This window comes from Pontibacter rufus, from assembly GCF_015694705.1.
In the GTDB taxonomy this organism is placed as follows: domain Bacteria; phylum Bacteroidota; class Bacteroidia; order Cytophagales; family Hymenobacteraceae; genus Pontibacter; species Pontibacter rufus.
The window spans coordinates 230,687-288,357 of record NZ_JADQDR010000007.1 but is presented as its reverse complement, the minus strand read 5'-3'; the positions used below and the strand labels follow the sequence as shown (position 1 = coordinate 288,357).

Annotated in this window: 46 protein-coding genes (2 of these 46 running past the window's edge); 15 read left to right on the top strand and 31 right to left on the bottom strand. The window is 48.6% G+C overall.

Annotated features, from left to right (window positions below):
* On the bottom strand, positions 1-601 hold the 5' portion of the coding sequence (locus tag I2I11_RS13750; RefSeq protein WP_196268293.1) for a ParA family protein. Its footprint begins 182 nt before the window's first position; only the first 601 of its 783 coding nucleotides appear in the window; the start codon lies at positions 599-601; its stop codon lies beyond the left edge, outside the window.
* Between the two features lie 8 nt (positions 602-609).
* Positions 610-1,290 (bottom strand): metal-dependent hydrolase, encoded by a 681-nt coding sequence (locus I2I11_RS13745; protein WP_196268292.1) that lies wholly within the window; start codon positions 1,288-1,290, stop codon positions 610-612.
* Between the two features lie 544 nt (positions 1,291-1,834).
* Here I2I11_RS13745 and I2I11_RS13740 point away from each other — a divergent pair.
* The gene (locus I2I11_RS13740) at positions 1,835-4,057 is read left to right on the top strand and encodes an alpha-galactosidase (protein ID WP_196268291.1); all 2,223 of its coding nucleotides are present in this window, start codon (positions 1,835-1,837) and stop codon (positions 4,055-4,057) included.
* A gap of 87 nt (positions 4,058-4,144) precedes the next feature.
* On the opposite strand, the gene purU is transcribed toward I2I11_RS13740, so the two are convergent.
* The 17 genes from purU to dinB form a co-directional block, all read right to left on the bottom strand.
* Positions 4,145-4,981, bottom strand: coding sequence for a formyltetrahydrofolate deformylase (gene purU, locus I2I11_RS13735; protein ID WP_196268290.1), 837 nt, complete (start codon positions 4,979-4,981; stop codon positions 4,145-4,147).
* Between the two features lie 306 nt (positions 4,982-5,287).
* Complete coding sequence (locus tag I2I11_RS13730; protein WP_196268289.1) at positions 5,288-6,103, bottom strand: YsnF/AvaK domain-containing protein; 816 nt, start codon at positions 6,101-6,103, stop codon at positions 5,288-5,290.
* 49 nt (positions 6,104-6,152) lie between these two features.
* Positions 6,153-6,683 carry a YsnF/AvaK domain-containing protein gene (locus I2I11_RS13725; RefSeq protein WP_230680275.1) on the bottom strand — a complete coding sequence of 177 codons (531 nt, stop codon included), beginning with the start codon at positions 6,681-6,683 and terminating at the stop codon, positions 6,153-6,155.
* Positions 6,684-7,000: 317 nt separating this feature from the next.
* Complete coding sequence (locus I2I11_RS13720; RefSeq protein WP_196268334.1) at positions 7,001-8,074, bottom strand: 3-oxoacyl-ACP synthase III family protein; 1,074 nt, start codon at positions 8,072-8,074, stop codon at positions 7,001-7,003.
* A gap of 264 nt (positions 8,075-8,338) precedes the next feature.
* Complete coding sequence (locus I2I11_RS13715; protein ID WP_196268288.1) at positions 8,339-8,896, bottom strand: XAC2610-related protein; 558 nt, start codon at positions 8,894-8,896, stop codon at positions 8,339-8,341.
* A 70-nt stretch (positions 8,897-8,966) separates the two neighbouring features.
* A complete protein-coding gene (locus I2I11_RS13710) occupies positions 8,967-9,440 on the bottom strand; it encodes a hypothetical protein (RefSeq protein ID WP_196268287.1) in 474 nt (157 codons plus the stop codon).
* A 43-nt stretch (positions 9,441-9,483) separates the two neighbouring features.
* On the bottom strand, positions 9,484-10,086 hold the full coding sequence (locus I2I11_RS13705) for a hypothetical protein (RefSeq protein WP_196268286.1): 603 nt from the start codon (positions 10,084-10,086) through the stop codon (positions 9,484-9,486).
* Between the two features lie 86 nt (positions 10,087-10,172).
* Positions 10,173-10,577 (bottom strand): hypothetical protein, encoded by a 405-nt coding sequence (locus I2I11_RS13700; protein ID WP_196268285.1) that lies wholly within the window; start codon positions 10,575-10,577, stop codon positions 10,173-10,175.
* A gap of 280 nt (positions 10,578-10,857) precedes the next feature.
* On the bottom strand, positions 10,858-12,393 hold the full coding sequence (locus I2I11_RS13695) for a lipase maturation factor family protein (RefSeq protein WP_196268284.1): 1,536 nt from the start codon (positions 12,391-12,393) through the stop codon (positions 10,858-10,860).
* A gap of 306 nt (positions 12,394-12,699) precedes the next feature.
* Positions 12,700-13,239, bottom strand: a complete 540-nt coding sequence (locus tag I2I11_RS13690) for a hypothetical protein (RefSeq protein ID WP_196268283.1) — start codon at positions 13,237-13,239, stop codon at positions 12,700-12,702.
* A gap of 106 nt (positions 13,240-13,345) precedes the next feature.
* Entirely contained in the window at positions 13,346-14,008 is a 663-nt protein-coding gene (locus I2I11_RS13685; protein WP_196268282.1) for a hypothetical protein, read from the bottom strand.
* A gap of 229 nt (positions 14,009-14,237) precedes the next feature.
* On the bottom strand, positions 14,238-14,747 hold the full coding sequence (locus I2I11_RS13680; RefSeq protein ID WP_196268281.1) for a DUF6438 domain-containing protein: 510 nt from the start codon (positions 14,745-14,747) through the stop codon (positions 14,238-14,240).
* Positions 14,748-14,754: 7 nt separating this feature from the next.
* On the bottom strand, positions 14,755-15,342 hold the full coding sequence (locus tag I2I11_RS13675; RefSeq protein ID WP_196268280.1) for a hypothetical protein: 588 nt from the start codon (positions 15,340-15,342) through the stop codon (positions 14,755-14,757).
* Between the two features lie 266 nt (positions 15,343-15,608).
* Positions 15,609-17,441 carry a membrane protein insertase YidC gene (gene yidC, locus I2I11_RS13670; RefSeq protein ID WP_196268279.1) on the bottom strand — a complete coding sequence of 611 codons (1,833 nt, stop codon included), beginning with the start codon at positions 17,439-17,441 and terminating at the stop codon, positions 15,609-15,611.
* 29 nt (positions 17,442-17,470) lie between these two features.
* Positions 17,471-19,084 (bottom strand): CTP synthase, encoded by a 1,614-nt coding sequence (gene pyrG / locus I2I11_RS13665; RefSeq protein WP_196268278.1) that lies wholly within the window; start codon positions 19,082-19,084, stop codon positions 17,471-17,473.
* Positions 19,085-19,292: 208 nt separating this feature from the next.
* A complete protein-coding gene (locus I2I11_RS13660) occupies positions 19,293-21,794 on the bottom strand; it encodes a zinc-dependent metalloprotease (RefSeq protein WP_196268277.1) in 2,502 nt (833 codons plus the stop codon).
* Positions 21,795-22,374: 580 nt separating this feature from the next.
* Positions 22,375-23,442 carry a DNA polymerase IV gene (gene dinB / locus I2I11_RS13655; RefSeq protein ID WP_196268333.1) on the bottom strand — a complete coding sequence of 356 codons (1,068 nt, stop codon included), beginning with the start codon at positions 23,440-23,442 and terminating at the stop codon, positions 22,375-22,377.
* Positions 23,443-23,702: 260 nt separating this feature from the next.
* Between dinB and I2I11_RS13650 the strand changes: the two genes are divergently transcribed.
* From I2I11_RS13650 to I2I11_RS13640, 3 genes are all read left to right on the top strand, one after another.
* A complete protein-coding gene (locus I2I11_RS13650) occupies positions 23,703-26,060 on the top strand; it encodes a TonB-dependent receptor (RefSeq protein ID WP_196268276.1) in 2,358 nt (785 codons plus the stop codon).
* Between the two features lie 30 nt (positions 26,061-26,090).
* The gene (locus tag I2I11_RS13645) at positions 26,091-27,284 is read left to right on the top strand and encodes a PepSY-associated TM helix domain-containing protein (protein ID WP_196268275.1); all 1,194 of its coding nucleotides are present in this window, start codon (positions 26,091-26,093) and stop codon (positions 27,282-27,284) included.
* Between the two features lie 121 nt (positions 27,285-27,405).
* On the top strand, positions 27,406-28,257 hold the full coding sequence (locus I2I11_RS13640) for a pirin family protein (RefSeq protein ID WP_196268274.1): 852 nt from the start codon (positions 27,406-27,408) through the stop codon (positions 28,255-28,257).
* A 455-nt stretch (positions 28,258-28,712) separates the two neighbouring features.
* On the opposite strand, the gene rluF is transcribed toward I2I11_RS13640, so the two are convergent.
* Entirely contained in the window at positions 28,713-29,882 is a 1,170-nt protein-coding gene (rluF, locus tag I2I11_RS13635) for a 23S rRNA pseudouridine(2604) synthase RluF (RefSeq protein WP_196268273.1), read from the bottom strand.
* 388 nt (positions 29,883-30,270) lie between these two features.
* On the opposite strand from rluF, the gene I2I11_RS13630 reads away from it, so the two are divergent.
* A complete protein-coding gene (locus tag I2I11_RS13630; protein ID WP_196268272.1) occupies positions 30,271-32,136 on the top strand; it encodes a CocE/NonD family hydrolase in 1,866 nt (621 codons plus the stop codon).
* A 782-nt stretch (positions 32,137-32,918) separates the two neighbouring features.
* Positions 32,919-34,049, top strand: coding sequence for a parallel beta-helix domain-containing protein (locus I2I11_RS13625; protein WP_196268271.1), 1,131 nt, complete (start codon positions 32,919-32,921; stop codon positions 34,047-34,049).
* 218 nt (positions 34,050-34,267) lie between these two features.
* Here the strand turns inward: I2I11_RS13625 and I2I11_RS13620 are convergent, their stop codons facing one another.
* On the bottom strand, positions 34,268-36,715 hold the full coding sequence (locus tag I2I11_RS13620) for a zinc-dependent metalloprotease (protein ID WP_196268270.1): 2,448 nt from the start codon (positions 36,713-36,715) through the stop codon (positions 34,268-34,270).
* A gap of 420 nt (positions 36,716-37,135) precedes the next feature.
* On the opposite strand from I2I11_RS13620, the gene I2I11_RS13615 reads away from it, so the two are divergent.
* From I2I11_RS13615 to I2I11_RS13585, 7 genes are all read left to right on the top strand, one after another.
* Positions 37,136-38,602 carry a Gfo/Idh/MocA family protein gene (locus tag I2I11_RS13615; protein WP_196268269.1) on the top strand — a complete coding sequence of 489 codons (1,467 nt, stop codon included), beginning with the start codon at positions 37,136-37,138 and terminating at the stop codon, positions 38,600-38,602.
* A 356-nt stretch (positions 38,603-38,958) separates the two neighbouring features.
* Positions 38,959-40,134, top strand: a complete 1,176-nt coding sequence (locus tag I2I11_RS13610; RefSeq protein WP_196268268.1) for a Gfo/Idh/MocA family protein — start codon at positions 38,959-38,961, stop codon at positions 40,132-40,134.
* Complete coding sequence (locus I2I11_RS13605; RefSeq protein ID WP_196268267.1) at positions 40,131-41,183, top strand: sugar phosphate isomerase/epimerase family protein; 1,053 nt, start codon at positions 40,131-40,133, stop codon at positions 41,181-41,183. The genes I2I11_RS13610 and I2I11_RS13605 overlap by 4 nt, the downstream gene beginning before the upstream one ends.
* A 24-nt stretch (positions 41,184-41,207) precedes the next feature.
* Complete coding sequence (locus I2I11_RS13600) at positions 41,208-41,723, top strand: c-type cytochrome (RefSeq protein WP_196268266.1); 516 nt, start codon at positions 41,208-41,210, stop codon at positions 41,721-41,723.
* 6 nt (positions 41,724-41,729) lie between these two features.
* On the top strand, positions 41,730-42,482 hold the full coding sequence (locus tag I2I11_RS13595) for a 3-keto-disaccharide hydrolase (protein WP_196268265.1): 753 nt from the start codon (positions 41,730-41,732) through the stop codon (positions 42,480-42,482).
* Positions 42,483-42,498: 16 nt separating this feature from the next.
* Positions 42,499-43,377 carry a hydroxypyruvate isomerase family protein gene (locus I2I11_RS13590; protein WP_196268264.1) on the top strand — a complete coding sequence of 293 codons (879 nt, stop codon included), beginning with the start codon at positions 42,499-42,501 and terminating at the stop codon, positions 43,375-43,377.
* A 47-nt stretch (positions 43,378-43,424) separates the two neighbouring features.
* Positions 43,425-44,384: a sugar phosphate isomerase/epimerase family protein gene (locus tag I2I11_RS13585; RefSeq protein WP_196268263.1), complete on the top strand. Its 960-nt coding sequence runs from the start codon at positions 43,425-43,427 to the stop codon at positions 44,382-44,384.
* Between the two features lie 147 nt (positions 44,385-44,531).
* On the opposite strand, the gene I2I11_RS13580 is transcribed toward I2I11_RS13585, so the two are convergent.
* The 8 genes from I2I11_RS13580 to I2I11_RS13545 all read right to left on the bottom strand — a co-directional run bounded on the left by I2I11_RS13580 (position 44,532) and on the right by I2I11_RS13545 (position 52,689).
* On the bottom strand, positions 44,532-45,698 hold the full coding sequence (locus I2I11_RS13580) for a sigma-54-dependent transcriptional regulator (RefSeq protein ID WP_196268262.1): 1,167 nt from the start codon (positions 45,696-45,698) through the stop codon (positions 44,532-44,534).
* 167 nt (positions 45,699-45,865) lie between these two features.
* Complete coding sequence (locus tag I2I11_RS13575; RefSeq protein WP_196268261.1) at positions 45,866-46,444, bottom strand: hypothetical protein; 579 nt, start codon at positions 46,442-46,444, stop codon at positions 45,866-45,868.
* Between the two features lie 111 nt (positions 46,445-46,555).
* Positions 46,556-47,665 carry a hypothetical protein gene (locus I2I11_RS13570; RefSeq protein ID WP_230680266.1) on the bottom strand — a complete coding sequence of 370 codons (1,110 nt, stop codon included), beginning with the start codon at positions 47,663-47,665 and terminating at the stop codon, positions 46,556-46,558.
* 103 nt (positions 47,666-47,768) lie between these two features.
* Positions 47,769-48,560 (bottom strand): FRG domain-containing protein, encoded by a 792-nt coding sequence (locus tag I2I11_RS13565; RefSeq protein WP_196268260.1) that lies wholly within the window; start codon positions 48,558-48,560, stop codon positions 47,769-47,771.
* Between the two features lie 64 nt (positions 48,561-48,624).
* Positions 48,625-49,503, bottom strand: a complete 879-nt coding sequence (locus I2I11_RS13560; protein ID WP_196268259.1) for a DUF3298 and DUF4163 domain-containing protein — start codon at positions 49,501-49,503, stop codon at positions 48,625-48,627.
* Positions 49,504-49,712: 209 nt separating this feature from the next.
* The gene (locus tag I2I11_RS13555) at positions 49,713-50,774 is read right to left on the bottom strand and encodes a PA0069 family radical SAM protein (RefSeq protein ID WP_196268258.1); all 1,062 of its coding nucleotides are present in this window, start codon (positions 50,772-50,774) and stop codon (positions 49,713-49,715) included.
* A gap of 152 nt (positions 50,775-50,926) precedes the next feature.
* Positions 50,927-52,219, bottom strand: coding sequence for a Y-family DNA polymerase (locus tag I2I11_RS13550; protein ID WP_196268257.1), 1,293 nt, complete (start codon positions 52,217-52,219; stop codon positions 50,927-50,929).
* Positions 52,216-52,689 carry a LexA family protein gene (locus I2I11_RS13545; RefSeq protein ID WP_196268256.1) on the bottom strand — a complete coding sequence of 158 codons (474 nt, stop codon included), beginning with the start codon at positions 52,687-52,689 and terminating at the stop codon, positions 52,216-52,218. The genes I2I11_RS13550 and I2I11_RS13545 overlap by 4 nt, the downstream gene beginning before the upstream one ends.
* A 203-nt stretch (positions 52,690-52,892) precedes the next feature.
* Between I2I11_RS13545 and I2I11_RS13540 the strand changes: the two genes are divergently transcribed.
* Positions 52,893-53,747, top strand: coding sequence for an alpha/beta fold hydrolase (locus I2I11_RS13540; RefSeq protein ID WP_196268255.1), 855 nt, complete (start codon positions 52,893-52,895; stop codon positions 53,745-53,747).
* Between the two features lie 96 nt (positions 53,748-53,843).
* Here I2I11_RS13540 and I2I11_RS13535 read toward each other — a convergent pair whose 3' ends face one another.
* Both I2I11_RS13535 and I2I11_RS13530 read right to left on the bottom strand, forming a co-directional pair.
* On the bottom strand, positions 53,844-54,278 hold the full coding sequence (locus tag I2I11_RS13535; RefSeq protein ID WP_196268254.1) for a hypothetical protein: 435 nt from the start codon (positions 54,276-54,278) through the stop codon (positions 53,844-53,846).
* Between the two features lie 245 nt (positions 54,279-54,523).
* Positions 54,524-56,932 (bottom strand): ABC transporter permease, encoded by a 2,409-nt coding sequence (locus tag I2I11_RS13530; RefSeq protein ID WP_196268253.1) that lies wholly within the window; start codon positions 56,930-56,932, stop codon positions 54,524-54,526.
* 560 nt (positions 56,933-57,492) lie between these two features.
* Here I2I11_RS13530 and I2I11_RS13525 point away from each other — a divergent pair.
* Positions 57,493-57,671: the beginning of a sigma-54-dependent transcriptional regulator gene (locus I2I11_RS13525; protein ID WP_196268252.1), read on the top strand. Its footprint extends 1,213 nt past the window's final position; only the first 179 of its 1,392 coding nucleotides appear in the window; it begins with the start codon at positions 57,493-57,495; the stop codon falls past the right edge of the window.

Genomic DNA, 57,671 nt, shown 5'->3' with positions numbered 1-57,671 from the left:
CTTCTTCCACCACCTGGTTGCTCAGGCGCAGGCGCACGTCATACATCGTCAGCAGGATGCCCTCAATAGCCAGCTCCGGGTTCAGGCGCGACTGGATGATTTTGATGGTATTGAGCAGCTTGCCCAGGCCTTCCAGCGCAAAATACTCGCATTGTACCGGAATCGCCACCGAATCAGCTGCCGTCAGCGAGTTTACCGTAATCAGTCCCAGCGAAGGCGAGCAGTCGATGATGATGTAATCGTACTGCTCTTTCAGGCTGCTGAGGGCTTTGCGCATCTTTTCCTCCCGGTTGGGCAGGTTGATCATCTCTACTTCCGCACCCACCAGATCGATGTGCGACGGAATCAGATCCAGGTAATCGATAGAAGGCGACTTCAGGATAATGTCTTCTGCCTTCACGCCTTCCACCATGCACTCGTAGATGCTGCTGGTAATGGTCGCTGGATCGAAACCCAGGCCCGACGTGGCATTTGCCTGCGGGTCTGCGTCCACCAAAAGTGTTTTATATTCAAGAGCTGCCAGGCTTGCCGCCAGGTTAATGGCGGTGGTGGTTTTTCCTACCCCACCTTTTTGGTTGGCAACTGCTATAATTTTTCCCATGCTATACTTTATAGGTTTATTGTTTGACCTATCTCCATTAAAATAAGTTCCTTACCTGCCAGCTGCGCCACTTCCTGCACCTCTTCTTTGTCTATCCTGATGTAGGGGAAAGTATCGTAATGCATCCCAATTATTTTATCCACCTGCACAAAATCCGCAGCAAGCACGGCATCGTGTATGTCCATGGTAAAGTTATCACCGATCGGAAGCAGGGCAAAATCCAGGTCAAATTGCTCTGGTATGAGTTTCATGTCGTACGTCAGCGCCGTGTCGCCGGCAAAGTAAAAGGCTTTGTTCTCGGTTTCTACCACAAAGCCGGTGGCCACACCGCCGTAAGCGCCATCAGGCATAGAACTGGAGTGGATGGCTGTTACCATTTTCACTGTTCCGAACGGAAGCGTTACCTTGCCGCCGGGGTTCATGGGATGCGTTTTCTCCACACCTTTATCGCCAAACCAGTTGGCTACTTCAAAGTTGGCTACCAGCGTGGCGCTGTTGTTTTTAGCAATGCGTTCGGCATCCGCCACATGGTCGCTGTGGCCATGCGACAGCAGGATAAAGTCCGCTTTTATACCATCTACGTCTATTTCTGCGGCCAACTCGTTGGGCGAAATAAAAGGGTCAAATAAGACGCGGTGTTTATCTATCTGGATGAGAAAGCAGGATTGCCCGTAGTATGTTATTTGCATAATGTTGCTGGTTTAGCACTTCAGCTATGTACTTTTAACAGCTGAAGCCTGCACAAAGATACAATTTTTTAGCCACTTTAAGCGACGCAACTCAGAACGCGCAGCGTATTTTTATCCACACTTCCGGCGGTTTCCGGCACCTTTTGAGCGGCTGATAAAATAGGAACGGACAAAGGGATTTCAGGTATAAGCAGTCCGAAGTACTTACTTCTTCAGCCCCTGATACCATCAGCTTAAAAGTAATCCATACTGTGTTTTGTTATCCTGATAGTTTCCTGTTAATCACACACAGGATCTTTTCAGAATGGCTGTATACAATAAATATGTCTTTAATTATTGTTCCAGTACTTAATTTTAGTTATCATGCCTCCGGGAGAAGGCTTCTTGTCCGGAAAGAAATAATGCTGGCTCCGGGCAATCACCTCTGTGCCTGATTATACATGAAGGGCTATTTTACAGACATATGAAGACGGCCTTAAACACGAATTATCTTTATTTATACTTTAAACTTCCTAAACATCTTAAACATCAATTAATGACAGGTATGAAACTCCGCTTTGCTTCCTCCGGTGTGCCGGTTTGGAAAGCAAAGAACCTACTGCTGGCCTTGCTCACCCTTCTGGCTACCAATGTGTTTGCTCAAAAAAATATAATTATTCCTATCGAGTCGAAAGATAATGCGCTGGTGCTGCAGGTAGGGGAGGATAAAAGGGTCGGTATCATCTACTTCGGCAAAAAACTACAAAACACTGCGGAATATCAACATATACCGGGCATGTATAAGCGGGGAGATGATTACTCTGGCGTGCTGAATGCTGCCTATACGTCGGCCGGTTCGCGCAACCTGGTAGAGCCTGCCATACAGGTAACCCATGCAGATGGGAACACCTCGCTGGCCCTGCTGTATGTGAGCCACCAGGTGCAAAAGGAAAACGATAATGTCTCCACCACCAGCATTCTGCTGAAAGACCCTGTGTACAATTTTGACGTGACGTTATACTACAAAGTATACAACAAGGAGAATGTGGTGGAACAATGGTCAGCCATCCGGAACAACGAAAAAGACAGTGTAACCTTACATAAGTATGCATCGGCCAATTTATACCTATCAGCAGAAGATTACTGGCTGGGCCACTACCACGGCGACTGGGCCAAAGAAATGCAGCCTGAAGAAGAGCGCCTGACGGCCGGCATAAAAGTACTGGATTCCAAACTGGGCACAAGGGCTAACCTGTACCAGCCGCCTACCTTTATGGTGTCGCTCGACAAGCCTGCTACCGAGGAAGAAGGCAGCGTGTTGTATGGCTCGCTGGAATGGACAGGAAATTTTAAGTTTGACCTGGAGGTAGATCCGCTCAACAACCTGCGCATCATTGCCGGTATCAACCCGTTTGCCTCTGATTATGCGCTGGCCCCAGCCCAGGAGTTCAAAACACCTCCTTTCGTGTATACTTTCTCGGACAAAGGAAAAGGCGAAGCCACCCGGAACATGCACAGCTGGGCCAGGAAGTGTAAAATCCTGAACGGCACCGGCTCGCGCCTGACGTTGCTCAACAACTGGGAAGCAACCTACTTCGATTTTAACGAACCAAAGCTCACAGAGCTCATCGAAGCAACAAAGAAACTGGGTGTGGACATGTTCCTGCTGGATGACGGCTGGTTTGCCAACAAATATCCGCGCAACAGCGACAGAGCCGGCCTGGGCGACTGGCAGGAGAACGTGAAAAAGTTGCCGCACGGCATTGGCTACCTGGTAAAGCAGGCAAAGAAAAACGGCGTGAAATTCGGTATCTGGGTGGAGCCGGAAATGGTAAATCCGAAAAGCGAACTATACGAGCAACACCCGGACTGGGTAATCCGGCAGCCTAACCGCCCCGAACACCTGTACCGCAACCAACTGGTGCTGGATTTGAGCAACCCCGAAGTACAGGATCATGTGTTTGGCGTGCTGGACAGGATACTGACGGAGAACCCTGGTGTCGCTTTTTTTAAGTGGGATTGTAATGCCGTGATTTACAACGCCAACTCCGCTTACCTGTCGAAGCAGTCGCACCTGTATGTGGAGTATGTACGGGGTTTTTACAAAGTGCTGGAGCGTTTCCGGGCCAAGTACCCCAACCTGCCCATGATGCTGTGCTCGGGCGGCGGCGGCCGTGTGGACTATGGCGCTTTGCAATATTTTACCGAATTCTGGGTGAGCGACAATACCGATCCGCTGGAGCGGATTTTCATGCAATGGGAATACTCTTACTTCTTCCCGGCCATTGCCCAGGACAACCATGTGACGGACTGGGGCAAACAACCGCTTAAATTCCGGACAGATGTGGCCATGATGGGCAAACTCGGCTTTGATATTGTGGTGAGTAAACTGGGTAAGGAAGACCTGAAGTTTGCGCAGGATGCCGTGGATACGTATGAGTCGTTTAGTGACGTGGTATGGCACGGCGACCTGTTCCGGCTGGTAAATCCGCAAAAAAATGACTTCGCTTCGCTGATGTATGTAGATGATGCGCAAAGCAAAGCGATTATGTTCAACTACCTGGTCAGCAACCGTTATGGTGCCGGCAGTTTATCTCCTGTAAAGTTGGGGGGCTTAAAACCGGATAAGAAGTATCGCATAAAAGAAATAAACCTTTACCCGGGCACCAAATCCACCTTAGCGAATGATGCTGTTTACTCCGGAAATTACCTGATGACCATTGGTATTAACCCGGATGTAAATGCCCGCCGCGCCAGTGTGATTTTGGAAATAACTGAAGCAAAGTAAACAAATCCAGGTAAGATGTCTTTCATAACAAGGAGGCTTTGCTGTAGCAAAGCCTCCTTGTTATTTTGGTAATAATTACATCGGGATTCAGGTAAAAATAATGGTTCTGTTGCGGTGCACGAATACCTGCTCATTCAAGACGAGCTTCAGCGATTTGGCCAGCACCATCTTCTCTACGTCTCTTCCGGCCTGGGCCATTTCTTTGGCATTGTGCGTATGGTCGGTCGGGATAACACTCTGCGCAATAATGGGGCCCTGATCCAACTCATTGTTGACAAAGTGGGTAGTGGCCCCGATAATTTTTACGCCCCGTTCGTAAGCCTGCGCATAAGGATTGGCGCCTACAAAAGCCGGCAGAAAAGAGTGGTGGATATTGATAATACGATTTGTGAAATGCGAAACGAAGTTTTCGGAAAGAATGCGCATGTACTTGGCCAGCACTATAAATTCGGGGTTATACTGCTGCACTGCCACCAGTAATTCTGCCTCATGCTCCTCCCTGCTTTTGCCCTCATGGCTGATGTGGCGAAAAGGAATATCAAATTTCTTTGTCAGTTCTTCCAGAGTAGTATAGTTGCTGATAACAGCCAATATGTTGGCATTGAGCTCGTCAAAAGCATGGCGGATCAGCAGATCACTCAGGCAATGGTGTTCTTTGGTGGCCAGCAAGACGATATCTTTTTTTCGCTTGCCCGTAAGCTTAATCTCTGCTGCTTCCGGTAAAACTGCTTTTAGTTCGTCTGATAACTCTTCTCTTTCAAAATCACCGGAGAACTCTGTTCGCATAAAAAAGTGGTTGGAATTTCTTTCAACAAACTCACCATTGCTAATTACATTCAAATCATGCTTATACAGCACCCTGGTAACGTTGTAAACAAGTCCGCGCTGATCGGGGCAGTTGATTAAGAGTATGTGTGATGTCATGTTATACTTTATTCAGGTATAAAGCCGGTTTAAAAATTTGGTCTGGATGTGTGTTACAGAACTGGTTGCTAAGTTGATTTCAGGCAGCGCCTGGGTCAGCTACAAAAATAACAGAACTTCCGCAATGTGTGTACTTCTCCATAAAAACGGCCATTGTGTATGTGTCTTGAACAACGAGTGTTGGTCTGAAAACGCAACAAGCGCAGCCAGGTATGATCCCTGGATAAACTGGCAGGACAGTAAAAAAGGGCAGCTGCGTGTGCAACTACCCTTTTATTATAAAAACCTAAAGCTCAGGAACATTACTTAGAGAGTGCTTTGTCCTCCGGGCCGCTGATTTCTTCTCTCGTTGGTTTCATCGAGATCATCGATTTCTACATCTGTTTTCCGAACGGTGCCCCGAACTGTTTCATCGCGCGATTCGGTTTCCTTGTTCAGGCTCACTTCTTCCACCACGCGGGCTTCCTTGTTCACTACCGGAACTTCGGCATGCTCTATGATGGTGGTTTCGCCTTCTTTGAAAGCGGCAAAATCCTGCTCGCTGGCCGGCCGGTTTACAGCCCTGCGTTCTACATTAATATGTTCTTCGCGGAGGCGCAGATGTTCTTCTACCGGGCGTTCCACAATGCGGCTCCTTAGCCTTACACCACCGGTTTCTACTTCACGCTTGCCTACCTCCATTTCTTCTTCTATCACTGGTATCGAAGAATTCGATTTTATCCAGTCAGCTCTGTTTTCCTGCGGCATGCTGCGGTACTGTTCTGCTCTTTTATCTACATCTATTGCGCCACACTGATCCAGTAGCTCGGCTGCGCGTTTGGCTTCTTCCTCAGACTGGGCGTGAACCGTCAGCACTGCGCCATGGCGGGCCACTTCCGCATACTTGGTTGACTCGTCGCTGTCGCCAAAAAGTGAACCGAAGAAGTTATCGGTTTCGTCATTATCTCTGTTTCTGTCTGTCGCTAATGTATTTGTGCCGGTTGTATTACCTGTTCTCTCGTGGGCGCCATTAACAAATAAATCTATATTATTATCAGGAATACCGCTTTTCATAAGCTTTTGAGCGGCCATTTGTGCGTCTATTCCATAATCGAAAATTCCTATTACTGTTTGCTTTTCCATAGTTAGTTTTTGGTTTAATGTTACACAATTTCAGATCTGGTTATCAGACCTATACAGGGCGGCTTTCACCGTTATCTTCCCTGTTAATATTTACTTCTTCTCTGCGCAGGGTAACCTGCTGTTGCTCGTGGGTGCGTACCATGCGTTTAGTTATGTGCAGCTCTTCTACCAGCACCAGGCGCTTGATTACGACCGCTTCTTCGCGCATAACGGGTATAATTGTTACATCGCCTTCGTAACGTACTTCAGGCGCTGCTTCTACCTGCCTGTTAATAGGCACCCGCTCTACGCTGACTTCTTCGTGCACGGTAGGAGCATCTACATTAACGCTTTCTTCGTGTACTTTTTTAGCAATATGCACGCTGCCGGTTTCTATTACCTGCTTGTCTATGCGTATCTGCTCTTCGATAACGGGGATAACCTCAGAAACCGGTAGAACTTCAGCATCCCCTGGTTCCGCTGTTTGCCTGATCTCAGCATCCGGTTGCAGCGGCCGGCCATCATCTTGCTTTCCGGCCATACTCTCCCGCAGTTTCTGGTCGAATTCAGATTGTATTTCTTCTTTGGATATTTTGCTCATCGTCTTTCTTTATAGCCATATCAAAATATAGCTTTTACAGGTTTATTTACACTGCATACTTGTTATATTTTGTACGGCGCATTTGGATTTGCGTTCGGAACAATCTGAATAAAGGTCCTGAAGCAAGCCCTAAAACAGGCTGGTTTAAGATGTGAGCAGGTAAAAAAGAAGTGAATATACCTGAATATCTGGCAGATATAGCAAGTGCCATAAGAAGGGGAGGAACTGCTAAACAAAACTTAACCGAAACAGCAGGTTTGCCCCCGCTGAAACTTATTTTAGATGCTCCTCTATATATAAAATGTATTATTCCAGGTTTATACCCTGTAGCAAATGGCGTTGATGTTCATACCTGCTCCCACAGAGGCAAACAAAATCACATCGCCGGTGTGCAGCTTGTGCCGTTCGTCTTTCCCGCTTCTTACCAGGTCGTAGAGCGTCGGAACGGTGGCTACCGAGCTGTTGCCGAGGTAATGGATGCTCATGGGCATGATATTGTCTGGTGCCTGGGGTAAATCATATAATTTGTACAAAGCTTGAATCATGCTTTCATCCATTTTTTCGTTTGCCTGGTGGATAAATGCCTTTTTTAAATCTTTTATGTCGATGCCGGCCTTGTCCAGGCAACTCTTCATCGCCTCTGGCACCAGCTTTATAGCATATTCGTATACTTTGCGTCCTTTCATTTTGATGTACCGGATACCGGCATCATAACCTGGCGCGTAAGATTTATCCATGTTGATGAAGTAGGCTTCCTGTACGCTGTGGCTGAGGGTGCAACTGGCCAGCATGCCGCTGCCGTCTTCCGGAACTTCGGTGTACTCCACCACTGCAGCGCCAGCCCCGTCACTGAATATCATGCTGTCCCGGTCATAGCTGTCGATAACGCGCGAGAGCGTTTCAGCGCCGATAACGAGCGCTTTTTTAGCCAGGCCGGCTTTAAAGAAAGCATCTGCATGAATCATACCCTGTATCCATCCCGGACAGCCGAACAGGAGATCGTAGGCCACGCAGCCGGGGTTCTGTATTTTCAGGTTGTGCTTTACGCGGCTGGCCAGGGCAGGCACCGCATCCGATTGAAAAGTGCCTTTTACCACATCGCCAAAGTTGTGCGCTACTATAATATAGTCCAGCGTTTCAGGATCAATGGCGCTGTTCTGAATTGCTCTTTCAGCAGCAATGGTCGCTATATCCGAAGTAGTTAATGTATCCTCCACATAACGCCGCTCGGCAATGCCCGTTATCTTCCGGAATTTTTCTACTATAACTTCTGTCGGGGAGTTGATGGGCGCCTTATCTTCCGTATAAAATTTATGCGCCGTAAAATCCTGGTTTGTCTTAACTTCTGTTGGGATATAACTTCCTGTTCCTGTAATAATGGAGCGCCACATGGTCATCGGTGTATAATGGGAATAAGCCTTTCCCCAAGCTTTGCCGGGGAAGCTTAGGTGCATACAAGGTATTTATAAAATTTACAGGTAGCAAAATTTTATACTTGCTAATCAGGAATGATTTGGGAAAGTATGGCTGGCAACTGGTATTCTTGCCAGGCTGCCTTGTTTTTGTGCTTAGCTGATTTGGAAACCATGATGGCCCAGCGGGCTGGTGTATACATAGCCTGAAGCACCAGCGATGGTTTGTATGACCCGTGTTTTTTACTCTACTTTCTTCTTTGCTTCCTTAAGCCCATTATTATAAGCTTTATCATTGAGCAAACTATCTGTTACCGAAATGTTCAAATTAATTAGCTCTCCAGAGTTCTTGAGCTGGAAAAACCTATAATGAACTACGCCTGTCAGAATACAAGCTGCTAAAACCCCTTTCACTTCTGTCTTTCTGATATTCGGCCACTCACTGAATCCCTGCACTTTTCGAAAACTGTTATTATTGTTTCTAAACAAGTACAGGTTGTACGTTTCATTGGATCTTGTCCCTGAATCGTGATAGACCAACAGATCTTTATAGCCATCACTGTCCATGTCCCTAAATTCAATGTACAGCATACTACTTGAAACCGAGTCTGTCATTATGACTTCATTGTCTCTGAATAAAGCCATACTTGTATTTAATTCATCATTTGAGTTCTCATCAAGCTTTAGAATTACCCGGAACTTATGCTGGCTCACTATCCAAATCGAGTCAAGTGTGCTCTCCTGAGAAAAGCAAAGATTCCATGTAAGAATGGTCAATACTAATGTTAGTAGAGTTTTCATTTAATTATAGGCGGCTCAACGTTTAACAGGCTGCGACCGAAGCTTTGTTCATGTGCCTTGTTAGGAGAGTTTATTTTTCTTCTTTTATGAACACCAGTTCTTGTTCTGGCTTTGGGTCTTCTTTTTTCCAAGGATGATACCTAAGCACTACTCTATCTCCTTCACTACTTATCCGAAAGCTTAACTGTCGATTCATACCATCCAGTTTAAGTTCGTAATAGTCCCATTCTGTAGTTCTCCATCTACCTTTATCATATTGAGACAATTCAGGTAAAGAATCCATAAGGTATGTGCTATCAGCTTTGAGAATTAACTTAATCTGTCTCTCTCCCTTCAAGCTATACTCACCATAAATCAATCCTTTAGTTTTATTATGATGCTTGAAGCTCGAAAGCAGGTATAATGCAGGTATGCATAAAGACAGAACACCGAAAATAAACCTACTCTTTCTACTGCTATACTTCTTTGAAAGGCTAGTTGCAATAAGACCTATACCAATAACTGGAAAGAGAATAAAGAGAAAGAGAGAAACGAATCCTTCCATTTTATATAATTGTAATCACTCCTAACCTTTAGATTAGGAGTAGTTATTTTTCTTTTTTATTCACGTCAAAATATTCTAAACTTATTTTGAAGCTGTTTATGTCAGAATTTAAATGTCTTTTTGCTTCTGAAAGTGCTTCGTTCTTTCTCCTTTGGGAATCTTTGTGCTTTATATAACTAGTTAAAATTTCAACTTCCTTGTTAAGAGTATGATGAATTCTTCCTATCGCGTTTACTTTGTTAAAGTTAATATCGGGAAAATATCTTGATTCATTTAAAGCGTTTATGACTTCAATAGCTTGATTTCCTAATCTATCAAGATTGTACCTATCATCGAATGTGCAAGATGATATTTCCGACAAAATCTTATCTAGTTTATCACTTTGTTCTTTATAATAAATTATCTCTAAAATTTTACCTTTAATTATTTCACTTGGATAACCTTGATTTCCCCAATCAATATCTCTTTCAATATTATCTATATCAAATTCGAATAATAAGTTGTCACCAGGAATTTCTATTTCTTCAATTTTATTAGTCCAGTATCTTCTTTGTAAACTCTGTATTTTGCCAACTTTATTGAAGAAATATGGAGGTTCGGTAATATCCTGACCATCTGACGTGAACTTGATTTTTATTTTTCCCATAAGTATTTTTTTAATTACCCCTAACGTACTGGGCTATGCGGCGGCGACGCTGCCGTATAGGTGTGGTTGTACTTCGAAATTTTTTATTATTGACCAATTTTAAATCGGCTTCTTATCTCTTCTGGAATTCGAACCCAAATATGCTCTGGCAGACCAAAGTCTTTCTCTTTTAAAAGCTTACCGTTATCCCAGGTCGTGGCTAAATCCCAGTAGGCAATAAAGAAATTTGGTTCGTTAATAAATTCCATCCAACCATCAGCAACTTGGTTGTCTTTTTCGTCATAAACTGCGATTCCTGAAAAATTCTCAATTGAGCCATCTAAATATTCACTGTCGTGTCCTTCAATACAGCTTTCTGACCAGTCGAATTTTAATTGCTCATTCTGGACACCGTAATTTTTCAAATCCTCTTTAAGCTGTTTTTCAACCAAACTTCTTAGTTCTTTACCCATTATGGTTGAAAGTCCTAGGTCATTATAGTTTGGTTTCATTTTAATTTCTTTTGTGGTACAACTACTGTATAGCAGGAACTACTCCTGCTAGCTGCACTATATATGGAAGTGCTGTAGCCTGTTTTATCATAGGTTGCCGGATCTTGTATACTGCTTAGCTAATATAGCAGAAAATTGTACATTATTCCAGTGCTCGATGCTTTTTTCTGGCGGGCCGCCTTCCTGGGGCTTTATGCTTTAACTCAAGTGGAGTAACTCCACGAAGAGGGGTTTGTTGACGGCATCAACTACCAGCTGCCCTTATCATATTCCTGTCTGTCTATGGAATCCATCCAGCACTTTTCAGAAATCCGATCAGTTGCGGGTCGCTGGCGGATATGGCCGGAAGCCAGTCGCGCACCCGCTCCCGATGCCACCAAAGCCCCTGGGGGTGGCCGGGCTTTGCAAAGGTATAACGATACAATACTGCCCGGATATAGCGTGGCGGCCTGTTGGGGAAGGGGTTGCCGGCAAACAAACTTACAGCGCCGGGATCATTGTGAAGGAGTTTCCAGACAAGATGGAGCGTCCAGGGATATTGATTGTGAGACGACATAGCGGCAAACCACATTTGCCAGTCCAGATGCAACTGGTAGGGTGCTATTTGTGGCGGCCGCTCGTCTAGGAAAACAGGCAGCCCTTTGTAGATATAAGGTTTCCAGTTGGCGTCATCGTCCGGCTTCTCGTCCATGGTTCCTTCAAATATCACGTTTAAACGTTCCCTTCCCACCATTCCGAATGCGCCATAGGTATTTACGAGGTTAAGCGGGTCGTAAGAGGTGTTCATGATTTGCCCCGGCGACAACATATTGAGGGCAGGCCGGATGCTCAGGAGTGCAATAACAGCCATTATCACCCAGGTGGTGGCAAGCATGGGTCTGGATACTTCCGCGTTATCTGCTGCGGCTTCTGCCATACGTACCAGCGGCCGGGGAAGAAGCCTGGACCAGAAGCCATCATCGAAACAGGCTAAAGCCGGAACGATCGTCAGCCAGTTAAAAAACGCAAGATTGCCGCTCAGGATAATGCTTACCTGGAATAACACGATCACCGCTCCCGCTATATGACGTGCCGGTCGTGGCCAGAAGACGAACCAGGGGGCTATAAGTTCGGCCAGGTTATTGAACCAGACGCCGGCTTTCAGAACGGCGTGGGGTAAAAAGTGGAACCACCGGCTCAGCGGGCCAGGTATAGGCTGTGTTTCGAAATGGTAAAAAAGGGCAGTGGCATTACGCCATATTTGATCTCCCCGGAGTTTGATGAGGCCGGCGCCGAGCATGATGCGGAAGATCAGCCACCGGAATAAAACAATGACAGCCATAGGTGGCGCCCGTCTGGGAAACGGGCGCAGATCAAGCAGGGGACAAAGAAAAATGGCGAGAAAACCGGTTTCAAGAAGCTGGAATTCCCACGCATATCCATACCATTCCTGTCCTACATGCACCAGCGACATGTAGAGAAACCAGAGCACCGCAAGCAGCAGCGCATTTGCAAAGCCGACCACTACTATACAGGAAAGTACAAACCCCAGCCAGGCAACAGTTAAAAGTGCTGTGTCAGAATGCCAGAACCAAAAAAGTGAGGGCAGGCGCACGAAACCGGCAGCATCCGACCCGAACATAACGCTTATTTGCTTCAGGTAAATATTTACAGGGAGGAGCCCATGCGCACCTATCAAAGGAACTATCTGGTTGATGGCCACCAGAAAGGCTACTGCGTAAACTATGCCCAGCAGGCGAAGCATCACAAAGCGGGTAAGCCAATAGGTTGGCGGCGTGCCTGTCACACGAGGGGCTCCCTGGGCTTCGTTATCCATTTCGTTTTTAACTGATGGAGAATAATACTTCTGTTGCTTTCCTGCAGTTGGCCGGCTATGAATACCTATACATCATTATCCATTAATTGCCGGCCGTTCTGCCTGCACCATACTTTTGAGTTAAACTTCCCAAACGGTGCCTTCCTGCATATACGTATGAATCGCCTGTTGTTTTATGTTCATTTCATCTTGTTTTGTAATGAACCAGCTTCAGGAAGAGGCAATTTGCCGCTGGTATGCAATGGTCTGGGCTATGAAGTGGCGTAGCTACTTTATAGGTGTTGTTGTACGCCCGGTTTTTTCTTTTCAGTCTATTGGTTTCCATTTTCCTTTCTTGAAAAATACATTATAAAATTCTGGCGAGTTAAATACCAAATAAAAGCTCCAGGCACTTCTGTAGGTTGTCGGATTACTTGTCAGAATATGGTGTGTCGGTTGTTTCATTTCAATAATAAGTCTGGCAGAGCGATGGTATTCTGGATTGGTCGTCTTTATTGTCCCGCGATAAGTCTTTATTATTTTCTCTTTATCTGTTACATGAAAGAAGATTGAGTCTTGGTCAGTTATTTCAAATCGGAAATGATTGTATTGCCAATCTGTTTGTATTCCCTTAAAGTAATCTCTGTTTACCACATATTCTCCATAGTAGTCGTCTTTTTCCAATTCTGTTTTTGAAGCTAACCAACGTACAATTCCCGACAACAAGACAAGTCCAAAAATCCCAAGCCAAATGAAACCGAGTATTTTACCAATTAACAGTTTTTTCGACAAGAGCCATGCAATCAATAAAATTCCTGTCAATGGGACAAGAATGAATATGAAGAATAAGTTAAATCCAAATCCCATTTTGATTACTTGGCTGTTTTTTAGCTGCCGCGCAACGTTACTCGTGCAGCTGATGGGTGAAGCGTAGCTGAGCCTAAGTGCTGCACATTGTTATGTGTTTTGCTTTTTATTTGACACTTACTGTTGATAATATTTTAGCAACTAAATCTTGTTGAGTTTTAGTTAAACTGTCTGCCACCATACTTAATGCTTTATCGCTGTTTAAGGGTTTAATATATATTCCAGTAATTCCCTTCTTGGGGTTCTTTGCCTTTACTATTTTCCTGTATTGGTTACCAATCGTGTCAATAGATATATCATGTTCCTTTGTTTCTTCGGGTAAATAAATTGGAAAATCAAAAACATACTTCTCATGCCTACCTCTTGCTACATAGTCACTTCCTTTCCATTGCAGGCTGTCTTGAAAATTAGCTTTTCTCATAGAGAGAACTTCTACTTTCGGTAACTTATCAACATTATAGGTCTTTCCATTCTCCATGAATTGATAAGAAGCATTCCTTACCCATGTACTATCTTCAAGGTACTGTTCTGGTGTCAGAGCCAGGTCATTGGAATACTCACCGTAGTCAAAGAAAAAGCTTATACTGTCTCCCTCAACTCTACCTACATATGAATCAACCTCAACTTCTTCAATGAGCTTGAAATCAGCTGGAAACTCGAATGAATACCTGCCTATCGTTAAAGTTTGCCAATCCTTTGTTTCTTGTTGCTCTACTGTATTGCAGCTAATTAATGGTAGAAAGACTAAAAAAATCAGCAATCGCTTCATTTGTTGTTTCTATTAATGAGCATTACACCTAATTATCAGCTAAACAGAAGTCTACTCGGCTTGTCTGCACTATGTATAAAAGCACTGTAACCAGTTCTATCATAGGTTCATATTCCTGTTGCCGGCTCTTGTATACTTCTTAGCTAATATAGTAGAAAATTATACATTATTTTGGAATCCGGTTCTTTATCTTCAGCCGTGGGCACACAAGTATAGTGAGACAGTATACCTACTTTTTCGCCACTTTTTCCTCCACCAATCTCATTACAAGTTCTTCTACCATTTCCTGGAACTGCAACAGCTCTGGCGGGCCGCCTTCCTGGTGCCTGATGCGCTTTACTTCACGGCTGTTCTGATAAAAGGTAAGATAGGTGCTGGGTTGGTCGGTGCGCTGGGAGCGGTAGACATTTTGCAGGGAAGTATAATTTAGGGCTTCTACTGCTTTTTGTAATTGCTGCAAATCCTGCTTTGGCAGGCACAGTTGCAACGTGTCTTCCACGGGGGCGTTGCGGTAGCCGATGTAGGTGATGCTGCCATCTTCGTAGATGGTGGCATCATAGGCAGGGCAGGAACCATAACAGGGTGTTTTCTGAAAAAGCAGGAGGGGCTGCGGTGTTTGCGCAACATCCGAAGTATGGCAGGCTGTAGCAGCCGCGCAGCCACTCAGAAGTATACCGCAGAATCCTGATAGAAATAGCAGCAGGACCGGCGCCCGGAAGTATAAACCGGGGTGGGGCATTTTTGAACTAGCGGTTTGGCGCGGCTTCCCTGAATTTACCATCTTCAAATACGTAAGCGCGTGGTGCACAATCCTGACACTCGTTATAGTTGATGGCAGAATCCGGCGGGTTGATGATGAACAGCCGGCTATCAGGGCTATACTTCGCGCCGATGCTGCTCTGTACTTTGTCCAGCACCCGGCCGGTTTCCCTATCTACCACATAATGTGTCTGGCAGCCGGTGCCGCAGCCGATAGTTACCACCGTATACTTGCCGGCAAAATTTACTCCTTCTTTCAGGCCTTCGTTCAAAGCAGTTTTATAGGTATGGGCTTCGGCATTATCCGCTTCATCCAGCGGCGACAGGCGGCCGCTATACATGTCAGTTACAGCATAGTTGCCGCTGCTCTCGTACTCCTGTAGCGTGATGCGGTACTGGTCGTACAGGTCCGGGTTTTCGTTGGAGGAAATAGGCGTTTTCACGGAATCACGGGCGAGTTGTTTCTCCAGTTCGGGGTGCGTGCTGGCAATGGTTTTACCCTCATCCGTGTTGGGTTGGCATGCTGTTGCAGCAAAGGCCAATAGCAGGGTATGTTTCAGAAGGTTCTTTTTCATCGTTTTATACTTGTTTTTCCTCATACGTTGGTTTGGCAGGCGGAGTAAGTAAAAAGCCTTTCCATTTCGGAAAGGCTTTTTATACTTTAAAGTAAGGCACCAAAGCAGCACACGGCTTCGGTGCCTTGCCAGCAATTTATACTTCAGCAGCAGTTTGCTTGCTTGCTGATGATAACACCAGCAAGGGCCGTAAGAACATCAATCAACAAGTAGAATACAATAGAAAAAGTCCTGTGTCTAATGTCCTTCTACTTATGTCCTTCTACTTACTTTTTGGCTTTCTTCTTTTGCTGCTCTTTTTCCTGTGCAACACGCATGGCTTCCTGCATACGTTCAGTAAAGGACGGGCCGCCGGTTTTTTTCTTTTCTTTTTTCTTCTCCTTGTTTTCTTCCAGTTTGGCTCTCACCTTATCCTCGTCTACAAACTTACGGATAATGGCCTGCTGGCTGAACGATACCATGTTCGACATAAAGTAGTATAAACTAAGGCCGGCAGGGTAGGAGTTCAGCACAAACATAAAGATGATGGGCATCAGGTAACTGTAATACTTCATCGGGCCCTGCATCGTGTTCATCTGGTTGTTAGACCAGGTATAAAGTATGGTAGAGGCCGTCATCAGCAGGGTAAACAAACTCACGTGGTCGCCATAAAACGGAACCGTGAAGGGCAGCTTCATGAAGATGTCATAGGTCGAGAGGTCGTTGGCCCATAGGAAAGCCTCCTGCCGCAGCTCAATGGAGTTCGGAAAGAAGTTGAACATGGCGAACAGAATCGGCATCTGCAACAGCATCGGGATACAGCCACTCATCGGATTTACGCCCATTTCGGAGTAAAGCTTCATGGTTTCCACCTGCGTTTTCTGCATGTCACCGTCGTTACGTTCTTTGATGGCGTCAATCTCAGGTTTGAGCACCTTCATCTTCGCCATCGACAGGAATGACTTGTAGGTAAGCGGGAACAGAATGGTTTTGATGTAGAGCACCAGCAGGATGATGATGATGCCGTAGTTGGCAATATAGTTCTCCAGGAAATCGAAGGCCGGAATGATGAGCCACTTGTTTACGTAGGAGAAAATGCCCCAGCCCAAATCCAGGTTATCATCAAAATCATACCCTACGTTTTTCAGTAGCTGGTAATCTTTAGGGCCGAAGTAAAACATGAACTCGCCTTTGCCGTTGAGCACGTCCTGTGCCGGGATAAGGATTTGCGAGGAAAGCACCTTCACCACAGAAGAGTCAGCAGGGTCTGCTACCGTCGTCATGGTAGCGCCTGCAAAGCTGTTGCCTGCGATAATGCCTGCCGTGAAGAAGTTCTGCGTATTAGCTACCCACTTTATCGGGGCTTCTATCTTTTCGGTCTGCTTCTCATCTTTAAAGGCCATCTTTTCAAAGCCATCAGCAACTGTATAATAGTTGATGGTGGATTTGGCACGGTTGTGCTTCAGGTCGCGCTCCAGTTGCTTCAGGTGGTCTGTCCACGTAAAAGTCATGTTGTTGCCGCTTACCTGGCCGTCCAGTCCTTCAAAATCCAGCTTATAACCGAGCATAAAGCTGTTGTCGTACAGGGTATACGTCTGCTCAATATACTGGCCGTTACCCAGGTTAGCACGGTAGGAAATGGTTTTGGCGGGGCCCGTTTCGCCCTGCACTTCTTTTACTCCGGATGGTGCAAAGTATAAATCCGACAGCTGTATCTTTTTCCCGTCGCTGGTCGTGAAAACAACATCTGTTTCGCTGCTTGCTTTGTCGAACAGGTACAGCGGCTCGCCCTGGTAGGTTTTATAATTCTTGAGCAACACCTGCTCCACCTGGCCGCCTTTGCTGCTGAAAGTTACTCTTACATCCTGGTTTTCGATGGTCGTAGTGCTGGCTTCGCCGGTTGCGGCAGCGCCAAAAGCGCCCAATGCCGTCGCCCTGCGGGCCTGCGCCAGCGAGTCGTTTACTGCAACGGCAGTGGTTGTGTCTGCCTGCGCTATACTGGTTGTTTGCTCAATGGCGGCTTTTGGCTGTGCCTCCTCGTTTTTACCGGCAAAAAAGAAAGAGTATACCAGCAGCAGCACGGCAATCAATCCAAAGCCAATTGCTTGATTTTTATCCATTTAATACTTATTGAATTGTGTTTATTTGCTTATTTAGATTTAGCGTAATTCATGGCCGCTTTTACAAACTTCACAAAAAGCGGGTGCGGGTTAAGCACAGTGCTTTTCAGTTCAGGGTGATACTGCGCTGCCACAAACCACGGATGATTGTGCAGCTCTATAACTTCTACCAGCCCTGTCTCTGGGTTAATGCCGGTTGCCAACATGCCGGCCTGTTCAAAATCAGCTAAATACCTGTTGTTGAACTCATAACGGTGGCGGTGGCGCTCTGATATTTTATGCTTGCCATATATAGAAGAAGCCCTGGAGCCCTTCTTTAGTTCACAAGTATAAGCGCCTAAGCGCATGGTGCCGCCTTTTTGTGTAATTTCTTTCTGGGCCGCCATCATATCGATGATGGGGTGCGGCGTGTCGGGGTCCATTTCCGTAGAGGCGGCATCCTGCAGGCCCAGCACATTGCGGGCAAACTCTACGGCAGCGCACTGCATGCCCAGGCAAATACCAAAAAACGGGATACGGTTTTCGCGTACAAACCGGATAGACTCTAATTTGCCTTTAAAGCCGCGTTCGCCAAATCCGGGCGCGACCAGTATGCCATCCATGCCGCCCAGCAAGGCTGCCACATTCTCCGTGGTGATGTTCTCCGACTGAAACCATTTGATATTCACCTTGCATTCGTTGGTGGCACCGGCGTGCACAAAAGATTCGATGATCGATTTATATGCGTCCGGCAGCTCCACATACTTGCCTACCAAAGCAATGTTGACTTCCGCAGTAGGGTTTTTCAGGCGGCCCAGAAACTCTTTCCAGGTTTCCAGGTTGGGGTCGGCTTTGTGGGTGAGTTTTAGTTTGCTGATTACGCGCTCATCCAGCTTCTCTTTGCGCATCAGCAGCGGCACGTCGTATATCGTCTCTGCATCCAGCGATTCTATCACCGAGTTTACCTTCACGTTACAGAACAGCGCAATTTTTTTGCGCATCTCTAGTGGTATCGGGTATTCGGAGCGGCAAACCAGTATGTCGGGCTGCACCCCTGCCTCCGACAGTGCCCGCACCGAGTGCTGCGTTGGTTTTGTTTTCAGCTCGCCGGCAGCTTTCAGGTAAGGCACCAGCGTGAGGTGTATCACCAGCAACTCGTGTGCACTTAATTCCCAGCGCAACTGGCGCACCGCCTCAATAAAGGGCAGCGACTCAATATCGCCCACACAGCCGCCAATCTCGGTTATCACAATATCGTATTCACCAGTCTGACCCAGCAGCAACATGCGGCGCTTGATCTCATCAGTAATATGTGGCACCACCTGCACGGTTTTGCCCAGGTAAGCGCCCTCGCGTTCCTGCGTAATCACATGGTTGTAAATGCGGCCGGTGGTTACGTTGTTGGATTGCGAGGTAGGCACGTTCAGAAAACGCTCGTAATGGCCCAGGTCCAGATCCGTTTCGGCGCCGTCCTCGGTTACGTAGCACTCGCCATGTTCATAAGGGTTCAGCGTGCCCGGATCAATGTTGATATAGGGATCGAATTTCTGGATAGTTACAGAATAACCTCTCGCTTGCAGCAATTTAGCAAGAGATGCAGAAATAATGCCTTTACCAAGGGAGGAGGTAACCCCCCCTGTAACAAATATATATTTAGCAGCCATAAGTTAGGGTAAGTCTTATGGACTGCAAAGTTACTGCATTTATTTGATTATCCTGCCATGGAAGGTACGGTTGTCGGTTTGCTTATCTGATCTTTATTTTAAATGAGGGTTAAATGCAGGCTGGTAAATGGATTATGTCTGGTGTAGAATGGCACAAAAAAGCCCCGGCTAAACAGCCGGGGCTTTGCTCATAGAATGTAGGGTATACTTAACTTTTCGGATTCAGAATATTATCGATGCGCACCAGGGCATCCTGCAGGTGATACTTCGTCATGGCGTCCCTGGTTTTGGGAACCGCAGCCGCAATCTGGTTGCGTAGCGTGTTCAGTTCGCCCCGCACCAGCGGCCGGATATCCGACTGCGACACATCAACAGATGCGCTGTTCCTGCCGGAGCGTCCGGCGCCGGAGGATGCGTTGTTCTCTGCCTTCTGGTCCGTCATCAGAAATGCCATGCGCTCCAGATAGCCGCGCTGCAGGTTGCGGCGGTAGATATCGATGTTTTTGCCTGCACTTACTTCAGCCCAAAGGCCGGTGCGCAAATCAGACAACATTTCCTGCAAGGTATAGGTATCGGTGCCGATAGCCTGTGCTTCCAGCAGCCTTGCCATGCGTTCCGGCTCCAGCACATTGTTCAGGATGTTGACCTGTGTTTTGCGGATGCGTTCCACAGCGCCGCTTGCCTCTACCTTGCGCAGTATGTTTGCATCCAGCATCCAGGTTGGGGTAGCAAAGCCCTGCTTGTTCAGGAAAGCCATGGCGCGTTCCTGCTTCTCGCGCGGAACCGGCTTATACACGTTGCCTTTCTGATCGTAAGTTTTGTAGGTCTCGTACACGCCGCCAATGTTGTTGGTTACATGGCCCATGTAGCGGTTCCACTGGGTGAGCACCTGTCCGTACATCTCCTCCAGGTCAGCATAGTCTTTGTTATCTTCTGCTGTCCAGGTAATGAGGTTTGGCATCACACGTTTCAGGTTGGCGATGCCATAGGTACTGGCTTTCATGGCGTCATCGCCCAAATCTTCAGTTTGCGAAGAAGGGTCTTCTACGTTGCGCGTCTGTCTGCCGAAGCGGTACATCGGATCGTTTTCGTGCTCCCGTACCCAGGCCGCCAGCTTTTGCGTGTTATCGTAGCCGTTTTTCTCCGGGAAGTAAGTATAACCCCATTTCACAGCATACTTGTCATACACGCCAATGTTCGGCATTAGTGTAACGCCTTTGTCTTCGGGCTGTGCGATGTAGTTAAATCGGGCATAGTCCATGATAGAAGGCGCTGTGCCCATGCGTTTGGTAAAGAATGCGCTGCGCAGCGAATCAACCGGATAAGCCGGGCTGGAACCCATGTTGTGCGGCAGGCCCAACGTATGACCCACTTCATGTGAAGATACAAAACGGATCAGCTGGCCCATCACTTCATCCTTGAAATGCATGGATCGGGCATCCGGGTTCACTGCGCCTGTCTGGATGAAAAACCAGTCGTGGATCAGGTTCATCACGTTGTGGTACCAGCCAATATCACTTTCAATAATCTCACCGGAGCGCGGGTCGTGCACATTGGGGCCGTAGGCATTCTGGATATCGGAAGAAAAGTAGCGGATAACGGAGTAGCGTACGTCTTCGGGGCTGAATTCCGGATCTTCGGCTACCGTGGGCGGATCTTTGGCGACGATGGCATTTTTAAAACCGGCTGCTTCAAAAGCTTTGTTCCAGTCGTCTACACCCTGTTTCAGGTAAGGGCGCCATTTGAGCGGCGTAGCCGGGTCAATATAGTATACAATCTGCTTAACCGGCTCTACCAGTTCTCCGCGAGCGTATGCTTCTTTGTCTTTCGGCTCTAAGCGCCAGCGCACTATATACTGGCGGTTGGCAGCACGCTGCTCCTCAGTGCCGTAATCGGTTTGCGAAATAGTGAAGAAGCCAACACGCTGATCATACTTGCGGGCGGGCATCGGATGTTTGGGAAGCAGCACCATCGAGTGGTTCAGCTCCAGCGTAATGGTGCCGGTACTCTCATTTGAGGGCGGATCAGAGGCCTCATACGTCATCAGCGATCGCGCTTCGATGTTCAGCGGGAAACTTTTTACACTGGTAATCAGGCTGCGTTTGTCGTCCAGCCGCTTTACTTTATACTTCTCACGGCGATCCTTGTCCAGGCCGAGCGCAGGTACGTCTTTCGAAAAGAAATCCGTTACCTCTACTACCTGCGAACCGTTGTTGAAAGCTTTGATATCGAAAGCCTGGATAACGGGCGCCAGGTTAGAACTCTGCACCGAATTATAAATCTCAAGCGAGTCGGCGGCCACGTTTTCAGTGGAAACCACGCGCAGCAAGATACGGTTGCCCAGCCTTTCCCAGCGTAGCATCTGCGTGTTCAGTTCCTCACCGCCATAGCCGATGTTACTGGCTGTTTTGGCAATGCGGCTCACCAGCAGCATGTCGCGGTTCAGCAGCGTATCCGGAATCTCGTAATAAAACTTGTCGTCGATGCGGTGTACTTTAAAAAGACCATCGTCGGTTACAGCCTTGGCCGTAATTACCTCGGCGTAAGGTTTGGGGCCGTTGTCATCCTTTTTAGCGGGTGTGGCCGTAGCAGTAACTTCCTGCTTGTCTTTCTTTTTCCTTTTGCTGCGCTGGGCCTGGGCAGGGGGCGCCAGCATAGCGCCAGCCAGCAGCAACGCGGCCAGCTGCAGACAGCGTACTTTTTTACTCATAAGGTATTTTTTGGTAAGAGATTAGTTGAGATCTTAAATATAAGCGTTTAGACTTTGATTTAAGTTAATGTTCGATAAGCAGGAGTTATTTATCGATGAACAGGTAAAATGTTAGGGTATAATTAAAATTGAAGAGGTATAAATTTGAAAATGTAGCGCTGGCATTCAGGACTTTATTAAATACAACGTGAACTCGATAATTATAACTGTAAAAGTTGCTTCTTCAGATAGCTTCTGTTTATCCTGAGTTCAAATACCAATTAGTTTTATAGTTGCTTATGTGCGCTCCAAGTCCGCGTGGGCTCGTTTTCCCATTCGGCGCTGCTTTCCTTTCCTGCCCTCGTGCCTCGGGCTGCCTCGCTAAAGCTCGTCACCGGAAACTCTCGAGGCGCCTCACGGAAAAACTGGAAAGTTCTTTGCTCCGATTCAGCTAATAAAAATTACTTCTCTGAAGTATAAAGCTGAAGTATAGCTATTTATACTAGCGGTAATTATCGAGTTCACGTTAAACTCAAGAACGCTGATTTAATTATCATCTACATAAGTGATAGCTAAAGGATGTATATTGCTGTATATCACCTTAAAATGCCAGCGTGAGTTGATAGCCTTGTAACTTGTCGTGTTGGTAGAGGAGGCTGGAGGCGGTAATGCCGAGCAGGCGCACCGGGTATTGCGGCAACTGCGGCAGGCGCAGCAGATCGCGCGCAATGGTATAAATAGCATCTGCCGAACTGAATTCGCTGAGATAGGTTTTGCTGCGCGTGTTGAGGGTAAAGTCAAAATACTTTATCTTGACCGTTACAGTTTTGGCGGTGGCCTGCAGGCGTTCCAGGTCGCCGGCTACCTCAGCGGCCAGGAACTGGAGCCGCTCCAGCATGTCGGTTTCCTCCGTCAGGTCTACATCAAACGTGCGCTCCGAACCTACAGATTTGCGCAGGCGGTGTGGTTGTACCTCCCGGTTGTCCTGGGCGCGGGCAATGTGGTAGTAATAGCGGCCTGCTTTGCCAAAATTCCTGACCAATTCTTCTTCTGTACGTTCGCGCAAATCAGCGCCAGTCAGGATGCCCATACTTTGCATTTTGGCTGCCGTTACTTTGCCGATGCCATGAAACTTCTCGATACTCAGACCTGCCACCAGTTCTGCGGCTTTGTCGGGGGTTACGAGCGTGAAGCCATCCGGCTTGTTCATGTCGGAGGCAATTTTGGCCAGAAATTTATTAAACGACACACCTGCCGAGGCCGTCAGACCGGTTTCTGCCAGTATGCGTGCCTTTATTTCTTTGGCAATGATGCTGGCCGAAGGCATACCTATCTTGTTTTCTGTTACGTCCAGGTAAGCTTCGTCCAGCGAAAGCGGCTCCACCAGGTCGGTGTAAGTATAAAATATCTCGCGTATCTGCCCCGACACAGCTTTGTATACTTCAAATCGTGGCTTTACAAAAAGCAGGTGCGGACAGCGCTGTGCCGCTATCTTGGATGCAAGGGCCGAATGCACGCCATACCTGCGGGCTTCGTAGCTGGCAGCGGCCACCACACCCCGTTCGCGGCTGCCACCTACGGCCACAGGTTTTCCTCGCAACTCCGGATTATCGCGCTGCTCCACCGACGCAAAAAAGGCGTCCATGTCGATGTGTATGATCTTTCGGATAGGCTTGCTAAATCATTTTATGGCACAAAGTTAAGGGTTAAGACACTCCTTCGGCATTCTTTCTCTTTTAAAGCAACAAAATTTTCGATTTAAAAACAGGAACGCATTGGCTTCTAAATCAGCACGTTTCAACAGCTTGAATGCACCTGTTTACAAGAAATATAAAGTTTTTATATTTTAATTATTTGGATTAATTCTAAATAGTGTCTTAGTTTGCCACACAATTTATAATTAGTCTAAATAATTTAAACTTATACTACATGCGCATCTATACTTCTAAACTATGCAAATCTTTTTCCTGCCTTTTTTTCTTGTTGTTTGTCAGCATAGCAGCACAAGCGCAGAGCGGCTCTATTACAGGCACTGTTACAACCAGCGACGGTGCACCTGCGCCTTTTGTGAACATTATCGTGAAGGAATTGAATAAGGGCACCAGCGCTAAGGAAGACGGTACTTTCCAACTGAATAATATCCGCGAAGGCAACTACATCGTGTTTACAAAGTTCATGGGGTTACAAACGCAGGAAAAAGCAGTGCATGTGCTGTCCGGCCAAACCGTTACGCTTGATTTTATACTTACCGAGAGTGGCAGGCAATTGCAGGAGGTGATGGTAACCGGCTACCAAACGTTAAACGAGCAATCAACTGCCATCGGCAAAATTGCCATCAAACCCATGGATTTGCCGCAAAGCGTAGTAACGATAAACGAGGAGGTGATAGCGCGCAGTCAGTCGTTGCGGCTAAGCGATGTGCTGCAAAATGTGAACGGTGTGTACCAGATGGGTAATTCCGGCGGTTACCAGGAAGAACTGGCCGGCCGCGGTTTTAACTTCGGCAGCAGCAATACTTTTAAAAACGGTTACCGCTTCAACAACGGCATTATGCCTGAAATATCGGCGCTGGAGCGGGTGGAAGTTTTGAAAGGAAGCAATGCCATTTTGTTCGGCAACGTGGCTGCCGGTGGCGTGATCAACCTGGTAACTAAAAAGCCTAAATTCGAGAATGGGGGAGAAGTGGCCCTGCGGGTGGGCAGCTACGATTTTTACAAGCCATCCCTGGATATATATGGCTCCGTGAACAACAACGACAAAATAGCTTACCGCATCAATACCTCTTATGAAAATGCAGGCAGTTTCCGGGATGAGGTACAGTCCGAACGTTTCTACATCAACCCTTCTTTGCTTTTTAAGCCAAGTGAAAAGCTGGAAGTGCTGCTGGAAGGCGATTACCTGAAAGACGAGCGTGTGCCGGATTATGGCATCGGCGCGATAGATTATCAGATTCCGGATGTGCCGCGCAGCCGCTTTATCGGCGTGCCGTGGAGCAACTATACCGCTGAACAGAAAACGGCATCCGCCACCGTCACCTACAAACTTCATCCAAACTGGCAGCTGCGCGGGGTGGCTTCGGCACAGGATTATAGTTCTGATTTGTTTGCCAATGCACGCCCTAATACCGGCGGCAACATGGTGCAGCCCAATGGCGACTGGAACGTGAACATCAACAGGAGCAAAGTAAACGAAAACTATTACCTAGCCCAACTCGACCTGACCGGTAAATTTGCAACCGGCAAAATAGCGCATAACCTGCTGTTCGGTGCGGATGCCGATAAATATGATACCGAAAATACCGCTTTCAACAGCCTGCTCAACTATAGCACCATCAACATTTTTGACCCGAACAAGTATGAAGCACGCCACGACATACCAGACCTGAGCGTGAAAGAAATAAGGCAGAACCCGATTGGCCGCTTTGGTGTGTATGTGCAGGATTTAATCTCGCTGACAGAAAAGGTAAAGCTGCTGGCCGGAGTGCGTTATACTTACCAGCAAACAGACGAAAATGAAAGCAGGCAGACGGACGATGCTTTTACGCCGCGCTTCGGGGTGGTGTACCAGCCTGCCAAAACAACCTCCATTTTCGCCAGCTATGCCAACTCCTTCAACCTGAATTCAGGAATTGATGTGAACGGAAATAACCTGGCGCCTTCTTTTGTGGACCAGTATGAAGCAGGCATCAAAAATGATTTATTCAATGGGCTGCTTTCTGCTAACCTGACAGTTTACCGCATCGTGAACAGCAACATGGCACAGGCCGTAGTGCCTGCTCCTGTAGACAGACCTACGGCCAAAGAACTGGCAGGCGAGGTAACCAGCCGGGGCGTGGAACTGGACCTGCAAACCAGGAATTTTCATGGCTTCTCGTTTATCGGCGGCTACAGTTACAACGACACGCGCTATACCAAAAGCAACACCTACGAAGAAAACAGCCGCCTGCGCTACAACCCGTCGCATACAGCCAATGCCAGCCTGTTTTATACTTTAACCAGCAGCACCGCCTGGAACGGCCTGAGTCTGGGACTGAGCAGCTTTTACATTGGCGACAGAATTGCAGGCCGCAACCCGCGCCTGACCACGCCGAACGATACCTGGCGCACCATGCCGGTGCCGGATTTCTTCCAGTTCGATGCACACGCTGCTTATACTTTAAACAGGCTGACGCTGCGCGTAAAAGTATCTAACCTGCTCAACAAACTAAGCTATTACGTGCACGACGACAACAGCATCAACCCGATTGCGCCGCGCATGTTGTCCACAACTATTTCATACAAACTGTAAAAGGACACACAAGATCTTCAAGTATAAAACATGAAAGTATTCTTCCGCAGCATCCATTTATACCTGAGCCTGGCGTCCGGGCTGGTGATAGGGCTCGTTTGCCTGACGGGCGCGGCGCTGGTATTTGAGAAAGAGTTTCAGGCGGCCCTTTACCCGGAGCGGTATAAGGTAGAAGCGGGCGCAACGCGGGTGCCGCTGGAGCAACTGGTGGCAGAGGTGCAGCAACAAGTACCAGGCGCTCAGGTAACATCCGTGAAAGTATACGACGACCCCACCCGGACCGTGGAACTCAGCTATGCAAAGAAAGAAGCAAAGCAGAAAACCGGCGGAAATGCAGGAGCGCCCGGCAAAGAAAAAGGCAAAGGGGGCCACGGCAAGAAAGGCCGCGGCAGCCAGGCTTTCTTGAATCCATATACCGGGCAGATAACAGGTATGTCAGAAGGACGAATGCCGTTTTTTGACACCATGTTTTCGCTGCACCGCTGGCTGCTGCTCGATGATTTGGGTAAGTTGATCGTCGGATGTTCTACCTTCCTGTTCCTGTTCATCATCCTGACCGGGCTTATACTTTGGTGGCCTAAGCAAATGAAAATGCTGAAGCAGCGCCTCACGCTGAAATGGAATACCGGCTGGAAGCGCATCAACCACGATTTGCACCTGGTGATAGGCTTTTACACGGCCTTGTTCCTGTTCATCTTCGCTTTTACAGGTCTGGCCTGGTCTTTTGCGTGGTTTAACGACGGGATTTATACTTTAACCGGCACGGAAAATATACGTCCGGAACCGCCCAAATCGAGTGTGCAGGAAGCAGGCAAAACTATCTCTTTTGATGAAGCCTTTGCTGTGGCAAAAGCGCAGTTACCCGGTGGCGAATATTATACCTTAAACAAACCCGCCGAAGTGGAAGATGCTTTTACTGTTACCACCATATCGAAAAATGCGGTGCATGAGCGCGCTTCCGATCAGCTGTTTCTGGACCAGTATACAGGCCATAAAATAGGGCAGCAACTATATGCGGATCGCAACCTGGGCCAGCGGGTGCGCGCCACTTTTTACCCGGTGCATGTAGGCTCTATTGCTGGAATGCCGGGCCGCATCATTGCCTTTCTGTCCTGTATAGCCGGATTCACGTTCCCGATTACGGGGCTTATACTTTGGATAAACCGCCTGAAGAAGAACAGGAAGAAGGCAAGAAAGAAAGTATATGCCAGAGAAGCTGTTTAGTGCCAGGAGTAAGCGGAGTAGAAGGGGGCCATTTTCTTGTACTGAATTTGCAGCTGATTGAAAATGGCTTGTAAAATCAGTGTTTATACATTAGCTTGTGCTGAAATATAAGTTTTCTGGTATGAGAAAGATAAAGAAAAAACATAAAGCTGTCTATGCCCCGGTGGATGATTTAATTACTTACCGGGCCATTCCGACGCGCGAAGTAGAATACATTGATCCGTTTTTATTTCTGAACCACCACGGTCCGCAGCATTACGGGCCTAACAACCGCGGCCTTCCGTTTGGTCCGCACCCGCACCGCGGCTTCGAAACGCTTACTTTTATACTGGAAGGCGACATCATGCATCAGGACACCGGTGGCGGCAAAAGCGTGATTGAAGCAGGTGGCATTCAGTGGATGACGGCCGGCTCAGGACTAATTCATGCAGAGATATCCTCGGAGGAGTTTAAAAAGGCAGGCGGCGATCTGGAGATTCTGCAATTGTGGTTTAACCTGCCGGCCAGGTATAAAATGACGGAGCCCAAGTATGTCGGCCTCCAGAAAGACCAGATTCCTACGGCCACCGAGGACGACGGCAATGTGAAAATACATGTTGTTTCCGGTAACTGGGACGGCGTAAAGGGCCCCATCGATTCGCTGAGCAACATCAGCATGGCCAGCATCGATATGGACAAAGGCGGCCGCTTTGTTACCCAGGTGCCGGCGGAGCATAACATTTTCTTCTATGTAGTTCGTGGGTCGGTGCGCGTTAATGGCGAATTGGCTGAGAAACTGACTTTGGTTGAGTTTGAGAATGATGCAGAAGAACTGCAGGTAGAAGCACTGGAAGATGCTGTGCTGATCTTCGGACACGCGCAGCCATTCAATGAGCCGGTGGTGTCGCATGGGCCGTTTGTAATGAACACCGGGGATGAAATAAGAGAGGCTTTCCGCGATTACCAGCTCGGAAAAATGGGACGCTGGGAGTAGATTCTGAGTTAGAGTTTAAAGTCAAGCGTTATAAAAAGAAGAGAGGCGTTGGAAACAGCGCCTCTCTTCTTTTTATGTATAAATGCAATCAGTACAGAGATGACTTTAGCATGTCTGTACTGATTACCGGGAGTAAATGTTCCTTCCTGAAGTATAAGTCCCTTAGAAAAACTACAATTAGGCACAAGTATACATTAGTTGTTTTTCCAGTTGCCCATACTTCAAGTTTTCAACCTGGAGTAAAAATGAGGATGGTTTTCAACAGGCGAACCTATACAAACCGAACCACGCCAGTTTAAACTGGTTCCAAAACCAGCTCCAGCTTTAGAACTTGAAACATCAACTAAATTGTATCATCAACATAGCCCTAAAAAGAAGAAACCGGCTAGAAATTCTATACCTTTTTGACTTTCATCAAGCATACTTCTCAAGTATAAACCACCAAAATGCCCGGCTTAGCGCGAACGTTTGGATGCACCTTTAGGAGCGCTGCCTCTTTTGGCACCACCTGTAGCAGCAGGCCTGCCCGAAGCACCTGCCGGCCTGCTTTTAGCGCCACCTCTCGTGCCACTGGTGCCTTTTGCTGCGCCTCTGCTGCCTGCGGCACTGGGCTTTGCTTTAAAATCTTTGCCGTGTGCAGCTGCACCTTTTGCAGGGCCTTTAAAGTCGCTTTTTTTGCCTGGTGCACTTTTCAGGCTGCCTTTTACGGCTCCCCTGGAGCCACGGGCGCTCTTATGTTCCGGAGCAGCCTGCTCTTCTCTTTTTCCGGACATGCCTTTGTAACCACTCTGCAGGGATTTCCCTGGTTTACTTACAGGCCTGTAAACGCCCGGCGCACTGCCACGGCCGCCGGATGGCGCAGCTTCGGTACGCGGGTTTGACACTTTTTTCCGGCTAACTGAGCCTTCTTCTGTTTTGGTAGAGCCGGATACCATACTTTGTATAACCCTGATTTCTTCTTCGGTGAGGTTGCGCCACTGGCCGAGCGGAAGTTTTGCCAGCGTGATGTTCATGATGCGCGTACGCTGCAGCGTAATTACCTCATAGCCCAGCGCCTCGCACATCCGCCTGATCTGGCGGTTCATGCCCTGGGTAAGTATAATCCGGAAGCGGTTTGGCCCTTCCTGCGCCACAAAACATTTCTTAGTTTGCACGCCTAAGATGCCCACACCCGTACTCATCTTGTTGATAAAATCAGGCGTAATGGTCTTATCTACAGTAACCAGGTACTCTTTCTCATGCCTGTTGCCTGCACGCAGAATCTTGTTTACAATGTCGCCATCGTTGGTCAGGAATATGAGCCCCTCCGAATCCTTGTCGAGGCGGCCGATAGGGAAAATGCGTTCGGGGTAGTTTACGAAGCGGATGATGTTGTCCCGCTGCGACAGGTCGGTGGTGGTGATAATGCCGGCAGGTTTGTTCAGGGCAATGTACACGGGTGCTTCCCTGTTCACTTCCAGCGTCTGGCCGTCAATCCGTATTTTATCGTGCACCGTTACCTTGGTACCTACTTCAGGTATTTTGCCGTTTACCATTACCCGGCCCTGTTCAATCAGCTTATCGGCTTCGCGGCGGGAGCAGGTGCCCGTATCGCTTATAAATTTATTTAATCTTATTGGTTCCATAGTATCGGGGTGCTTTCCTCGGGACAAACCCTCCGGGGGCGTACAACGAGGCAGCGCTTGTACATGCTAACACCAAAAGTACGGAAAAACGGCTGATTTAGCTATCTGTCCTAAAGTGGCTCCCGAGGCAGATAAAGGTGCAGCCATCAGGTTGCAGGAGCAAGTTTATCCGTAATGTAGGCTTTGATCTTTAGCTGTCGTTGTAGCGAGCGAACTTCGCCTGGGCTGTCGCGGAATGTTTCTGCAAGCGGATAAGTGATGTGGCCGGCAAATGTTAATCTTGAATTCCCACAAAAGGAAGATTTTTATGATACATCCTGACACTTATGTCGTGTTATTTTCTTTCCTTAGAGCCGCTTTTGTAAATTGCAGTTATAACTTCTATTTCATGAAAAAATTATACTCCCTTGTGTTCATTGCGTTTGTTTTTTGTAGCACTGCACGAGCACAAAACAATTATGCGCAGGAAAATTACACGAAAAAAGACGTGTACATTACCATGCGCGACGGCGTAAAGTTGTTCACTTCTATTTACACTCCTAAAGATGCATCGCGGAAGAACAAGTATCCTATTGTGATGCAGCGCACCTGTTACAGTATTGCGCCTTATGGCGCCAGCAAAATACCTGCGCGCCTGGGTCCCTCTGAAACGATGATGAAGGAAGGGTATATTTTTGTTTACCAAGATGTGCGCGGCCGCTACAAGAGCGAAGGTACCTGGACGAACATGACCCCGATAATCGATAATAAAAAGACCAGGAAAGATGTGGACGAGGCTTCTGACACTTACGACACCATCGACTGGCTGGTAAAGCATGCAGACAATAACAACGGGAAAGTCGGCCAGTGGGGAATCTCTTATCCCGGTTTTTATACCGCCGCCGGTATTTTATCCAACCATCCGGCTTTAAAAGCATCCTCTCCGCAGGCGCCCATTTCTGATTTCTTTTTTGATGATTTCCACCACAACGGCGCTTTCCTGGAAAGTTATTTCTTCACTTTCCCGGTTTTTGGCGTGCAGAAAACCGATACCACCAGCAAAGCCTGGTATTCGGACCAAATCATTCATCCGGAAACAAAAGACGGCTACCAGTTTTTGCTGGATATGGGGCCGTTGACCAATGCAGATAAATATTACCACGACAACTTTTTCTGGCAGGAAACCATCAACCACCCGAACTATGATGAATTCTGGCAGAAACGCAGCTTACCGCGTCATTTCGGCAAAGTAAAACCGGCCATTATGTTTGTCGGCGGCTGGTTTGATGCGGAAGATATGTCGGGCCCGCTGGACATGTTCAAAAAGATTGAGCAGACTGATCCGGAAGCTTACAATACCATTGTAATGGGGCCGTTCGGGCACGGCCGCTGGTCGCGCGAAACAGGCCATACCCTGCACAGCAATGTATACTTCGGTGACAGCATTGCCACTTTCTATCAGAAAAACATCGAAGCAAAATTCTTTAACCACTTCCTGAAAGAGAAAGGCGGTAAAGATTCCGGCTTGCCGGTAGCTTACATGTTTGATACCGGTAAAAAAGAATGGGAAACATTTGACCAGTGGCCTGCTGCCAACGCAACGCATCAAAGGTTATACCTGGGCGCCGACGGCAAAATCAGCATGACAGCGCCTGCCACAGCCGGTTCAGTTTCTTACATCAGCGACCCGGCCAAACCGGTTCCTTATACCGAAGATAATACCACGACCATGGGGTTTACGCCGCATAATTACATGAGCGAAGACCAGCGGTTTGCAGGTCGCCGCCCGGATGTGCTGGTGTATCAGACGGATGTGTTGGATGAGGATGTAACCTTAGGCGGCGAGATCATGTCGCACCTGAAAATAGCTTCTACCGGAACGGATTCAGATTTTATTGTGAAGCTGATTGACGTTTATCCGGGAGATACTGAGAACCATGACTACATGCCGAACAAGAACATCCTGCTGAGCAACTACTGGCAGATGGTGCGTTCAGAGATAATGCCGGCGCGTTTCCGCAACAGCTTCGAGAAGCCAGAAGCGCTGGTTCCGAACCAGAAAACCGATGTAAACGTGCGCCTGCAGGACGTGCTGCATACCTTTAAGAAAGGCCACCGCATCATGATACAGGTACAAAGCACTGCTTTCCCGCTGTTTGCCCGCAATCCGCAGAAGTTTGTGCCGAACCCCTACAAAGCCACTGAAAGCGATTATGTAAAAGCGACAGAAACGGTGTTTAACGACAGCTACATTGATGTGGAAGTGCTGAAGTAGCATTCCGGAAAATCATACTTTACAGAAGTAGCAAGAGCCGTTGTTGTGTCATCACAGCAGCGGCTCTTTTGCTATATGCCTTTACACTATCCTACTGTTAAGTTAAAGCTGTGCAGCAAATTCTGCTTTGCTTAAAACTTGCGCCAGGATAAAAGGATTATATAGAACCTGTTGAAGCGGCATCTATACTTACTTTCAACTTAGACTATATATTAAGGCACATAAAATGGTTTATCGCTTTATGTTGTAAATAAAAATGAAAAAGATGCAACATCCTTAGGTGATAAGAGTAAGATATATGGCAGTTGAGAGAAAAATCTATTAGTTGTGATGGTACGAGCCCTCAGAAATCACAAAATCAATCCATAATAAGAAGCCCGTTATAAGATTCACCCAAATCTTATGGGCAGCCAGTTAAAAGCTTTTATAGTTTGCCTGAAAGTAAAAGTATTCCTGCGCAAGCCTCTATCAGATAACAGATAAGGTAAAAGGGCGATACAAGCTGCTTCACTACATGAGTAAACCTGCTGCCTGTACTCTGACATCAGGTATTTACAAATCTAATCGCACGTCCCGGCACAGTTTTTAAAACTGGCATCAAAACTAATCTTTGCAGAAAAATACTTCAGCCATTAAAATTGCCCATTCAGCTAACTAGATAACAACAGATCTATCTGCTGCCTCTCTGGAGGAATGGAACCTGTAACCCTATTATCCGGTGGATGACAGGTGATGTAATTGATTAATTGTTAATATTTAATTGAATTTAAAGGACTAAAGCTATGCTAAAAACATCTATTATCTTTGGCCCGGCCCGGCGGAGGCTGGCAGGAACTTGCCGATTATTAGTCTTATTCTTAACCATCCTACTCACGTCCTGTGAAGATGAATTCTTTCCGGGATTAGAATGGCCACACTATGATATTGTAGTTACTCCCGGAAGTTCTATTCAGGCAGCAGTAGATAAAGCGGAACCCGGCGACGTGATCTTTATCAAGTCAGGAACCTACAAGGAAGCCATACTGGTTGATAAACCTGATATCACGATAAAAGGCAGCGAAAATGTAGTTATTGTAAATCCTGCAAATGAAGAAGACGGGATACGTGTAACCCAAAATGGAGATGGTTTTAAGCTCTATTACGTTACCCTGCGCGATTTTGAGGAAAACGGCGTGTTTATGATCAGGGCAGATAATTATGTGTTGAGCCATGTTACAACCATTAACTGCGGGGAGTATGGTTTATTTCCCATAGCCTCAAACCACGGCCTTATTGAATATTGCATAGCGAGCGGCCATACGGATACAGGCATTTATGTTGGGCAGTGCGAGGATTCAGAGTTATACCATAATACAGTTTATGGCAATGTAAATGGCCTGGAAATAGAAAATTGTTCTAAAGTGATAGCCCGCTACAACAACTGTTACGATAATGTAGCAGGTATATTGGTCGTGCTTCTACCCGGCTTAAGGGTTACCACTTCTTCAGACATCCTGATTTCTGACAATGAGATTACGGACAACAATCACGAAAATTTCTCGGAGCCAAATGGCGGATTCGAAAATTTTGTGCCGAGTGGTTGCGGCATTTTGATAGTGGGAACTGATAATACCAGGGTAGAGAAAAATAATGTCTCCGGGAATGATTTTCTGGGTATAGCTGTAACAAGTACGCTCTTATTAGGCGGTTTGGCCGGGTTGCCTCCCGAAGATTTCTCCTCTATAGAACCGAATCCGGATGGAGCCAGGGTAATTAATAACGAGGTGAAAAACAATGGTACCGCCCCGCCTGAGTTGCCTATACCTGTACCCGGCGTTGATTTGTTCTGGGATGGCTCAGGAACTGATAACTGCTGGCGCGATAACACTTATGCCACCACTTACCCAGAAACTTTGCCAACCTGCACAAACTAAAACCAGTAGTAGCGACTATGCGGACGTGCTGAGCTTAATGAGCAATGATTAGCTGTAGCTGTTGTTCCTAGTAGTATGGCTTCAGCAGATCTTTTCCCTTCTGAAAAGCAAAGTTAATACCGTTCCCTTTTGTAAAGTATAAGTATAAAACAAGCTCGTCCCTGCCGAATTACATCTGGCAGGGACGGGCTTTTTTATGCTTATACTTCCACCAATTGCTACTCACATCCCAGAAATGCATCACTGCCAATCGGGGCGCCGGGTGGCAAATCCAGTTGGCGGCTTGGCTGTATCTCTTCAGAAACAGGTCGGTTCAGGCGGGCCAGTGCTAAAATCAGGTGGGCATGGTAGGCATTCTCTCCGTAGCTTCTATATCTTTTCTCAATAAATTCTTTTATCTCTTGTAGCGCTGCAGTGGCGGTAGCACGGGCCTGGTAGGAAGCGTCTTCGTTCTGTGCCAGTGCCAGCAAATGCGTAAGTACCAATTGCTCCGTTTGCAGCTGTACCATTTCCTCCAGTCCTTCCTTGCGACGGCTTTTCCAGGTGTTGTTTACGAGTTGCGTCACTACATCCAGCAGGCTGAGGTTGTTGCCGCGGGCGCCCAGTTCTACCAAACGCGAGGCGCGCTCAGGGTGCAGCAGGAAGGACAGGGTGAAATCGGCGGAAGCTTCGGCAGCTGCGAGCGGATCGAAGGTAAGGCCGGTGTGTTTGGCAAAAAGCTCGCGGCTGTCGCGTACGCCGGGTGCGCGTGGCGGAATCAGGGCAATGATGTTTTCGGGCAAAGTTAAAACCTCCGGCGAGAGCGTTTGCAGCAGCGCATCCAGTGCCTTTTGCTGTTCGCGCTTGTCTACCACTTGTGTTACCACCTGCTTGTCGCCGCGGGTGGCATATGTATAATTAATGCCGCCAACCAGTTTGGCTGCCGCTTCGGTTTGATAGCGGTGATAATTGTAAATCGGTACAAGTACATCTTCCAGTGTGCTCATGGCCATGCCGGGCTTGATGTTGTTCTCCGAGAAGTTCTGCAAAGCTTTTTCGCGTATTTTCAACACCTGCAGCAGCTCGTTGGTGGCGTTGGGGCCATTGTCCCAAAGGTGGGCCAGGGGATGGGCACCGCCCGGAGCACGGGCATCGCGGTCGGAGATGAAAAGCTGACCTTGGGCGATGCCGTTTGCCAGCAGTTTGTTCAGTGCTTCCTGCTCATTGGTGCCTTCCGGGAAATCCTGGTAGCCGTACGTGATGGCCAGTTTATCCCAGCTACCAATCCCTGATTCGTAAGCGTGGCTCAAATCAATTTTACCGTCGCGTGTCAGCTGCACCTGCGGGTGTGGGTAATCCATCACCGAAGCATTGTCGTTTACGCTGGCCGCATAGTTGTGCATCAGGCCCAGCGTATGGCCCAGTTCGTGCGCCGACAGCTGCCGGATGCGTGCCAGCGCCATGTCCATCATGGCTTTGTTTTCCGGTTTACCCGCTTCATAAGGCGCCAGCAGCCCTTCGGCAATCAGATAATCCTGGCGCACCCGCAGCGAACCCAGGCTCACATGTCCTTTGATGATTTCGCCGGTACGCGGGTCAGTAACTGAGGCTCCGTACGACCAGCCACGTGTGCTGCGGTGCACCCACTGGATAATGTTGTAGCGGACATCCATGGGATCGGCCGAGTCGGGCAAGATTTCTACCTGAAATGCATTTTTATAACCAGCTGCTTCAAAAGCCTGGTTCCACCAGCGGGCGCCTTCCAGCAAAGCTGTGCGGATGGGCTCAGGTGCGCCATTGTCTATATAGTATACGATGGGTTTAACGGCTTCTGAAACAGCTGCGCCAGGATTTTTTTTCTGCAAACGGTGGCGGGCAATGTAGCGCGTTTCGATATCGCTGTTAATAGGCGAGGCGTAGTCGTAGAACGAGATGCCGAAATAGCCGGCGCGCGGGTCCATCGAGCGTGGTTTATACTTGTTGTCGGGCAGCTCTATAAAGGAGTGATGTTCGCGTAGGGTAAGCGCCTGCGCATCGGGCGCTACTTCGCGCACCAGGCGGCCGGCATCATCGCCCCCGGTAAACGTAAGGGTGGCTTCAAACTCTGAATTCTTCGGAAAGTTTTTGGTGCGCGGCAGGTATAAGGCACAGCGGCTGGCGTCAAGGTTATAGCTGCCTTGCCTGGCGCGTTTTATACTTCCGGTTACATCATGCGCATCGCGCAGCAGGAATTCGGTGGCATCTACCAGCACTTTGCCCTTTTCTTCGGCCTCCGCTTTAAACCCCCACAGTATCGATTGCGCAAAAGATTCTTCCACGGCGCGCTGCTCATTTTTGTTGCCGGTGATGGCGCGGTAAGCGAGGTTGGGCTGTACGAGCATCACTTTCGGGCCGACACGGTTAAAGTATACTACCCGCTCACCGCCCAGTTGCCCACGGTCCAGGCCAATATCGTTGGATCCGAGGCCAGCAGGCAGCGAATTTACGTACAGGAACTCCTGGTTCAGCTTGTCTATCTCCAGCCATATCTTGCCGTTAGGCGCATCGTAGTAAAAGGTAAAGTAGCCGGGATATTTTTTCATGCCGGCAGTTTTTGAAGCGATGGTGGGGAGTTCCCGGGCAAAGGTGGCGGATGCCGTCAGCAACAACAGAAAAAGCCAGAGACCAGGGGTAACATTTTTCTTCATGAGCGTGCAATGTATAAAATCAGGGTTAGGCGCATCGATGATAAGCAATTTTGGAGAAATCCGGAAGCAACGGCTTTAATTATCAGCCCCCTTCCTTTTATTGAGGCAACTTGTTGCGGCGAAAAAGTGGAAGATTCAACAAACCTGGAATGAACTAAAACGATTCAGCATTATGGTGATGCAGAACAGGTAAAATGTCTCATTGTTTAAACTTCTTTTAGCAACAACCTGAATAATTTTTTGAAAAATCAATGTAAAACTATACATTACTGCTTCAAAAAGTGGGTGCTCAGTTTTGCGTGTGCGTAATAGTGCCCTTTGCCAGCCTTGTGCGCTGCAGCATTACAATATCTTAAAAGTGCATGTGCTCTGTATCAGCCTGAAGGAAGATTCATTGTTTTAACTAAATTTTATATAGAAATGGCAGAAGATAAATCCCTTGGTTCGCCTTCGAATAAAACAAGGAGAGACTTTATGAAAGCTGGCGCCCTGGCTGCCGCCGGCTTTATGATTGTACCGCGCCATGTGCTGGGCGGCAAAGGCTTTATTGCGCCCAGCGACCGGCTTGTGGTAGCCGGTGTGGGCGTAGGCGGCAAAGGAGAAAGCGACCTCGCCAATTTTGCCAAAAGCGGTAAAGCCGATATTGCTTACCTGTGTGATGTGGATGACAGGAGGGCTGCGGCGTCTATTAAAAGATTTCCGAAAGCAAAATACTACAAAGACTGGCGCGAGCTCTTCGACAAGGAAGGAAAGCATTTCGACGCCGTATCTGTTTCGACGCCGGACCATAACCACGCTGTTATAGCAATGCATGCGATGGAAATGGGCAAGCCTGTGTATGTGCAGAAGCCGCTGACGCATGACATTTATGAGGCCCGTGCTTTAACAAATGCCGCCAAAAAGTATAAAGTGGTGACACAGATGGGTAACCAGGGCGCCTCCAACGACGGTACCCGCCTGATGGCAGAATGGTATGATGCCGGTGAAATAGGGGATGTGCATACCGTGTATTGCTGGACAGACCGCCCGGTATGGCCGCAGGGTATTCCGTGGCCCGCTCCGGCAGCAAAAGTGCCGGAAGAACTGGACTGGAATCTGTGGTTGGGTACGGCACCTTATAAAGACTATGTAAACCAGTTGGTGCCCTTTAACTGGCGCGGGTGGTGGGATTATGGCACGGGCGCCCTCGGCGATATGGGCTGCCACCTGGTGGAAGTTCCTTTTAGGGTATTGGGTTTAACATATCCTAAAGCGGTGCAGGCAAGCGTGGGAAGCGTTTACGTGGATGAATTTAAGCGGGGCTATTTCCCGGAGAGCTGCCCGCCTTCCAGCCACGCCACCCTCACCTTTCCGAAAACGAATAAAACCAAAGGAGACATTACGCTGCACTGGATGGATGGCGGCATTCAGCCTACCCGTCCGGAAGAACTGGGGCCTAACGAAGTATTTGGCGACGGCGGAAACGGCGTGCTACTGATAGGTACGAAAGGAAAGATGATGTGCGGCACTTACAGCGAAAATCCGCAGCTGCTGCCTACCTCAAGAACAAACCAGGTGAAAGTAAAACAGGAGTTTGCGCGCGTACCTGGCGGGGCAGATGGACACTATGCCCAGTGGGTAGAAGCCGCTATTGCCGGTTACGGCAAGAAAGAAGTGAGCTCGCCATTCGAAACCGCAGGGCCGCTGACAGAGGCGCTGCTCATGGCGAACCTGGCTATCCGGGGCTATGATATTCGTGTGCCAAAGCCTGATGGCAAAGGTTTTGATTACCCTGGCCGCAATATTGAACTGCTGTGGGACAACAAGAACATGCGCGTTACTAATTTTGATGCCGTGAACCAGTTCGTGAAGCGCGATTACCGTAAAGGCTGGACGCTGGGTGCATAAATTGCCCACTGAAGTATAAATCCGGTGTATAGCAGTTTGTTGTTTATACTTGCAGGCGGCAATATTACACGAAGCTATACTTTCTTATCTGTTATTCTGAAAGTGGTACATCCCGGGTTTGTCTCGGGGTATCCTGGTTAGAGGAATGCTTAGGAGATGTAGAGACGCAGCATGCTGCGTCTCTACTCGCCGGCAAAATCCCTGCTGTTACCAGAATGGCTGGTGATGCCGGGCAGGTATAATCCGGTACGCGCGACAAGTATAAACGTGTTCTCCGGCACTGGATTAATACTTTTATATTTGTTTAATTTATACTTAAAAACACCTATACTTATACATTATACTTCTGAAAATACATGCATAAAAAATTACGGTTAGGTATGATCGGTGGCGGACAAGGCGCTTTTATAGGTGGTGTACACCGGATAGCAGCCCAAATCGACGGGATGTACGAGCTTGTCTGCGGCGCTTTCAGCAGCAACCCCGAAAAATCAAAAGCCAGCGGCGAGCTGCTGGGCCTGGCCCCGGATCGCGTTTATACTTCGTACAAGGAGCTGTTTGCACAGGAGCAACAATTGCCGGAAGAAGAGCGGGTACAGGTTATTTCCATCGTTACGCCCAACCATGTGCATTTTGAGCCCGCCAAGCTGGCACTGGAAAGCGGCTTCGATGTTATCCTGGACAAACCCATGACTTTTTCGCTGGAGGAAGCCCTCGCGCTTCGCAAGGTAGTGGAGCAAACGGGCAAGCTTTTTTGCCTCACCCATACCTATACCGGCTACCCGATGGTGAAAGAAGCGCGGCAGATAGTAGCCTCAGGCAAGCTGGGTAAAATACGGAAAGTATACGTGGAGTACCCGCAAGGCTGGCTGAGCACCTTTAAAGAGGGTATTGAAAACAAGGATCTGAAGCAGGCCTCCTGGCGCACTGACCCCAGCCAAAGCGGCATTGCCGGCGCTATGGGCGACATCGGCACACATGCCTTTAACCTTGCCGAATATGTAAGCGGGCTGGAAGTAACCAAACTCTGCGCCGATATCAACATTGTGGTGGAAGGCCGCCAGCTGGACGATGATGGCGCTGTGCTGCTGAAGTTTGATAATGGCGCCAGCGGCGTACTGTTTGCCACCCAGATAGCTGCCGGCGAAGAAAATAACATCAAAGTGCGCGTATATGGCGAGCATGCCGGACTGGAATGGCAGCAGGCCGATGCCAACTCACTGCAGCTGAAGTGGCTTGATCAGCCAACAGAGATTTACCGTACCGGCGGCATTTACACCAGCTCTTACGCCCAGCACAATACGCGTACGCCGGCCGGTCACCCCGAAGGTTACCTCGAAGCTTTCGCCAACCTGTATCGCAATTTTGCCTTATGCGTGCAGGCCCGGGAAGCAGGCGAACAGCCGAAGCCGGAATGGCTTGATTTTCCGGGTATGGAGGAGGGCGTGCGGGGCATGGCCTTTATCGAACAGGTGATTGCCTCAGGCAAATCAGATAAAAAGTGGACCGATTTTACAACTAAAACTATATGAGAACTATGAAAGGGCCAGGCATATTTCTGGCACAGTTTATTGGCGACACCGCCCCGTTCAATAGCCTTGAGGCTATCTGCAAATGGGCCAAAGCGATTGGTTTTGAGGGCGTGCAAATCCCGACAACCGACAGCCGTTTTATTGATCTGCAGCAGGCAGCTGAAAGCAAAACGTATGCTGACGAGATAAAAGGCATTGTAAACGAAGCCGGCCTGCAGATTACGGAATTATCAACGCACCTGCAGGGGCAACTGGTGGCCGTGCACCCGACTTACGACAAGCTGTTTGATGGCTTTGCGCCGGAAGCTTACCGCAACAACCCACAGGCCAGAACCGAATGGGCCGTGCAGCAGCTCAAGTATGCCGCCAAAGCCTCGCAAAACCTGGGCCTGAATGCCAGCGCTACCTTTAGTGGTGCTTTGCTGTGGCCGATGGTATACCCCTGGCCGCAACGCCCGGCCGGACTGGTGGAAACCGGATTTAAAGAGCTGGCCAACCGGTGGCTGCCTATCCTGAATGCCTATGACGAAGAGGGCGTAGACCTGTGCTACGAAATACACCCCGGCGAAGATCTGCATGATGGCATTTCGTATGAGATGTTCCTCAAAGAAGTGAACAACCACCCGCGGGCCTGCCTGCTTTATGATCCCTCGCACTTTGTGCTGCAGTGCCTTGATTACCTGGCCTACATCGACCATTACCACGAGCGTATTAAGATGTTCCATGTAAAAGATGCGGAGTTTAACCCGACCGGTAAGCAAGGCGTATATGGCGGATACCAGGGATGGGTAGATCGTGCCGGGCGTTTCCGTTCGCTGGGCGATGGGCAGGTAGACTTTAAGGCTGTTTTCAGCAAGTTGACTGCTTACGATTTTGCAGGCTGGGCCGTAATGGAATGGGAATGCGCCCTGAAACACCCTGAAGATGGTGCACGCGAAGGCGCTGAGTTTATCAAAAATCATATTATTCACGTAACAGATAAAGCTTTTGATGATTTTGCCGCTTCCGGCACTGATGAGGCTTTAAACCGTACACTATTGGGTATCTAAATTTAACAACTTAAACAAAAAACGATGAAAAAAACATTTTTGATATTAGGCTGCTGCGCGCTGCTGGCTGGTTGCGGAAGCAATGAAAGAGCAGATGGCTATGATAAGGCCTATGACAGTAATGCTGTGGCTGAAGAGGAAAAAGGCATTGCGCCGGCACCTTCTGCTGAAGAAGCAACTGATGCCGCCGCGCCCGCCGAAGCAGATGCAGGTGTAGCCGATAATGCTGAAGCTGCTGCTACAACCGATGGTGCAGATAAGGAAGCTGCGCAGAGTGAAAGTTTTGAGAAAGGTGAAAGCCTGATAGCTTCGTCCGACTGCCTTTCATGCCATCAGATAGACAAAAAATTAGTAGGACCGGCCTATAAGGATGTGGCAAAGAAGTATGAGGCAACCGAAAAAAATATAGATTACCTGTCCAGCAAAATCATTCAGGGCGGCGCCGGCGTTTGGGGCCAGATCCCGATGACACCGCACCCGGATCTGAGCAAAGAAAATGCCTCAGAGATGGTAAAATATATTTTATCATTAAACAACTAATTCTGGATGATACGAAATACCATCGCCCTTTTGCCGCTGGCAGTAATGTTTGCCTGCCAGTCGCCTCAAACCGATACAGCAGCCACTACCCCGGCCAGCAGCCCGGATAGTACCAATGTAACTGCCACTGCAACAGAAGGAGAGTGGGTTAAGTTATTCGACGGAGAGACAACCAACGGCTGGCATACTTACGGGCAAAACACCGTTGGGCAGGCCTGGCAAGTGGAGGACGGCACGCTGCACCTGGATGCGTCCAACAAGCAGCCTGGCAGCAGGGGCGACCTGGTAACAGACAAGGCTTATGATGATTTTGACCTGAAGCTGGACTGGAAAATATCAGAAGGCGGCAACAGCGGTATAATTTTTTATGTGCACGAAGATACGGCGCAATACAACGAAACCTGGAACACGGGGCTTGAAATGCAGGTGGTGGACAACGAGCGCCATCCCGACGCAAAAATACAAAAGCACCGCGCCGGCGATTTGTACGACCTGATTGCCGCCAATCCAGAAACAGTAAAACCGGCAGGAGAGTGGAACCAGGCCGAAATCGTCAGCAAAGACGGGCAGTTGGATTTGTATCTGAACGGCACGAAAGTAGTGTCTACCACGCTTTGGGACGATAACTGGAAAGAGCTGGTTGCCGGCAGCAAGTTTGCCTCCATGCCGGGCTTCGGTACCTATAAATCAGGAAAGATAGCTTTGCAGGATCATGGCAACGATGTATGGTTCCGTAACATCATGATTAAAGAACTTTAACACCAAGCTTTTTATAATGCCGGAGCCGGATCGAAGAACGGCTCTTAAAAATGTACCGGCAGGTACTGCTGCCATAACTGTTTCAGGTATGATAGATCCTTTACCGGCCGGTGCCGCAGCCGTTACCAGATTGCAGGGAAACATCAACCATGCCGTTTGCCGCTGGTGTTTCAGCGATATGACGGTGGAGGCGCTTTGTGCCACTGCAAAACAGATGGGCATCAAAGGTATTGATTTGGTTGGCCCTCATGACTGGCCCGTACTGCAGAAGTACGGGCTTCAGTCTTCTATGTGCAATGGCGCCGAAATCAGCCTGACAGAAGGCTGGAACGACAGGCAGTACCATCGTCAGCTGGTGAAGAGCTATACGGATATGATTCCGCTGGTGAGCAAGGCCGGCTATAAGAATCTGATCTGCTTTAGTGGCAACCGCAATGGCATGGACGATGAAACCGGCCTGAAGAATTGCATGGAGGGTTTGCGGCAGGTGCTGCCTCTGGCTGAAAAACACGGAGTGGTGCTGGTAATGGAACTGCTCAACAGCAAAATAGATCACCAGGATTACCAATGCAACCACACAGCCTGGGGCGTAGAACTGGCCAAGAGAACCGGCTCCGAAAATTTCAGGCTCCTCTACGACATCTACCACATGCAGATAGATGAAGGCGATGTTATCCGCACAATCCAGGGCAGTTATCCGTATATTGCCCATTACCACACAGCCGGCGTACCGGGACGCCACGAGATTGATGAAACCCAGGAGTTGTATTATCCTGCCATTATGCGGGCCATTAAAGAAACAGGCTTTAAAGGATTTGTAGCACAGGAGTTTATTCCTGCGCAACCCGACAAGCTCGCTTCACTGAAGCAGGCCATCAGCATATGTGATGTTTAAGCAAGTTTAAAACAGATAATTCACATTTATACTTCTACTTCAGAACAATGAACAAAAGACGTACTTTCCTTCAACAACTGGGCATGCTGTCAGCAGGTTTTATGCTGGCGCCCGCCATGGTTTCATGTAATCAAGAGAACAAGTCTGCTGCTGAAACGACTGCTACAGGAGATGAACCTGCTGCAGGCAACACCGCCACAGCTGAAAAAGCTGCTATCAGTGCGGTAGGGCTACAGCTTTATACTTTGCGCGAGCAGCTGCCGGCTGATGTAAAAGGGGTGATAGCCAAGGTTGCCAAAGCCGGCTACAACGATGTGGAAACCTACGGCTACTCAAAAGAGAACGGGTTCTGGGGCCTTGAGCCAAAAGCTTTTAAAGCGCTGCTGGACGAAAATGGCCTGATATCGTCGAGTGGGCACTACGGGCTGGAGGGTTATCTGGGAAAAAGCAATGAGGATGAGCTGCAAACAAACATAGCGGCGGCCGTAGCAGTGGGGCAAAAATACCTGACAATTCCACACCTCGGAGAAGCTATCCGCAGTTCTGCCGATGCTTACAAAACTTTGGCTGAACGGATGAACATGGCTGGCGAAATATGCAAAAAGGCTGGCTTGCAGTTAGCTTACCACAACCACAATTTTGAATTTCTGCCGCAGGGCGATACCACCGGATACGAAATTCTCTTAACTGAAACTAATCCTGACCTGGTGAAGTTTGAAGCCGACCTGTTCTGGATGGTGAGAGCCGGGAAACAGCCTGTTGATATGTTTGAGCAGTATCCGGGTCGCTTCCCGTTGTGGCATGTGAAAGACATGGATAAAAACAACCAGGATCTGAACATCGAAATCGGCAGCGGCAGCATCAACTATAAACAAATTTTTGATCAGGCAAAAACAGCGGGCCTTGAAAGGATTTTTGTAGAGCAGGAGAACTTTGCCGAAGGCATGGATCCTTACCAAAGTATAAGCCAGAGCTATGATTATATTAAAAAAACGCTGATTAGCTAATCCATTGCTGTATGCTCCTTCAGTAGGCAAAGTCTTATACTTAAAAGAGCAGCTGCCCCTTGGCAGCTGCTCTTTTAAGTATAAGACTTTGCTGATATCACACAAAGTATAAAACTGTGTGGCTGAATTGCGGAGGGCACCCTATAGTTATGAGGCAATAGGCCGGGCATAAGCCTTTGCGTCTTCAAGGCTGATCTCGGGGCCACTCATAATCACGAGGCGTTCCACCACATTGCGCAGCTCGCGCACATTGCCGCGCCAGTCCAGTTGCTGCAGGTATTCGAGGGCGTCGGGCAGCATGGTTTTTGGTTTGTTGCCGTAGTCGTTGGCAATGTCGTTCAGGAACTTTTGCACCAGATCCGGTATGTCCTCGCGGCGCTCGTTCAGGGGGGGCACATGTATCAGGATAACGCCCAGGCGGTGGTACAAATCCTCGCGGAAATTTTTTGCTTCTATCTCATCCAGCAGGTTTTTGTTGGTGGCTGCTACCACACGCACGTCCACCTGAATATCTTTATCGCCACCCACGCGGGTAATTTTGTGTTCCTGCAGCGCCCGCAGCACCTTGGCCTGTGCCGACAAACTCATATCGCCTACTTCATCCAGAAACAAAGTGCCGCCGGTAGCCTGTTCAAATTTGCCAATGCGCTGCTTTACTGCCGAGGTAAAAGAGCCTTTTTCGTGGCCAAACAGTTCACTCTCTATCAGCTCACTCGGAATGGCGGCGCAGTTTACTTCTATCAGGGGGCCATTGCTGCGGTTGCTGTGCTCGTGCAGGGCGCGCGCTACCAACTCCTTGCCGGAACCATTCGGGCCCGTTATCAGGACGCGGGCATCGGTGGGAGCTACTTTTTCGATGGCTTGTTTTACGCGCATCAGTGCCGGTGAGGCGCCTACCATCTCGTACGTTTTGGAGATCTTCTTTTTCAGAATTTTTGTCTCCGTCACCAGGCTCGATTTGTCGAGGGCGTTGCGCACCGATACCAGCAGGCGGTTGAGATCCGGCGGCTTCTGCAGAAAATCATAGGCTCCTTTTTTGGTAGCTTCCACCGCGGTGTCGATGGTGCCATGGGCCGATATCATGATAAAAGGCGTGTCAGGGGTGAGTTCCATTGCTTTCTCCAGCACCTCAATGCCATCCATACCCGGCATTTTAATGTCGCAAAGCACCACATCATATTTGGCTTTGCCCATCAGTTGGAGCGCCTTTTCTCCGTCTTCGGCTTCGTCTACGTTGTAATCTTCAAACTCCAGTATTTCTTTGAGGGTGCTGCGGATGGCACGCTCATCATCTACAATCAGAATTTTAGGCATATTGTGCTTGGTTTATCGGAAAGCTAAGTATAAATAAAAAACAGCCGCTTGTCAAGCGGCTGCTGCCTTGTACGGTTAAAACCCGTTTTTAGCCAGGTGTTTGTTGGTTGTTTACGGCTAAACGTGTATGTTAATTAAAAGGGTGTCATGCCCTATATAGCAACCGATTACTTCACTTTGTCCTTCTTCTTTCTGGCAGGTTTGCATGCTTTACAAAAGTCTGGCAGCGCTGCTATCTCTGTTAGAATTTGTTGATGATAGGCCTCCATTTTATCTTTATCAAATGAAGTAGAGGCATACATGTCTGACTGCCGTTTTGCCATTTCAGCTTGTATCTCTTCCTGTGCCTGCTGGAAGAAGTTGTAATTTGAGAACGTTCCCTTTGCTTCGTATACACGTTTTCTGAGCTTACGGGCGTAGAGTTCCATCAGGTCAAAGTCCATCTGAGCATACTTCAGCAGGTTTTCTGTGTCTTCCCCTTCCTGAAGCCACGAAGCAGCAGGATTGAAATACACAGTTACATTCTTGTTGAAATTCTTGGTGAGCATAAATTCATAGTTGCTCATAGCGTAGCCAAACTCAAGGTTTGCGGCCAGGTAATAGCTTTGCGAACTATGCGTTTCCGGGGCTTGCCCGGTAAAGTCGCTTGCAGCTAGCTTTCGGCCTTCCTGCCACTCAACTTTAGTTTGCCCCATCGCCTGAAAGGCGAAAAACAGGAAAATAAAGGGCGTAAGCTTTTTAATCATGTGAAGTACAATTATTTGTTCTCCACAAAATTAGTATACATAATATAGAAATAAAAATATTATATATATTAATTATACCTGCGTCAGATTCTCAGATGATTTGATAGAAGTCTACTGATACTGTATATACAACGGCTTGGGATTGAGTGCTAAAATCTCTTCAGGCGTCATCAGTCTATTGCTCTTTTTCAGATCATTTTTATAGAAAAGTTTAAAGCCCGTAAACTGTACCGGCTCTTTCTGGATGTATCGGCGGTACGTGTCGCGCTTCAGGGTATGGTGGCCCCAGCCGTCCATGTGCATCACCACCTGCACTTCGGGGCGCAATTTGATGTCCTGGTAATTCGTAACCATGCGCTGCGTAAAGCGGTGCACAATCAACAGCTTGGGTGGCAGGTTGTTTTCGTTTACCAGATCGGCCAGAAACTGTGTGGCATAGTTAATATCCGCAGCATCGTACGTGCCGATTTTACGGCCCGGTACGCCGCCGTTTTTCATGGAGAACTCCGGGTCGATACCTAAATGTACCTGCGGCAGTTTCAGGTATTTGGCCAAGGGCGGCAGTTCTTCCTGCAAGGTGCTCTGGCCTACCTGTAAATCCAGAAACACAATAGCATCGCGCTTTTTGGCTGTTTCCAGCACGCCATCAATCATCTTATCGCTCATGCGCAGCCGGTATTTGCTCCCTCTGCCGGGCTGCCCCTGTGCGGTAACCACAATCACGTGCAGGGCAGGCTGCACCGGCGTCAGCGAGTCGGCTTTCTCCCAGACGGCCACTTCTTCATCCAGCTTTGCCAGCATTTGCTCAGGTGGCAGTTCGCCAAGTATGCCCATGCGTTTAGAAAGCGGATTGCCATAAAAAGCAACTATGCGCTTGCCCGGCAATATGGCGCCAGGCAAAGGTTGCGGCCCCGGATAATCTACCGTGCTGGCAGCTGTCGGTTCCGGCTTTTCGGCTACAAGCGTAACGGGAGTAGTTGCTGTATCAGTGGGGACTGCGGCTACAGGGGCCGCGGTATCTGCTACAGAAATTTCTTTGGGAGTGGTTGCCACCGCACCCGATTTTATTTCCTTTTCCTGGGTGCAGGCGCCTGTTAACAACAGGATGCAAAGGACAGCCGCCGCTTTAGAAGTATAAGTTTTAAGATGAAGCGTGTTTTGGTGTTTTAAAACGGGTAAACGAAACAGGGCATTATCGGTAAGCAGTCGGCGCAATGTCATTGTACAAAGTATAAGCGTAGTTGAATTGCTGAATATAAGAGCTTTCCCCGACAAATGTGGGATAGTGGTTCCAAATTTTAGTAAAGTTTAACAGCTGCCCGGCTTATTTGTGGGTATAGTGCCGCTTCAGCCATTGGCTTAAACCCTGCAGGCCCGGAAAAAGCACCCGCTCCGTTATGTTCGACTGGTCGAGTTTATCACGTACTTCCCATTTCAGGCTGGCCGGAATAATTATCCGGAAGTATAGCTCGGGGTGTTGCTGTAGCCATTGGCTCAGTTCAGCCTTCACATCCGACATCATTGAGAACAGTGCATACTGATGCGTGATGCGGGCATCCAGCGAAGGCGGCTCCAGGAATACCACGAATTCCTGTTCCTGAAAACTCTTAAGGGCCCTTAAGGATGGGGCCACGGGCTCCAGCATTTCCGGCGTAAACACGTTAGAGCCCTCTTCTTTCAGCGCTTTCTTCAGCGGGACCGGTAAATAGTCGCTCGTCCTTACATAGTTTACGCACCACACCGCGCCATCTTCATCATACTTGGTCAGGTCCTGGGTGGCAAAGTGCAGCGCTACCAGCGGCGAATACGTCCAGTCGAGGAGGCGGGTAGGCAAGCCATGATGCTGGGCTACGGCGAGCCAGTTCCAGATAGAGTCGCCGGGCGAGGCGTTGCTATGGGCATACTTGCGGAAGTTGCGCAGCAGGTGCTGCTCCAATTCCTCGTACCTGCTGCCGATGCGCATGATGCTGGTGCTCAGGTCAAATTCTTTGTTCCAGTTGCCACGGTATACATAATTCGACCGAAACCGCTCTATTTTACTTTCCCAGCTATGGTCGAAAAGAGCAGCCTGTAATTCTACCCAACTATTCACTACAACGTCTTCTCCGGATTCCATAAGGTTTGCTTTTGGGGTGTATAGCAATCATACTACAAAGCCGGTGCTAAGTTGCAGCAAAATGTTACTCAATTTGCCTGCCCTGTGCTGTTTTTTGGCGATAAGCTGGTTGTAGCAGGTCTTGTAATTGCGCGTATGGCAGCAACAGTTCCGTGTCGCCAAATGCCCAGGGGCCGATTTCATATGGGTTGTAATAGAGCAGCAAGCCTTGTCTGGTAAGCGCTGCATTTTGAGGCAGCGGCAACTGGTTGTCCGAAACAAACAACCCTGCTTCTACCAGCAGTTTATCACCGGCGATATTACGTACTTCCCGGAATTCTTTTTCGGTCAGCGCTTTCAGCCGTGCCGTATCTGTTACCATTTGCGGCAGCGTGAGTTGCCGGCCCGTGCTGTCAAAACTCTGGAAAACATTATAGGCGTTGGGGTGCGCACCGCCTGTATTGTAAAAAATTTCGAAGCGAAGCGACGTTACGCCCGGCGAAGTATAAATGGGATTGCCATTTACCTGCAGCGCCCACCCGGCCATAGCCGCTGGCATATCGGGCATTGTTTCCATGTCTTCCACAAAATGCTGCCGCTGTTTCAGGAAAAAATCTGCTAAATCTGAGGCGGCATTGCCTGTTGACGTTGTATCCGCATCGGGGTTAAAGTCGAGTTTCATACTTTGCAGCCGATGCTCTACATAGCGGTTTATACTTTGCTTCAGGTTGTTGGGGCCAGCCACCGCCACCGGGTAAGTAATATTTACTTTGGCGCAGGTGCTGCTATCGGGGCCGCAGTCGCCGGAAGTACGCTGCACTGTTTTGATGTCGAATCGAAGCTGTGCCGGCGCTGCTTCGTTTTGCGCCGTTGCAGGTGTGTCAATGTTGTTTTCCTGTTGCTGCCGGCAGCTGCAAAGGCACAGCAATGCAAAAACAGTGATGGTCGGTTTGAGGAGATACATGGGTTTATTTATACTTGTTGTTTTATGCTTATGCTGAATCTATACTTACGGCTGTTTATCTGCAGTACCTGTTTTGGCAGCTTGTTTTTGTGTTGCAGGAGCGATTTAAGACGCTAAGCCTGCCAAATATTTCAAAGACGGTTATTTTTGTTATCTATAAAGGTAGAAGAAACCGGCAGCAGTGAGATAAGTATGACTGTTTTTATACTTCAGAACAGCCCCAGTTGCTTGCCGCTGCGGGTGCAGAAGTGGCTATAGTCGTAGGGGCGGTGGCTGCGGCCTGCCATATACTTCTGCTTGCTCATTTTAAACAGGTTGGCAATCGCTTCGGCAAACTTGCCCTCGCCGGATATGCGCGTGCCGAAGCGGCTGTCGTTGAGCTGGCCGCCGTGGCAATCGGCAATCTGGTGGAGCACCTTGTCTGCCTTATCCGGAAAAGCCTGCCGGATCCAGTCTTCAAAAATGGGGCCGATGCTGCCGTTTAGCCGCACAATAGTATAAGCTGCGTTGCAGGCGCCTGCTTCTGCCGCCTTCTTAATAATCTGCGGAATCTCGGAATCATTCAGGCCGGGTATAACGGGCGCTACCATCACGTTCACATCCAGCCCTGCTGCTGCCAGTTGCCGCACCACCTCCAGCCGTTTGGCGCCGGAAGCAGTGCGTGGTTCCAGTTTTTGCCGAAGCTTTTCGTCCAAGGTTGTAATGCTGATATTCACGTGCACCAAATCCAGTTTGTTGAGTTCCTGCAAAAGATCCATGTCCCGGAGTATAAGCGCGTTTTTGGTGATAAGGCTTACCGGATGGCGGTATTGCAGCAGCACTTCCAGGATGCGGCGCGTCAGCTTCTTTTTTGCCTCGATGGGCTGGTAGCAGTCGGTGTTGCCGGCCAGCATAATGGGCATTACTTTCCAGTTCTTGTTCTCCAGTTGCCGGGCCAGTACCTCGGGCGCATTTTCTTTGATGATAATCTTCCGTTCAAAATCGAGCCCGGCGCCATAGCCCCAGTACTGGTGCGTGTTGCGGGCATAGCAGTAAATGCAGCCGTGTTCGCAGCCCTGGTAAGGGTTCAAAGAGTAGGAAAGGCCGATATCAGGACTTTCTACCCTGTTCACGATTTTCTTCGGGTTTTCTATAAAGAATTCCGTCCTGGAGTTCGAGATCATCGGTTCATCCAGCCCTTCGATGTGGCCGGCCACATATTCCTGTTTCAGGTAAGGATTAGCAGGATTATACTGTGCGCCGCGTCCTTTCAGATATTCTTCCGGTTTCATAGTTTTATTTGTTGTGGGTTTCGGGATGAGGATTGTTTTTTTTGTGTCTGTAGGCATGTAAGCGGTTGCATAGCTAACAAGGTGATTGCGTCTTCCAGACACTCGCGGGTCTGAAAGACGCCGCGAGGTCATAACTGGTAAGTATAAGCTGCTCATACCTGCACACAGAGCAGTTCCTCTAAATGCGTGGTGTAGCGGTTTGACCGGTAGGCGCTCTTCATTTTCCAGGGATTCTTTCGGTCGTTTTCGTTCTCATCATAAACGCCCTGTGCCGCCGCAGTAACTGTTTCCTTTCCCCATTTGGCGTTTATACTATCTACTGCCTGCATCAGGCGCCGGTGCTTTGCGCGATCTATGGTGTCGAGCAGCGGTAGCTGTGCCTGCGCTTCGGGGCAAAGTTCCGACACGATAACGCCGCACTTTTTGTAGCGATAGCCCGGCCTGAACAAAAAGGTTAAAGCCAGTTTGGCATAATGCAGCAGTTCTAAAGTGCTGCTGGTAGCGGCAGGCAATTGCAGTGTTTTGCTGTTGTAGTAAGCCTGTTCATTTTTAAAAGGATAGGCCTGCAGGAAAACCGTAACGGCACTGGTACAACACTGCTGGCGGCGTAGCTTGGCTGCACATTGCGAGGCATACAGGGCAGTTGCTTCCTGCAGCAGTTCGAGGTCAATAACCGGCTGGCCAAACGACCGCGACGTACAGATATGTTGTTTATTGGCTGCTACCTCCTCCAGTTGCAGGCAAGGCTCGCCGCGCAGCTCTTTTACCGTGCGCAGCCCCACCACCGTTAGGTGTTTTTTCACAAAGGCGTCCGAGGCATCAGACAAGTCTTTGGCTGTATAAATGCCAAAGGCTGCCAGTTTGTGCGCGTGCTGCCGCCCGATGCCCCACACAGCGCCTACTTCCGTTTGCTGCAGTGCTTCTGCTATGTCGGCGGTGTTTTGCAACAGCACGACATGATTTGCACCTGCTGTTTTCTTGCAAAAGCGGTTGGCCAGCTTCGCCAGGGTTTTGGTTGGCGCAATGCCTACTGATACCGGTAGGCCCGTCCATTGCATTACTGTGTGGCGTAGCTGCTGTGCCTGCTCACAAGCGCTCCGGCCTTTTAAGTAGCTCATGTCCAGGAAAGCCTCATCAATAGAGTATACTTCCAGGTGCGGCGAAAAATGCGCCAGCGTCTGCATCACCCTGGCCGACATATCGCCATACAAAGTATAGTTGCTGCTGAACACCTGCACATTATTCTCTTCCAGCAGCGGCTTTACTTTAAAAGCGGATGCACCCATGGGTATTCCCAGGGCTTTTGCTTCCTCCGAACGGGCAATAATGCAACCATCGTTGTTAGAGAGCACTACGATAGGCTTGCCTTCCAGCTTCGGGTTGAAAGCCCGCTCGCAGGAGGCGTAGAAGTTGTTGCAGTCTACCAGGGCCACAAGCGAGGTCATGCTTCCAGCTTTATTTTATGCAGCGACCATACCACCACACCCCAGGGCTTAAAGTCCATCGTTTCGTTCAGCTCCAGCGGGTCAAACTGTTTGTTGGCAGGCTGCAGGTATAGCTTCTCGTTGAGGCGCACCAGGCGTTTCACGGTAAACTCGCCTTCTATCACGCCTATAATAACCTGCCCTTCGCTGGCTTGTAACGAGCGGTCTACTACCAGAATATCGCCGTCGTGCAGGCGGGCATCCATCATGGAATCACCTCGTACCCGCACCAGGTAAGTGGCAGGCGGGTTGCTGATGAGCAGCTGCTGCAGGTTGGCGTTGTCCTCTATATAATCGTCGGCTGGCGAGGGAAAACCGGCAGCCACATAAGATGCCGCCAGTGGCAGATTCAGATCCAGGGTATCAGCCGGCACTATCTCAATATTGGGTGGCAACTGCGTAGGAAATGGGTATAAAAGTTTTTCTTTCATAGTTTGTTTCGTTTATCTGAAGCCAAATATACAGGTTTGGCTAACAATATTAGTATATTATACTAAATATTTTAGTAATTAGTTTTCAGAATATATGGTTTGAAGAAAATAATGAAGACCAGGAGATTATTATATGCCTGAAAGAAAGCAGTTTGCCAAAAGGCTGCAGCATCTTAAAAGATGAGTTTTCAGTATCACAAACTATGGCTATACAGGAAAAAACATACGTGGTAAATGGCATTACTTTGCACGTGGCAGAAGCAGGTGAGCAGACAGGTAAGGTAATTTTGTTTCTGCACGGTTTTCCGGAGTTCTGGTACGGCTGGAGGAAGCAACTGACCTACTTTGCCGGCAAAGGCTTCAGGGCAGTAGCGCCCGACCAGCGCGGCTACAACAGGAGCAGCAAACCCGCCGGTGTAAAAGCGTATACCATGGAAAAGTTAACGGATGATATTGCGGCGCTCATCCGGCAGCTAACGCAGGAGAGCGTATACCTGGTGGGCCACGACTGGGGCGGCGCTGTGGCCTGGGTGATGGCAATACGTTACCCGGACTTGCTGGAAAAACTTATTATCCTGAACATGCCGCACCCGCAGGTGATGAAGGAAAATCTAAAGCACAATCCGAAACAGATGCTGAAGAGCTGGTATGCGGGCTTTTTCCAGCTGCCGTTTCTGCCGGAACTGGCCGGCAGCATTTTCGACTATAAACTGCTGGAACATAGTATGAAATCATCAGCTAAAAAAGGCACTTTTTCTGATGCGGACATGGCGCATTACAAAGCCGCCTGGCAGCAGCCGAAAGCTCTGGCAAGTATGCTGAACTGGTACCGCGCCTACAAGTATAACCGGCTGAATTTAGCAGGAGACATAACCGTACCGACGCTGCTGATTTGGGGAAGGAAAGACACTTTTCTGGGGCAGGAGATGGCGCAGCCAAGTATAGCCAGGTGCAAGAATGGCCAACTGGTATTTATAGACAACGCTACCCACTGGCTGCACCACGAGAAACCGGACGAAGTAAATCACCTGATAGAAGCTTTTATAAACCAACCCTGATGTTTTGCGGAAATGTGTGGCTGCCATCAAAGTATAAACCCTGCCGGAATTGTTCCGGCAGGGTTTATACTTAGTTTGTATTTATACTTGTCAGACTTAGTTGCCGGGCCATGCATTCCACGGAATGCGCGCTAAAATGAGCACCAGCGCAATGCCGTAGAAAATGTAAATAGCACGGAAACCTTTGTTTGTGCCAACCGCACGTTTGGCACGGGCATAGCCCACGGTGATAAGTATAACGGCGATAATCATCATCAGCGGGTGCTCCAGGATATAAAGCCGGGATACAGAATCCTTCATGGCAGCGCCCGAAAAATTAGATGCGCCAAGCGGTGAAACAAAGTATAAAATCAGGCCAACCACCCACTGCAAATGCGTTGGTATTAAACCGAGCAGCGCCATTTTGCGGTTGCTGTCAGTAAACGGTTTATTCCCGGCGCTGCCAGCTACTGCGCTGATAATGGCTATCACTAAACCCAGCAGCACAAGATAAGCCAGGTAGGAGTGGAGATGCTGTAATGCTGTGTACATAGTATGTATGATTTTAGGGTTATAAAAAGCTTCGTTACCGGCAAAAGTACACTCTTTTACTTAGTATCCGCTAAAATGGCAGGTTGATTTTGGGAGAAGAAGGAGCAACAGCACATACCCGGAACGCCTCAAAGGCCAGTTTGCATAAGCGGTATACTTAAAAGCTGCAAAAGCCAACTGTGCCGGCAGACGGCTGAAACCCTGCAGGTTTTTAAACCTGCAGGGTTTACTTTATTCAGGAAACATTATTCCGTTTTAAGCGAGCTTACCGGGTTGACCAGGGCCGCCTGTATGGCTTTGGCACTCATCGTGAGCAGAGCAATTAAGAGGGTGGCCAGGCCGGCAAGTATAAATGGCCAGTAATCCAGGCTGATGCGATAGGTGAAGTCCTGCAGCCACAGTGTCATGAGGTAATAGGCAATTGGCGCGGCAATCACAAAGGCAACCAGCACCAGTTTGATGAACTCTTTGGAGAACAGCACCGTGATGTTGAAGACAGAAGCACCCATTACTTTGCGGATGCCTACCTCTTTGGTGCGTTGCGCTGCCATAAAAGCGACCAAACCATACAAACCCAGACAGCCGATAAAGATGGCGATGAAAGAAAATATCTTGAAGAGCTTGTTCTGCCGTGCTTCGTCTTTGTAAAAGTCGGCAATCGTTTGGTCCAGAAACTCATAGTTGAACACATCATCCGGGTAGGCCATGTTCCATACTTTTTCCAGGTGATTGATGGCCTCCTGCTTCCGGCTCATGTCAATTTTGGCAGACAGGAACCTGTAGTCCTTGGGGCTGGTGAACATGATAGTAGGGTCGATGGGCTGCTGCAGCGGGTTTTGGTGAAAATCCTCCACTACGCCGACGATCGGAGCCTTAAAGCTGCCGGGTCCCACAGCTATGGTTTTACCAATGGCATCCGCCGCGCTTACGATCCCTAGTTTGCGGCGCATGGTTTCGTTAATCAGCAGGGCAGCAGAGTCGCTGTTGGAGTAATTACGCCCTGCCAGCAGCTTGATATTGTACAGGTCCAGGTAGTACTCGTCTGCAAACTTCATGTTGGCCTGAAAGTTCTCGTTCTCGCTGGAGTTGTTAAAGGAGAAGCTGGAACCATGGGTCATGTTAGAAGAGGGTGGCGCGGTGGCAAAACTCACTTTTCGCACAGCAGGATCACGCAATAATTCCTCGCGGAGCGGCATCATCTTTTCGCCTGCCTCGATGGGCAGCTGTACCGTGATCACCGCATCTTTGGTGAAGCCCAGCGACTTGCTCCGGAAATAATCCATCTGGTCGTTTACCAGAATGGTGCAGATGATGAGCACCTGGCAGATGGTAAATTGCAGCACCACCAGTCCCTGCCGGATGGACATTCCCGCCACCTGCTGCGTCGTTATCCGGCTCTTAAGGGCCGCTATCGGCTGGAAGCGCGACAGGATCAGAGCCGGGTATAGGCCGGCAAAGAGCGTAACCAGCAGCACCTCTGCACCCAAAAACAGCAACAGCACCGGGTCCTGCAAAATGCTAAAGGTTATTTTCAGCTCCAGCAGGTCGTTGAGGTAAGGCAGGGCCAACTCAGCCAGTATCACCGACATAAATGTAGCCAGCAGCGTGATGAGGAGCGTTTCGCCAATAAATTGCAGCATCAGCTGGCCTTTGCTGCTGCCCAGCACTTTGCGCACGCCTACCTCTTTTGCCCGCTTCACAGCCTGCGCCGTAGCCAGGTTCACGAAATTAATGCAGGCCACCAACACCAGGAAGATGCCAATCAGCGCCATTGACCAGATAATCTCCCGGGAAATGGTGCGGTTGCCATAGTTGCCAAAGTCGGCGTTAAAGTGCAGGTCGTTCAGCGGCTGAAAACTGTAGGTTTCCTTTACCAGTTTGCTATCGGGTTTGTGCCCTTCCAGAAACCTGGTCAGTTCCGCCGCTTTGGCTTCCGGCGATACTCCTTCCGGCAACAGCACGTATAGCTGGTGGTTGCTCCAAAGCGAGTTAAAGCTGGTCAGATCAGTGGTGGTGTAGTTTTTAAACGAATCGTGAGAGATCAGCATCACAAACGGGAAATCGGTGTTAGACGGAAAGTCCGGCACCACAGAAGTAACTTTCAGCGTGAGCATGTTGTTGAACCTGATCATCTTGCCCATGGCATTTCCTTCGGGAAAATATTTGTCGGCAATATGCTGGGTGAGCACCACATTGTTTGGCGCGGCCAGCCCTTGCCGCGGGTCTGTAGCGCCAGTTTCAAAATCAAACATATCGAAGAACTGCGGCTCGACGAAGGCAATGGAGCCCTCCTCCCGGAAACGCTTCGGCGCATTGCCGTTATCACCCAAAATATTGATCTGAGCACCTTCTTCTACATACATTTGCGTAATTTTCTCTAGACCCAGGTTGCCGTTGCTACGCATCAGGCGTGCTATCGGAAAGCGTGTGCCGGGGTTTTTATCCACCCCATCGGCAAAAATCATATTAGTGTTCACCCGGTAAATCCGATCGGCTTTGCTGTGAAAAGTATCATAACTCAGCTCATACTTAATCACCAGAAAGAGCAGGATGCTGCAGGTGATGCCCAGGGCCAGCCCGGCAATGTTGAGGAAGCTGTAGCTCTTGTTACGCAGCAGCGAACGGAAAGCTGTGAGAAAGTACATTTTAATCATAGTTATTAGTGGTTTGCTATTGTCTGGTTGAAAGGCCTCGCGGTGTGCATAGCTCCCGCGAGCGTCTGTTGCCTGCTACGAAGTTTTCGAAAATCTCCCAGACACTTGCAGGAGCCTCCGAAATGCTTCGGGGCAGGTGCGCACGTGGCGAGGTCTTCGGAAGCTTCTGATCCAACCATCCTTTGCCAAGACCTGTGCCAGAATCATAAAACCACGATCTCTGCTCATTAGAGCGGGAAAGCATATTTTCCTGTGTCCATTGGCGGACAAAGACTGTCCGCCAATGGACAAGGTACAGCGTATTTTATTTTCGGAAAATTGTATCTTAGGGCAGACAGGTATAAAAGTATGGGAAATGGATTTTCCTGAATGTATAAGTATAAAGTCTGTTGTAACTGCGCTTTGGCGCTACGCAGAAGTTAAACCAGGCTTACTGATGCTGCGCTGCCGCAAACAAGTATAGATTTGGCACAATATTTTATAGTATAGCGGAAGGCACAGGTATAAATCCATTACTTTACATTCACTCATTCACGCAATCGCTCATTCAGAATTAAATCATGGAAGAACAGAATTTGGGACGCATATTGGTTATCGACGACAACGAAGACGTGCTGTTTTCGGCCAAAATGCTGCTGCGCAAACATGCCAGAGAAGTGGTGATGGAGAAAAATCCGAAGAAGATCCCATTCCTGCTCTCTAACGAGGAGTTCGACCTGATTCTACTCGACATGAATTT

Excerpts from the sequence above, each read along its gene's own strand:
- I2I11_RS13545 (WP_196268256.1), bottom strand. The coding sequence starts at position 52,689 with ATGAAAGAAAAACTTTTATACCCATTTCCTACGCAGTTGCCACCCAAT.
- I2I11_RS13530 (WP_196268253.1), bottom strand. The coding sequence starts at position 56,932 with ATGATTAAAATGTACTTTCTCACAGCTTTCCGTTCGCTGCTGCGTAAC.
- I2I11_RS13540 (WP_196268255.1), top strand. The coding sequence starts at position 52,893 with ATGGCTATACAGGAAAAAACATACGTGGTAAATGGCATTACTTTGCAC.
- I2I11_RS13550 (WP_196268257.1), bottom strand. The coding sequence starts at position 52,219 with ATGACCTCGCTTGTGGCCCTGGTAGACTGCAACAACTTCTACGCCTCC.
- purU (WP_196268290.1), bottom strand. The coding sequence starts at position 4,981 with ATGACATCACACATACTCTTAATCAACTGCCCCGATCAGCGCGGACTT.
- I2I11_RS13585 (WP_196268263.1), top strand. The coding sequence starts at position 43,425 with ATGAACAAAAGACGTACTTTCCTTCAACAACTGGGCATGCTGTCAGCA.
- I2I11_RS13690 (WP_196268283.1), bottom strand. The coding sequence starts at position 13,239 with ATGGGATTTGGATTTAACTTATTCTTCATATTCATTCTTGTCCCATTG.
- I2I11_RS13660 (WP_196268277.1), bottom strand. The coding sequence starts at position 21,794 with ATGAGTAAAAAAGTACGCTGTCTGCAGCTGGCCGCGTTGCTGCTGGCT.
- I2I11_RS13645 (WP_196268275.1), top strand. The coding sequence starts at position 26,091 with ATGAAAGTATTCTTCCGCAGCATCCATTTATACCTGAGCCTGGCGTCC.
- I2I11_RS13695 (WP_196268284.1), bottom strand. The coding sequence starts at position 12,393 with ATGGATAACGAAGCCCAGGGAGCCCCTCGTGTGACAGGCACGCCGCCA.
- I2I11_RS13720 (WP_196268334.1), bottom strand. The coding sequence starts at position 8,074 with ATGTGGCGCTCCATTATTACAGGAACAGGAAGTTATATCCCAACAGAA.
- I2I11_RS13740 (WP_196268291.1), top strand. The coding sequence starts at position 1,835 with ATGAAACTCCGCTTTGCTTCCTCCGGTGTGCCGGTTTGGAAAGCAAAG.
- I2I11_RS13675 (WP_196268280.1), bottom strand. The coding sequence starts at position 15,342 with ATGAAAAAGAACCTTCTGAAACATACCCTGCTATTGGCCTTTGCTGCA.
- I2I11_RS13565 (WP_196268260.1), bottom strand. The coding sequence starts at position 48,560 with ATGGAATCCGGAGAAGACGTTGTAGTGAATAGTTGGGTAGAATTACAG.
- I2I11_RS13745 (WP_196268292.1), bottom strand. The coding sequence starts at position 1,290 with ATGCAAATAACATACTACGGGCAATCCTGCTTTCTCATCCAGATAGAT.
- I2I11_RS13595 (WP_196268265.1), top strand. The coding sequence starts at position 41,730 with ATGATACGAAATACCATCGCCCTTTTGCCGCTGGCAGTAATGTTTGCC.
- I2I11_RS13590 (WP_196268264.1), top strand. The coding sequence starts at position 42,499 with ATGCCGGAGCCGGATCGAAGAACGGCTCTTAAAAATGTACCGGCAGGT.
- I2I11_RS13630 (WP_196268272.1), top strand. The coding sequence starts at position 30,271 with ATGAAAAAATTATACTCCCTTGTGTTCATTGCGTTTGTTTTTTGTAGC.
- I2I11_RS13705 (WP_196268286.1), bottom strand. The coding sequence starts at position 10,086 with ATGGGAAAAATAAAAATCAAGTTCACGTCAGATGGTCAGGATATTACC.
- I2I11_RS13615 (WP_196268269.1), top strand. The coding sequence starts at position 37,136 with ATGGCAGAAGATAAATCCCTTGGTTCGCCTTCGAATAAAACAAGGAGA.
- I2I11_RS13555 (WP_196268258.1), bottom strand. The coding sequence starts at position 50,774 with ATGAAACCGGAAGAATATCTGAAAGGACGCGGCGCACAGTATAATCCT.
- I2I11_RS13710 (WP_196268287.1), bottom strand. The coding sequence starts at position 9,440 with ATGGAAGGATTCGTTTCTCTCTTTCTCTTTATTCTCTTTCCAGTTATT.
- yidC (WP_196268279.1), bottom strand. The coding sequence starts at position 17,441 with ATGGATAAAAATCAAGCAATTGGCTTTGGATTGATTGCCGTGCTGCTG.
- I2I11_RS13580 (WP_196268262.1), bottom strand. The coding sequence starts at position 45,698 with ATGCCTAAAATTCTGATTGTAGATGATGAGCGTGCCATCCGCAGCACC.
- I2I11_RS13650 (WP_196268276.1), top strand. The coding sequence starts at position 23,703 with ATGCGCATCTATACTTCTAAACTATGCAAATCTTTTTCCTGCCTTTTT.
- I2I11_RS13605 (WP_196268267.1), top strand. The coding sequence starts at position 40,131 with ATGAGAACTATGAAAGGGCCAGGCATATTTCTGGCACAGTTTATTGGC.
- pyrG (WP_196268278.1), bottom strand. The coding sequence starts at position 19,084 with ATGGCTGCTAAATATATATTTGTTACAGGGGGGGTTACCTCCTCCCTT.
- I2I11_RS13680 (WP_196268281.1), bottom strand. The coding sequence starts at position 14,747 with ATGCCCCACCCCGGTTTATACTTCCGGGCGCCGGTCCTGCTGCTATTT.
- I2I11_RS13600 (WP_196268266.1), top strand. The coding sequence starts at position 41,208 with ATGAAAAAAACATTTTTGATATTAGGCTGCTGCGCGCTGCTGGCTGGT.
- I2I11_RS13640 (WP_196268274.1), top strand. The coding sequence starts at position 27,406 with ATGAGAAAGATAAAGAAAAAACATAAAGCTGTCTATGCCCCGGTGGAT.
- I2I11_RS13685 (WP_196268282.1), bottom strand. The coding sequence starts at position 14,008 with ATGAAGCGATTGCTGATTTTTTTAGTCTTTCTACCATTAATTAGCTGC.
- I2I11_RS13700 (WP_196268285.1), bottom strand. The coding sequence starts at position 10,577 with ATGAAACCAAACTATAATGACCTAGGACTTTCAACCATAATGGGTAAA.
- I2I11_RS13610 (WP_196268268.1), top strand. The coding sequence starts at position 38,959 with ATGCATAAAAAATTACGGTTAGGTATGATCGGTGGCGGACAAGGCGCT.
- I2I11_RS13730 (WP_196268289.1), bottom strand. The coding sequence starts at position 6,103 with ATGGAAAAGCAAACAGTAATAGGAATTTTCGATTATGGAATAGACGCA.
- I2I11_RS13725 (WP_230680275.1), bottom strand. The coding sequence starts at position 6,683 with ATGAGCAAAATATCCAAAGAAGAAATACAATCTGAATTCGACCAGAAA.
- I2I11_RS13535 (WP_196268254.1), bottom strand. The coding sequence starts at position 54,278 with ATGTACACAGCATTACAGCATCTCCACTCCTACCTGGCTTATCTTGTG.
- I2I11_RS13625 (WP_196268271.1), top strand. The coding sequence starts at position 32,919 with ATGCTAAAAACATCTATTATCTTTGGCCCGGCCCGGCGGAGGCTGGCA.
- rluF (WP_196268273.1), bottom strand. The coding sequence starts at position 29,882 with ATGGAACCAATAAGATTAAATAAATTTATAAGCGATACGGGCACCTGC.
- I2I11_RS13715 (WP_196268288.1), bottom strand. The coding sequence starts at position 8,896 with ATGAAAACTCTACTAACATTAGTATTGACCATTCTTACATGGAATCTT.
- I2I11_RS13620 (WP_196268270.1), bottom strand. The coding sequence starts at position 36,715 with ATGAAGAAAAATGTTACCCCTGGTCTCTGGCTTTTTCTGTTGTTGCTG.
- I2I11_RS13560 (WP_196268259.1), bottom strand. The coding sequence starts at position 49,503 with ATGTATCTCCTCAAACCGACCATCACTGTTTTTGCATTGCTGTGCCTT.
- I2I11_RS13575 (WP_196268261.1), bottom strand. The coding sequence starts at position 46,444 with ATGATTAAAAAGCTTACGCCCTTTATTTTCCTGTTTTTCGCCTTTCAG.
- I2I11_RS13570 (WP_230680266.1), bottom strand. The coding sequence starts at position 47,665 with ATGACATTGCGCCGACTGCTTACCGATAATGCCCTGTTTCGTTTACCC.